This is a genomic window from Streptomyces sp. MCA2 (assembly GCF_023544705.1).
Classification (GTDB): Bacteria; Actinomycetota; Actinomycetes; order Streptomycetales; family Streptomycetaceae; genus Streptomyces; species Streptomyces decoyicus.
Genome location: NZ_JAMJFM010000016.1, coordinates 1 through 56,452, shown reverse-complemented (window position 1 = coordinate 56,452; position 56,452 = coordinate 1). Strand labels below are relative to the sequence as shown.

At 68.5% G+C, this 56,452-nt stretch carries 51 protein-coding genes, 1 tRNA gene and 4 pseudogenes (1 of these 56 cut by a window edge); 23 read left to right on the top strand and 33 right to left on the bottom strand.

Going from position 1 to position 56,452, the window contains the following annotated elements; all coding sequences use genetic code 11:
- Positions 1 to 485, top strand: partial view of a hypothetical protein gene (locus M8I34_RS15675; protein ID WP_250050079.1) — the final stretch only. Its footprint begins 691 nt before the window's first position; the window shows 485 of its 1,176 coding nt (coding positions 692-1,176); the start codon falls outside the window, past its left edge; its stop codon occupies positions 483 to 485.
- Here M8I34_RS15675 and M8I34_RS15670 read toward each other — a convergent pair.
- From M8I34_RS15670 to M8I34_RS15660, 3 genes are all read right to left on the bottom strand, one after another.
- A complete protein-coding gene (locus M8I34_RS15670) occupies positions 457 to 1,179 on the bottom strand; it encodes a RadC family protein (protein WP_250050078.1) in 723 nt (240 codons plus the stop codon). The genes M8I34_RS15675 and M8I34_RS15670 overlap by 29 nt on opposite strands.
- A gap of 19 nt (positions 1,180 to 1,198) precedes the next feature.
- Positions 1,199 to 2,920 carry a DUF262 domain-containing protein gene (locus M8I34_RS15665; protein ID WP_250050077.1) on the bottom strand — a complete coding sequence of 574 codons (1,722 nt, stop codon included), beginning with the start codon at positions 2,918 to 2,920 and terminating at the stop codon, positions 1,199 to 1,201.
- A 479-nt stretch (positions 2,921 to 3,399) separates the two neighbouring features.
- The gene (locus M8I34_RS15660) at positions 3,400 to 4,896 is read right to left on the bottom strand and encodes a hypothetical protein (protein WP_250050076.1); all 1,497 of its coding nucleotides are present in this window, start codon (positions 4,894 to 4,896) and stop codon (positions 3,400 to 3,402) included.
- A gap of 81 nt (positions 4,897 to 4,977) precedes the next feature.
- On the opposite strand from M8I34_RS15660, the pseudogene M8I34_RS15655 reads away from it, so the two are divergent.
- Positions 4,978 to 5,489, top strand: a pseudogene (locus M8I34_RS15655) (hypothetical protein); the annotation flags it as partial.
- Between the two features lie 188 nt (positions 5,490 to 5,677).
- Positions 5,678 to 6,520, top strand: a complete 843-nt coding sequence (locus tag M8I34_RS15650) for a PE-PGRS family protein (protein WP_250050142.1) — start codon at positions 5,678 to 5,680, stop codon at positions 6,518 to 6,520.
- Here the strand turns inward: M8I34_RS15650 and M8I34_RS15645 are convergent.
- From M8I34_RS15645 to M8I34_RS15635, 3 genes are all read right to left on the bottom strand, one after another.
- Positions 6,450 to 7,535: a hypothetical protein gene (locus M8I34_RS15645; protein ID WP_250050075.1), complete on the bottom strand. Its 1,086-nt coding sequence runs from the start codon at positions 7,533 to 7,535 to the stop codon at positions 6,450 to 6,452. The two genes, M8I34_RS15650 and M8I34_RS15645, sit on opposite strands and share 71 nt — an antisense overlap.
- Positions 7,536 to 8,434: 899 nt before the next feature.
- Positions 8,435 to 8,911 carry an NUDIX hydrolase gene (locus M8I34_RS15640; RefSeq protein WP_250050074.1) on the bottom strand — a complete coding sequence of 159 codons (477 nt, stop codon included), beginning with the start codon at positions 8,909 to 8,911 and terminating at the stop codon, positions 8,435 to 8,437.
- A gap of 10 nt (positions 8,912 to 8,921) precedes the next feature.
- Positions 8,922 to 10,151, bottom strand: coding sequence for a helix-turn-helix domain-containing protein (locus M8I34_RS15635; protein ID WP_250050073.1), 1,230 nt, complete (start codon positions 10,149 to 10,151; stop codon positions 8,922 to 8,924).
- Positions 10,152 to 10,351: 200 nt separating this feature from the next.
- On the opposite strand from M8I34_RS15635, the gene M8I34_RS15630 reads away from it, so the two are divergent.
- The 7 genes from M8I34_RS15630 (at position 10,352) to M8I34_RS15600 (ending at position 17,529) form a co-directional block, all read left to right on the top strand.
- The gene (locus M8I34_RS15630; protein ID WP_250050072.1) at positions 10,352 to 11,245 is read left to right on the top strand and encodes a phosphotransferase; all 894 of its coding nucleotides are present in this window, start codon (positions 10,352 to 10,354) and stop codon (positions 11,243 to 11,245) included.
- Positions 11,246 to 11,326: 81 nt separating this feature from the next.
- Positions 11,327 to 12,577: a methionine adenosyltransferase gene (locus M8I34_RS15625; protein WP_250050071.1), complete on the top strand. Its 1,251-nt coding sequence runs from the start codon at positions 11,327 to 11,329 to the stop codon at positions 12,575 to 12,577.
- Entirely contained in the window at positions 12,577 to 13,503 is a 927-nt protein-coding gene (locus tag M8I34_RS15620; protein ID WP_250050070.1) for an aminoglycoside phosphotransferase family protein, read from the top strand. Before M8I34_RS15625 ends, M8I34_RS15620 begins: the two co-directional genes overlap by 1 nt.
- Positions 13,500 to 14,216 (top strand): histidine phosphatase family protein, encoded by a 717-nt coding sequence (locus tag M8I34_RS15615; RefSeq protein ID WP_250050069.1) that lies wholly within the window; start codon positions 13,500 to 13,502, stop codon positions 14,214 to 14,216. Before M8I34_RS15620 ends, M8I34_RS15615 begins: the two co-directional genes overlap by 4 nt.
- Positions 14,209 to 15,501, top strand: coding sequence for a serine--tRNA ligase (gene serS / locus M8I34_RS15610; RefSeq protein ID WP_250050068.1), 1,293 nt, complete (start codon positions 14,209 to 14,211; stop codon positions 15,499 to 15,501). Before M8I34_RS15615 ends, serS begins: the two co-directional genes overlap by 8 nt.
- A gap of 1 nt (position 15,502) precedes the next feature.
- Positions 15,503 to 16,525: a glycosyltransferase gene (locus M8I34_RS15605; RefSeq protein WP_250050067.1), complete on the top strand. Its 1,023-nt coding sequence runs from the start codon at positions 15,503 to 15,505 to the stop codon at positions 16,523 to 16,525.
- 188 nt (positions 16,526 to 16,713) lie between these two features.
- Positions 16,714 to 17,529, top strand: coding sequence for a hypothetical protein (locus M8I34_RS15600; protein WP_250050066.1), 816 nt, complete (start codon positions 16,714 to 16,716; stop codon positions 17,527 to 17,529).
- Between the two features lie 52 nt (positions 17,530 to 17,581).
- Here the strand turns inward: M8I34_RS15600 and M8I34_RS15595 are convergent, their stop codons facing one another.
- From M8I34_RS15595 to M8I34_RS41630, 7 genes are all read right to left on the bottom strand, one after another.
- Entirely contained in the window at positions 17,582 to 18,184 is a 603-nt protein-coding gene (locus M8I34_RS15595; RefSeq protein WP_250050065.1) for a hypothetical protein, read from the bottom strand.
- A gap of 206 nt (positions 18,185 to 18,390) precedes the next feature.
- Positions 18,391 to 20,124 carry a relaxase/mobilization nuclease domain-containing protein gene (locus M8I34_RS15590; protein WP_250050064.1) on the bottom strand — a complete coding sequence of 578 codons (1,734 nt, stop codon included), beginning with the start codon at positions 20,122 to 20,124 and terminating at the stop codon, positions 18,391 to 18,393.
- Entirely contained in the window at positions 20,121 to 20,462 is a 342-nt protein-coding gene (locus M8I34_RS15585) for a plasmid mobilization relaxosome protein MobC (RefSeq protein WP_250050063.1), read from the bottom strand. The genes M8I34_RS15590 and M8I34_RS15585 overlap by 4 nt, the downstream gene beginning before the upstream one ends.
- A gap of 313 nt (positions 20,463 to 20,775) precedes the next feature.
- Entirely contained in the window at positions 20,776 to 22,065 is a 1,290-nt protein-coding gene (locus tag M8I34_RS15580) for a hypothetical protein (protein ID WP_250050062.1), read from the bottom strand.
- Complete coding sequence (locus M8I34_RS15575) at positions 22,062 to 22,751, bottom strand: hypothetical protein (RefSeq protein ID WP_250050061.1); 690 nt, start codon at positions 22,749 to 22,751, stop codon at positions 22,062 to 22,064. The genes M8I34_RS15580 and M8I34_RS15575 overlap by 4 nt, the downstream gene beginning before the upstream one ends.
- A 9-nt stretch (positions 22,752 to 22,760) precedes the next feature.
- Positions 22,761 to 23,603, bottom strand: a complete 843-nt coding sequence (locus tag M8I34_RS15570; RefSeq protein ID WP_250050060.1) for a helix-turn-helix domain-containing protein — start codon at positions 23,601 to 23,603, stop codon at positions 22,761 to 22,763.
- 797 nt (positions 23,604 to 24,400) lie between these two features.
- Positions 24,401 to 25,822, bottom strand: coding sequence for a recombinase family protein (locus M8I34_RS41630; protein ID WP_250050059.1), 1,422 nt, complete (start codon positions 25,820 to 25,822; stop codon positions 24,401 to 24,403).
- Here M8I34_RS41630 and M8I34_RS15560 point away from each other — a divergent pair.
- A pseudogene (locus tag M8I34_RS15560) lies at positions 25,794 to 26,030 on the top strand (aminotransferase); the annotation flags it as partial. The gene M8I34_RS41630 and the pseudogene M8I34_RS15560 sit on opposite strands and share 29 nt — an antisense overlap.
- A gap of 80 nt (positions 26,031 to 26,110) precedes the next feature.
- Here the strand turns inward: M8I34_RS15560 and M8I34_RS15555 are convergent.
- From M8I34_RS15555 to clpB, 6 genes are all read right to left on the bottom strand, one after another.
- Positions 26,111 to 26,821, bottom strand: a complete 711-nt coding sequence (locus tag M8I34_RS15555) for a hypothetical protein (protein WP_250050058.1) — start codon at positions 26,819 to 26,821, stop codon at positions 26,111 to 26,113.
- A 90-nt stretch (positions 26,822 to 26,911) separates the two neighbouring features.
- On the bottom strand, positions 26,912 to 27,274 hold the full coding sequence (locus tag M8I34_RS15550; protein WP_250050057.1) for a hypothetical protein: 363 nt from the start codon (positions 27,272 to 27,274) through the stop codon (positions 26,912 to 26,914).
- 7 nt (positions 27,275 to 27,281) lie between these two features.
- Positions 27,282 to 28,298: a hypothetical protein gene (locus M8I34_RS15545; RefSeq protein WP_250050056.1), complete on the bottom strand. Its 1,017-nt coding sequence runs from the start codon at positions 28,296 to 28,298 to the stop codon at positions 27,282 to 27,284.
- A complete protein-coding gene (locus tag M8I34_RS15540; RefSeq protein ID WP_250050055.1) occupies positions 28,295 to 28,891 on the bottom strand; it encodes a hypothetical protein in 597 nt (198 codons plus the stop codon). Before M8I34_RS15540 ends, M8I34_RS15545 begins: the two co-directional genes overlap by 4 nt.
- Positions 28,892 to 29,135: 244 nt before the next feature.
- Positions 29,136 to 29,672, bottom strand: a complete 537-nt coding sequence (locus M8I34_RS15535; protein ID WP_244413821.1) for a YbjN domain-containing protein — start codon at positions 29,670 to 29,672, stop codon at positions 29,136 to 29,138.
- 190 nt (positions 29,673 to 29,862) lie between these two features.
- Positions 29,863 to 32,493, bottom strand: a complete 2,631-nt coding sequence (gene clpB / locus M8I34_RS15530; protein WP_250050054.1) for an ATP-dependent chaperone ClpB — start codon at positions 32,491 to 32,493, stop codon at positions 29,863 to 29,865.
- A gap of 262 nt (positions 32,494 to 32,755) precedes the next feature.
- Between clpB and M8I34_RS15525 the strand changes: the two genes are divergently transcribed.
- From M8I34_RS15525 to M8I34_RS15515, 3 genes are all read left to right on the top strand, one after another.
- On the top strand, positions 32,756 to 33,331 hold the full coding sequence (locus tag M8I34_RS15525; RefSeq protein WP_250050053.1) for a Uma2 family endonuclease: 576 nt from the start codon (positions 32,756 to 32,758) through the stop codon (positions 33,329 to 33,331).
- Between the two features lie 52 nt (positions 33,332 to 33,383).
- A complete protein-coding gene (locus M8I34_RS15520; RefSeq protein ID WP_250050052.1) occupies positions 33,384 to 33,788 on the top strand; it encodes a pyridoxamine 5'-phosphate oxidase family protein in 405 nt (134 codons plus the stop codon).
- A gap of 413 nt (positions 33,789 to 34,201) precedes the next feature.
- Positions 34,202 to 34,606, top strand: coding sequence for a hypothetical protein (locus M8I34_RS15515; protein WP_030989196.1), 405 nt, complete (start codon positions 34,202 to 34,204; stop codon positions 34,604 to 34,606).
- A gap of 199 nt (positions 34,607 to 34,805) precedes the next feature.
- Here M8I34_RS15515 and M8I34_RS15510 read toward each other — a convergent pair whose 3' ends face one another.
- Genes M8I34_RS15510 through dnaK form a run of 4 tightly spaced genes read right to left on the bottom strand, consistent with a single transcriptional unit; the run spans position 34,806 to position 38,990 of the window.
- Complete coding sequence (locus M8I34_RS15510) at positions 34,806 to 35,258, bottom strand: heat shock protein transcriptional repressor HspR (protein WP_030086081.1); 453 nt, start codon at positions 35,256 to 35,258, stop codon at positions 34,806 to 34,808.
- 1 nt (position 35,259) lies between these two features.
- Positions 35,260 to 36,438 carry a molecular chaperone DnaJ gene (gene dnaJ, locus M8I34_RS15505; protein WP_250050051.1) on the bottom strand — a complete coding sequence of 393 codons (1,179 nt, stop codon included), beginning with the start codon at positions 36,436 to 36,438 and terminating at the stop codon, positions 35,260 to 35,262.
- Between the two features lie 45 nt (positions 36,439 to 36,483).
- A complete protein-coding gene (gene grpE, locus M8I34_RS15500; protein WP_030086077.1) occupies positions 36,484 to 37,134 on the bottom strand; it encodes a nucleotide exchange factor GrpE in 651 nt (216 codons plus the stop codon).
- Entirely contained in the window at positions 37,131 to 38,990 is a 1,860-nt protein-coding gene (dnaK, locus tag M8I34_RS15495) for a molecular chaperone DnaK (RefSeq protein WP_244413817.1), read from the bottom strand. The genes grpE and dnaK overlap by 4 nt, the downstream gene beginning before the upstream one ends.
- Positions 38,991 to 39,279: 289 nt before the next feature.
- Here dnaK and M8I34_RS15490 point away from each other — a divergent pair, with 289 nt between their 5' ends.
- The 4 genes from M8I34_RS15490 to M8I34_RS15475 all read left to right on the top strand — a co-directional run bounded on the left by M8I34_RS15490 (position 39,280) and on the right by M8I34_RS15475 (position 44,741).
- Positions 39,280 to 41,547, top strand: a complete 2,268-nt coding sequence (locus tag M8I34_RS15490) for a (Fe-S)-binding protein (RefSeq protein ID WP_250050050.1) — start codon at positions 39,280 to 39,282, stop codon at positions 41,545 to 41,547.
- A gap of 130 nt (positions 41,548 to 41,677) precedes the next feature.
- Positions 41,678 to 43,048, top strand: coding sequence for an FG-GAP repeat domain-containing protein (locus M8I34_RS15485; RefSeq protein WP_374210916.1), 1,371 nt, complete (start codon positions 41,678 to 41,680; stop codon positions 43,046 to 43,048).
- Positions 43,049 to 43,121: 73 nt separating this feature from the next.
- A complete protein-coding gene (locus M8I34_RS15480; protein ID WP_250050049.1) occupies positions 43,122 to 43,685 on the top strand; it encodes a GNAT family N-acetyltransferase in 564 nt (187 codons plus the stop codon).
- A 99-nt stretch (positions 43,686 to 43,784) separates the two neighbouring features.
- A complete protein-coding gene (locus M8I34_RS15475) occupies positions 43,785 to 44,741 on the top strand; it encodes a Yip1 family protein (protein WP_250050048.1) in 957 nt (318 codons plus the stop codon).
- Between the two features lie 138 nt (positions 44,742 to 44,879).
- Here the strand turns inward: M8I34_RS15475 and M8I34_RS15470 are convergent, their stop codons facing one another.
- The 3 genes from M8I34_RS15470 to dcd form a co-directional block, all read right to left on the bottom strand.
- Positions 44,880 to 46,388: a ricin-type beta-trefoil lectin domain protein gene (locus M8I34_RS15470; RefSeq protein ID WP_250050047.1), complete on the bottom strand. Its 1,509-nt coding sequence runs from the start codon at positions 46,386 to 46,388 to the stop codon at positions 44,880 to 44,882.
- A gap of 306 nt (positions 46,389 to 46,694) precedes the next feature.
- On the bottom strand, positions 46,695 to 47,192 hold the full coding sequence (locus M8I34_RS15465; protein WP_030989189.1) for a phosphoribosyltransferase: 498 nt from the start codon (positions 47,190 to 47,192) through the stop codon (positions 46,695 to 46,697).
- A gap of 98 nt (positions 47,193 to 47,290) precedes the next feature.
- On the bottom strand, positions 47,291 to 47,866 hold the full coding sequence (dcd, locus tag M8I34_RS15460) for a dCTP deaminase (RefSeq protein WP_030088492.1): 576 nt from the start codon (positions 47,864 to 47,866) through the stop codon (positions 47,291 to 47,293).
- A gap of 604 nt (positions 47,867 to 48,470) precedes the next feature.
- Between dcd and M8I34_RS15455 the strand changes: the two genes are divergently transcribed.
- Positions 48,471 to 48,544 (top strand) — tRNA-Gly (locus M8I34_RS15455).
- A 169-nt stretch (positions 48,545 to 48,713) separates the two neighbouring features.
- On the opposite strand, the gene M8I34_RS15450 is transcribed toward M8I34_RS15455, so the two are convergent.
- Complete coding sequence (locus tag M8I34_RS15450; RefSeq protein ID WP_250050046.1) at positions 48,714 to 49,037, bottom strand: hypothetical protein; 324 nt, start codon at positions 49,035 to 49,037, stop codon at positions 48,714 to 48,716.
- Positions 49,038 to 49,553: 516 nt separating this feature from the next.
- On the opposite strand from M8I34_RS15450, the gene M8I34_RS15445 reads away from it, so the two are divergent.
- Positions 49,554 to 50,249, top strand: a complete 696-nt coding sequence (locus tag M8I34_RS15445) for a DUF4232 domain-containing protein (protein WP_250050045.1) — start codon at positions 49,554 to 49,556, stop codon at positions 50,247 to 50,249.
- Between the two features lie 280 nt (positions 50,250 to 50,529).
- Here the strand turns inward: M8I34_RS15445 and M8I34_RS15440 are convergent.
- The 4 genes and pseudogenes from M8I34_RS15440 to M8I34_RS15425 all read right to left on the bottom strand — a co-directional run.
- Positions 50,530 to 50,649, bottom strand: a pseudogene (locus tag M8I34_RS15440) (site-specific integrase); the annotation flags it as partial.
- A gap of 38 nt (positions 50,650 to 50,687) precedes the next feature.
- Positions 50,688 to 51,107, bottom strand: coding sequence for an arsenate reductase ArsC (locus tag M8I34_RS15435; protein ID WP_250050044.1), 420 nt, complete (start codon positions 51,105 to 51,107; stop codon positions 50,688 to 50,690).
- Positions 51,100 to 52,191, bottom strand: a complete 1,092-nt coding sequence (arsB, locus tag M8I34_RS15430) for an ACR3 family arsenite efflux transporter (protein WP_308372326.1) — start codon at positions 52,189 to 52,191, stop codon at positions 51,100 to 51,102. The genes M8I34_RS15435 and arsB overlap by 8 nt, the downstream gene beginning before the upstream one ends.
- The gene (locus M8I34_RS15425) at positions 52,188 to 52,595 is read right to left on the bottom strand and encodes a helix-turn-helix transcriptional regulator (RefSeq protein WP_250050043.1); all 408 of its coding nucleotides are present in this window, start codon (positions 52,593 to 52,595) and stop codon (positions 52,188 to 52,190) included. Before M8I34_RS15425 ends, arsB begins: the two co-directional genes overlap by 4 nt.
- Positions 52,596 to 52,687: 92 nt before the next feature.
- On the opposite strand from M8I34_RS15425, the gene M8I34_RS15420 reads away from it, so the two are divergent.
- Complete coding sequence (locus M8I34_RS15420; protein ID WP_250050042.1) at positions 52,688 to 53,164, top strand: ArsI/CadI family heavy metal resistance metalloenzyme; 477 nt, start codon at positions 52,688 to 52,690, stop codon at positions 53,162 to 53,164.
- Positions 53,165 to 53,446: 282 nt separating this feature from the next.
- Here the strand turns inward: M8I34_RS15420 and M8I34_RS15415 are convergent, their stop codons facing one another.
- Positions 53,447 to 54,070, bottom strand: a complete 624-nt coding sequence (locus tag M8I34_RS15415; RefSeq protein ID WP_250050041.1) for a TetR/AcrR family transcriptional regulator — start codon at positions 54,068 to 54,070, stop codon at positions 53,447 to 53,449.
- Positions 54,071 to 54,198: 128 nt separating this feature from the next.
- Between M8I34_RS15415 and M8I34_RS15410 the strand changes: the two genes are divergently transcribed.
- The gene (locus M8I34_RS15410) at positions 54,199 to 55,149 is read left to right on the top strand and encodes an alpha/beta fold hydrolase (protein WP_250050040.1); all 951 of its coding nucleotides are present in this window, start codon (positions 54,199 to 54,201) and stop codon (positions 55,147 to 55,149) included.
- Between the two features lie 373 nt (positions 55,150 to 55,522).
- Here M8I34_RS15410 and M8I34_RS15405 read toward each other — a convergent pair whose 3' ends face one another.
- Positions 55,523 to 56,056, bottom strand: coding sequence for a MarR family winged helix-turn-helix transcriptional regulator (locus M8I34_RS15405; RefSeq protein WP_250050039.1), 534 nt, complete (start codon positions 56,054 to 56,056; stop codon positions 55,523 to 55,525).
- Between the two features lie 249 nt (positions 56,057 to 56,305).
- Here M8I34_RS15405 and M8I34_RS15400 point away from each other — a divergent pair.
- Positions 56,306 to 56,452: pseudogene (locus tag M8I34_RS15400) on the top strand (alkene reductase); the annotation flags it as partial.

The window sequence follows — 56,452 nt, the reverse complement described above, 5'->3', positions numbered from 1 at the left end:
CCGGGACAGTTGAGAAGTCGGAATATGTGGCTGCATCTGACGTCGGTAGCGGCTATAAAATGTTTCGTCGCAATGATGTAATTTTCGCTCGCATCACTCCTTGTATGCAGAACGGGAAATCTGCGGTTTTCCAGGACGGGAAAAGCGAGTATGGATTCGGGTCGACGGAGTTCCATGTAATCCGCCCTCGTGGTGCGGTTGAGGGTCGGTGGATTCATCGCATTGTGCGTTCCCGGAACTTCCGCGAGACAGCTGCCCTTCACATGACAGGGACTGCTGGGCAACAGCGAGTGTCTGCTAAATACCTGCAGAATGTACAGATCCCAGTTCCCTGCAGTATCGATCAACAGCATGAGGCTATTGCAGAGCTTGATAATCTACAAAGGGTGCGGTTGCGATTTCGTGCGTTGCATAATGCGCAGCTCGATGATCTGAAATCCCTCCGCCCTGCCATCCTCAATGCCGCGTTCTCCGGTCGGCTGTAGTTGACCCCGGAGCGGCATCTCCATTCGAGGTGGTCTCCACCCGTCGCCACTCCCGGTCCGTGACCACCACATGGTCCAGGAACCGAAGCCCGACCGCTTCCGCTCCCGCCGCCAGGCGGGCTGTCGCGCGGCGGTCGGGCTCGCTGGGCTCCACGCGGCCCGTGGGGTGGTTGTGGGCCACTCCGAAGGTCGTGCCGCCCGTGGCCAGGACGAGGGCCAGCACATCGCGGACAGGAAGAAGAGAGCGGTCAACCGCGCCCTCGGTCAGCGTCGCCTTCCGCAGGACCACGCCAGCCGCATCGCACACAACGACCACGACCCGCTCATGCCTCAGGCCCGTCAGTAGCGGTGCCGCGGTCCTGGCCAGGTCGGCGGATCCGCGGACGTATTGCCGACTCTCGACCTCGGCCGGTGCTGCCCGGCGCCCCAGCTGAAACGCGGCCGCGATGCGCGCCGCCTTCGCTGGCCCCATCCCCCGTAGCCCCGCCATCAGCTCATGTGCCGGTGTCCGGGAGAGTTCGTAGAGCCCGCCGTGCCGGGCGATGAGCTGCCCTGCCAGCTCCACCGCATCGCAACCGCCCGTGCCCGAGCTGATCAGCAGGGCGAGGAGTTCGCGGTCGGAGAGCGCTTCCGCTCCTCGGTCCAGCAGCCGCTCCCGGGGCCGATCAGCAACCGGTACATCCGCCATCCGCATTCCGGCCCCACCTCACCCATCAGTCCGCAGAATCGCGGTCGATCGGTTCGTCCAGGAGTGAGCCGGAGTCCGCTTCCTCCTCCAGCCCCTCGTCATCGGGCAACGACTGCGCCTCACCTCTCGCGGCAGGACTCGCCGGTCCCGCCGCTCCACCGATCAACTGCATCAACCGCCGGTGCAACGTCTCCGACCTCACGCGCAGAAATGTGTCGTAGTCGTCCCTCAGTGCCGCCTGGTAGGCGTCTTCGTCTACCAGGCAGGTACTCAACCGGTCACGTAGCGGTCCCTCGCCCTCGATGTCGGCCAGGTCCCGCAGATACTGCGAGGGTGGCCGGTCGGTCACCCAGATGTTGCTGTGGGAGGTCAGCATGACCAGATTGCCGCAGACGTTCGCGCCGGCGCTGCTCACCCCGCGCGATCGCAGAAACGCCTTGGGAAAGAAGTGATGGAACTCCTTGTCGTTCTGCCAGGACAAGGCTCTGCCCACGTCGATCCGCTGCCCGGTGAGCAGGTCCAGCGGGTCCTCGTACGCAAGGAGGAGAGCGAGGAGCTTGCTCGGTGCGTTCCGTTTGGAGAAAGCGCTCCGCCGCCACACGGCGCTCCGCGGGAGCGCCGCTCCCGTCTCGATCTCTTGGGCCTCACCCTTGGCGAATGAAGTGATCGCCTGCAGGTCGGGACCCATCTGGGCCTCGCTCCAGCCCTTGAAGTACTCACCGCTCGCGGTCAGCCAGAACCAGCGGCGCAACGCGTCGTACTGCGCGGACGAAGGCTTCGGTAGCTGCCGGAACACTTCGACGAGCACCGCGAACTGGTTGTAGTAGGGCAGCGCATCGGCCTTCGGTGTACGGATCTGGGTGCTGAGGAAATCCACCGCCCGCTCGGCCGCCTTCGCCGCCTCGGCCACAGCCTCCCGCAACCGCTCCTTGTCGAGTTCTCTCAGACGGTTGATGTCCTTGGTGGAGAACCCGAATCCGGAGGCAACCGCGATCGTGCGGAGCATGGTCTTGGTGTCGACCCGGCCGTAGCGCTTCGCGTCGAGGACCTGGAGCAGTGATTCGATCTCCTCCTTGAGGTCGAAGTCGGGGCTCCATGTGCCCGCCCGCGCCACGTCGACGATGTTCATCGTCGTGCCCGTGCTGTTGATCCGTACGAAGACCTCCGCCGACTCCTCAGCCGACATGTGGTCCAACGTCACCACTGGCACCAGGTAATTGGCGAACTGCTCGTACAGCTCGGTCGCGCGCTCGCGCAGCTCGGGGGACAACTCGGCCACCTGCCCGAAGAGAGAGCCCGCCGAGCTCACCTTCCGCATGGGGATGATGTGCGGCCCCATCGGGCTCTCCGGGGTGCGCTGGAAGAAGCGCTCCTCTTCCAGGTCGTAGGCGATGTCCCAGGAGCCGGTGCCGCCGTGCAGTGCGCCGATGATGCTGGCGAGCCTCTGCTGGCCGTCGAGGATGTACTTGACCGGGCGACCGGGACGCGGCGGGTCCACCTCCAAGCCCGCGACGGTCTCCTCGCTGGCGAGTTGCTCCGTGGTGTCCCACAGCAGCAGGCTGCCGATGGGGTAGTTGCGCAGCACCGAATCCAGGAGGTGGAGGATCTGGTGCGGCCCCCACACGAACGCCCGCTGGTACTTCGGCAGCACGATCTCGCCGGTCAGCACACGGTCGGCGAGCCGGGAGACCGGCACGATCGTCGGTTCCGGGCTAGCGGACTGGCGCCTGCGGCCTGTTGCGCTCACTGAGCATGCCCCCCATAGGCCGTGATCTTTGGAAGATTGTTCGCTGGGGATTCTACGGAGCAGCACTGACAGACAGACGTGCTCGAGACCGGATCGGCACGGATGCTTCGGCACTGTCGTGCCCAGCAGAGCTCACTCTCACGGCGGCCGGACGCTGGCGGCCTTCAGGAGGACGGGAGACCTTTACGCACGGTTCTGCGGGAGCCCGCGGGTGAGATCCCCCGAGCCACCCGACAGGGGTTGCCCCCAACACGCTTTCCAAATGTTCGTCTGGGGGTCCGAGGGGGGCCGGATACGCCCTGACCTGCGATGGAGCGGGTGAGGATGGGGCCTCTGAACGGTGCCGGGCGTGTGTGAATGAGACCAGAACTGAGACCATGGTTCATTCGGGAGGCCAAGCGTGGCTGGTCGAATCAGCCCTGGTAGCGCCGAATGCCTCGGCCTTGCAACGGCGGCGAATCTGTCTTGGCCAGCAGCCGCTATTCGGCCTCGGCGTCCAGGTCGAGCGCCTCTTCCTCGACCGCGAGGTAGGTGTCTGCGGTCGCCGCCTCCAGAAATCCCTCCTCCCGTGGGAGTGCGAGGCGCGGAGCCAGATCGATGAGGTGCATCCAGGAGCCGCGGTCCCCCATCGTGAAACCGTCTCGTACGGACCGGAGCTGGTCGTCCCGCTGTTCCTCTCGGACTTCTCGCAGGTACTCCTGGACCTCGGCGATCCTTTTTTCGTACGCGCGATCGCTCATCTGTCGTCCGGGCAGCCGCGCGAGTGTACCGTCCACGGGCTGAACTTCGCGGGGAAGCTCAGCCAGATATTTGGGCCGCTCTTCCCGGACCCGGGCGACGACACGACGCTCCGCGTAGGCCAGCGCACGGCACGCGCCGTACAGGCGCCGTGACATCCCGAGCATGAGATCCGTTCCCGGCAGTCGTCCCGCCAGCATGTCCAGGCCGTTCTGTTGCCTAACGGCCTCGTCGCCGGCATCAGGAGGGACGTGGCGGCGCAGCTCGGTCGTCGCGCGGTCGCTTTCCAGTAGTCGGATCAGATCTCCTCGCGCTGCCGATCCTTCCTCGCGCCTGCCAACAGCCGTGATGCGCAACCCGTCCCGGGGGAGTGATGTCAGCGCCAGATATGTCAGCATGCGCGACCGAGCGAGCTCCAGGAGCGCCTCGTCGTCCTGCTCCAGCGCTTCTTCGTCAGTGCTGTCCCCAGAGCCGCCACCAGAGCCGCCACCGGAGTTGCCAGTCTTCGGTAGGCCCTCGACATCGATCATCATGAACAGACGCCGTTCCAAGCTGGTGCCGCACAGCACCTTCTGGTGCGTAACGGGCACAAGGGCGCCGATGTCCAGTTGCTTCGCTCCCTTGATCCGGGGACGCAGGCCGAGCCGACGGCTCCCTTTCGCCTCGACCAGCCAGAGCTCGGACGTGGCCGGGTGCGTGCCGAACAGGTCCGGCAGGCTGGACGTCTTGGCCCAGCCGGGTGCCGCACCCTGTGGTATCGCGCTCTCGGCGTGCGTGGTGGGACCGAGCCCCATCCGCCGGCAGGCCCATTCGGCCATCGTCATGCCGACGTGGTAGCCGAAGGCGCTACGAGTCGAACTCTCAGTTCCGTGGGAGTAGACGACGCTGGGCACGACCTCGCGCCCGGCGCGGACGAGGTAGGCCGAGAGGGGGTACCGGCGGGCCATGATCTCGCGGCGTGCGAGACGGGGGGTGGCAGCGATCCAAGGGCCGATGTTCCGTCCGACGGTGATCGTGGCGTCGAGGAGGGCACGCCACGTCGTCCCGACCAGATACGCGCCGTCTACAGGGATGCCAGCGCCCTTGGGCCAGGGCTGGTGGGCCGAAGCCACCTGTGCGGGGGAGGGGCGTGGCGCCGGGGTCAGCGGAGAACTGCGGTGGAGGAATACGGGGACGTCGAAGGCGTCGGGTGCGGATAACGGGTTATCCGCGGTCCCCGCCCAGGCAGGCGGCTGCATGAGCCCACTGTGCCACTGGCTCGCGCCGCCGGGTGAATAAAACGAGAATTGAGACCACCGGACGGGCAGCGGACTACCTGTGGAGACAGCGTGCTGGCCGTTGATCCGCAGCTGCCAGACGAGTGGTGGCAGGCCCTGAACTCCTCGGCGGATGCCCTCGCTGAACAGCGCACCCTCCGCATCGCCACGCCGGACACCGTCACCATTACCCAGGCCGGCATTACCGAGGCCATCAGCAGCGCCTTCACCGGATCCTTCGACACGGTCGTGGAGCGATGGGCGCCGGCCCATGCGGATCTGAACTGGGCCAACATGACCGGGCCGACGTTCTGTCTCTTCGACTGGGAAGACTGGGGCAACGCACCCCGAGGACTGGATGCCGCATCACTGTGGGACAACTCCCTCACCGTCCCGGGGCTGGCCGACCGAGTACGGCAGAGCGGCGTAGCGACTTCGAGAGCCGGGACGGCAAGCTGATGACGCTGATCGTGTGCGCGAAAATCCTCGGACCGGATGCACACCCGGAGGACCCTCGGTTGGAGCCCGCCCGCCAGATGGCGGAGCAGGTCATCGCAGAGCTTCAGGTGGGCTGACCTCGTAGCTGGCCCCGGAGAAGGGTCCGCCCTTGGACTGCTGGGACGGTTGCCACCGTGAACACCGTTCGGCCAACTGGGACGGAGCGGCGACCCTGGCTGGGGACATCAGAGGGCGCTGCTCTCCATCTCCTGATCTTTTGGCAATGGCTAGGAGATGGGAGGAACTGACCTGGCTGAATAGGCACATGGAGATTGGTGAGAACTGGGCCTACCGCGCCAGGCCGAAGGAGCTGGGCGCCGCGGTTCGCCGCGTCGAGATCGTTCGAGTGGGTGGGAGCGGCAGGTCTGGATGGCTCCACGTGCGGTTTCTGGAAGGTGATGACGCGGGACTGCAGGAGTGGGTCAACCCGAATTCTCTCGTGGCGCGTTGGGAGGACGCCGAGGCGTTCCGCACGGACGACGCGCGCGAGCTCGCGCTGGCCGAAGCGTCGCGGAGCGTCCGAGGAAGCGTCGAATTCGAGGCGGCGCGGTTTGTACTTGGATTTGTCCGCCCGAAGAGCAAGCTGCGCCTGCGGCGCGGCGCTGCTGACGCCGGGATCTTGGAGATGAGCTGCCTCGACGAAGGCGCCAGGCTTGTCGGGATGGAACCCGCGGAGCTTCGGGGCGATCCGATGGTCCACGAGAATCGCGAGGGGCAGTATCTGGCTGGGTGGCCGGTCACTGAGCGGCTTGCGCGTCACGTGGCCGACCGTCTTGCCGACGACATCCTCCCCGAGGTGGACCGCAGGCAGCAGGCTGTCGATCAGGAGCGCACCCAGTCCTCCTGGTACTCATACGGCCGCCGGGACGACCGCAAGCTGGACGAGGAAGCGGCCGTCCTGCGGACCGTCCGGGAGTGGTGCGGCCAGGACAAGGCGGATCGCTACGACGAGCTGGTCGCCCTGCGCGACGAGGTCGTCCGGCTCGGGAAGCTCGTGGAGAAGTCGGTGAAGGCCCTACGCGACCGCGGGCACGGTGTCATCGCCTCCACCATTGAGCGCGACCTCGGAATCCATATCTCCAGCCTTGGTCCAGACGTTCGTCGGTAAAGCTGCGCCACCGCTCCGGCTCCGGCTTGGGTGGGTCGGCTTCCGCCTTCGGTTCCTCCTTCTTCGGAGGCTTCTCTTTCTCAGGCCGCTGGGGATGCCATCCATCGAGGAAGGGGCGTAGTTGGTCGCCCGTGGGCTCCGCGTGGAGGCTGTGGGCGGTCAGGCCCCTGCCGGCCACGGTCGGGTCGAGCCGGTCGGCTTCCGCGTTCCCCCACGCTGACCACTCGTGTAGCCGCCCGGCTTCGTGGGCATCGTCCGAGACAGAGGCGGCCTCATCGAGCGCGGCGCAAAAGGCCCGCATCTCCCCTGCGGCCCGCCACTGAGCCAAGGCGGTGCCGAACCGGTCGACCCGCACGGCGTCCACTGCCTTGATCGTCGCGACGCTGACCGCCGCTTCCCACTCCCGCCGCGTACGCTCCTCCGCCTCAGCCTCCCGCCGACGGCGCTCCTCCTGCTCCTTGACCTCTCGCACACGGCGTTCCTCCTCCTGCCGCTCCCGCTCCTCACGCAGACGCTGCTGCTCCGCCTCCCGCGCCAGCCGAGCCTGCTCCTCTTCCTCCGCGCGGGCCTTCAGCGCCCGGAAGATCGAGCCGATCTGGTCCTCCAACGGTTTCTTGGCTGCGTCGCCCCAGTCCTTCTTCCAGCCGTAGTGGTAGCCGCTGCTGTAGCCCGAGCCCTGGCTGACGACCAGTTCTAGTTCGCCGGACGGTTCGAATCGGTGCACCGGGGTGACCCGCTGCCAGTCGTACGTTCGTTTTCCCGGCTGCTTGGGCACGTACCGGACCTGTTTCTGCCGCTCACTGAAACTGATCTCGTACGTCCTGCCATGGACCGTGAGCAGCGGCCTCGGCTGCCTGCGCTTCTTCGACACCGCGATCTCGCCATGCCGTGCGAGGGCCTGCTCAGCGAGGAGCCGAAGGAGGGAGAGCACTCGTGGGAGTACCTCATCCGAGATCTCGAAGGCGCTGTGGTCCGCGATGACCGCCGCGATCACGTCCTCGACGTCGGTGATCACTCGGCTCCGTGCCAGGCGGATCCGGTTCCACTCGGTGTCGTCCTCGCCCGTCACCCGGAGGAGGCCGAGGAAGAAGTCTCCCTTCGCCCGCCCGCTGTACTTCAGGTGGTAGCCCTCCGGCGCACACTGCCGCGCTGCGTCGAACGCCCGGCGGTAGCGGGCCCGCTCCTCGGCGCTCGGGTCCGGGATCCGAAGGAACCGACCGGCCTTCTGCACCTCCGCGATTAAGGCCGCGCCGACCTCCGCCGGCGACTGCCGTGGCGGCTTCGCGGTACGCGTTGGTGCCGGCTTCGGCTCAGGTGGGGGAGCCGCCCGCCGACGGGCAGGTGCCGCAACCTCCGGCTTCAGCCCGGCGGCTACCGGTCGTTGCTTGCGCGGGGCCGGCTCGGGCCGGTCCGGGTGGTGGCCGTGTTGCAGGTAGAAGCGACCGTCATCGGTGATCGCCGCCTGCCACTTCCCGCCACGCTTGGGCATGGTGATGAGGCCCCGGCTCTTGAGGGCACGGGCGGTGATGGCGAGTTCCGGGCTCGCAGAGGTAACAGGGTCCGTTCCCTCTCCGATGCGGGTGAGCAAGGCCAGCTGTCGATCGTTGAGCGGCGACCATCGGTACATGGTGACCGTCGTACCGGTCCCGTCGAGCGCCTACAACCAAAATGGTGATGTTCCCGCATTCTGCTGCCCGAGCGTGGCCACGACCGGACGTGCAGGTCCCCGCTCGCAAGGTGCTCATCGTCGGCGTTGGCGTGCGGTGGCCAGCAGGCAGAAGACGGCCCTGACGCTGCAGGAAAACCCTCCGGAGTGCTCGCGCGGTCACTTGGGCATGACCCAAGCCATCCTCGGCTCCACATCGACCACGATGAGCAATGTTCCGCGGTGGCCGGGGAGTTCGATATCGGGTTCTATGCGTCCGGCGCCGTTCCGTGTTCCAGGTAAGCGGTAGCGCCGTTGGCACGGGCCTGGATGCCAGCAGTGATTCGGCGTACGAGGCGAGGGATGGTGAGGTCTGGCAGCTGTTCCGCGTGGTGGAAGTCGAAACTGCGGAGCTCGTCGGCTTGCAGCGTGATTTGCTGGCGGTGGCCGGCGCTGAGTCGGCCACCGTCGAAGAGGTAGAGGACCTTATCGCCCTCTCCTGGGTTCGGTGCCCAGTCCACGACGAGCAGGCGGCCGATGCCGGGCTCGATGCCCAGTTCCTCGTGGACTTCGCGCACGCAAGCTTGCAGGGGGGACTCCCCCTGCTCGATGTATCCGCCAGGGATGTCGCGGTAGTTCTTGTACGAAGGCTCGACGAGCAGGACCCGGTCGGCATCGTCGAAGAAGAGGGCGCCGGCTGCCATGCGCGGGTGGGCCATCTTCGCTTCGTGCTCGTTCTCGCTCATTGGAGGGACTTTAACTGCCGACGACGCCGAGCCTGCGTGCCAGGTCTGCCACGGGCTGGGACGGGCGGCCTCGGGTACCGCGGACCCAGCCGACGACCAGTTCCCGGCTCAGGTAGTGGTGGCGTACCTGTTCGGGGGCGACTCGTTCGGCCTCCAGCAGGGTGGCAAGAGCTTCATCGGTCCGGTTCCAGGCGCTGAGTGCTCGGGCGACTTCCATGCTGTGTCGCACACGTCGTTCCACGGGCAAGCCACTGGTGTCGATGCGTTGCCCGAGATCCGCGGCTACCTGGATGTCTCCGAGCTCTCCGGAGGTTGCTACGCAATGGATGGCCACGTTCGTCGGGCCAAAGGCTGTCCACATGTGGTTGGCATCGGCACCAAGTCGTTGTGCGGTTTCGTCGGCTTCCCGGAGGAACGTCTGCGTGGTCGACCGGTCCTCCGCTCGGGCGGCCGCCATGGCACCGGCGAGAAAGAGTGTGCCGTAGACGGAGAGGTACTCGTCGTTCGCGGTGCCCAGGCCGGGCTGCATGACGGCTGCCGCATCGTTCACCAGTTGGATCGCCGCCGTGAAGCGACCGGTAGCCATCAGACAGTGCGTAACCGCTCGGAAGAGCGATCCTGTCACCGTGTTCCGGCCGCTTTGCTGCGCGGCCGCAAGGCCACGGTCGGCGGCGATCCATGCCAGTTCCGACTCCCCGACTTTGCCTAGGACCATTGCCGCACCGTGGTAGGCAAGGGCGAGCTGGGCATGAGCCTCCTGTCCTTCGAGCCCTCTGTACGCGTGGGATGCGGCAAGGGCATCGGTCAGAACGAGGGGAAGCCGTCGAGTGGCGAAGCCGTAGCGCGATACCTGGTAGGCGTCGAGGGCTTCTTTCACGTTGGCCCGCAGGTCCTCCAGGGCGGGCGCGTCCTCGTCGGGTGGGGATCCCAGCAGGGGGGTGAGCTGCTTGTAGTCCATGAGGGCTTCGCGCAGGGCGGGGACCGTGCGGCGTCCGCTGTCGTTCGACCACTCCAGGAGGGTCGGTTCAGCGAGCAGGTCTCCGAGGGAGACGTCGAGGGCCTTGGCGAGTGAGGTGATCACCGAGAGGCGGTCGAGCTCGATCCGATTGTTTTCCGCTTTGCTCAGCCAGTCCGTGGTGCGTCCGACAAGGCCAGCCAGGACTTCTTGGGAAAGGCCACGTCGGTGTCGGTACCAGGCGACGCGCTCACCGGTGGTCAGATGCTCTGTTATCCCTCGCATGTCCTGAGCATCACCTCGTGGCCGAGAGAGACCCCGGAAGGTTTTTCCGGGGTGTTGTGGGGCGCCGTACCTACTGTCGCAGGAGACCGAGAAAGCCGCCGGGTGATGTGGTCAATTCTCCGCACCTCGACTGGCTTTGGTGATCGGGCCTGCTCCTTTGACGCGAGTAGGGCCCGGCCTGCTGGATGGAGGTGCGAAGGGTGCGCAGCACGAAGATGTCGGAGTCGTGGTTCGAGCAGGAACTCGGCCCGTTCGGCCCGGCAGACCTCAAGCCGCACTCCAGAACACGGTTCGCCACGGACGGCAGCGCCTTGCTGAAGGTCTACGTGGGCATTGAACCCGAGGGCCGGCGCCTACGCGAGGCTGCGACGGTCGAGCGTGCTGCCCTCCGGGGCATCTCGGTTCCGACCGTCCTGGCCACGGGAAACGGCAGGGCCGGGTCGTGGACGGCGTTCCAGGTGTTGGATGGCACGCCGTGCTCGATAGGCACGCACAAGGCGATGGAGGAGTACATCAGTCACGTCGTGGCGGTGAGCGGCAGACTGCACCGGCCTACGGCCGGCACCACTCCTGGCTCCGGCTGGGGGGTGCGGCGGACCACTCCTGTTTCCTCGCGCCGGTTCCTGCTGGATCAGTTCTCCCCTCGCTGCCAGTGGCTGCCCTGGTGGTCGGTACTGGATGAGGCGCTCCAGTCGATCGATTCGCACCCGGTCGTTCACCTGCATGGTGATCTCAAGCCCGAGCACCTCCTTGTCGACAACCAACGTCTGCACGTCGTCGACTGGGAGGCGAGCGCCTGCGGGCCGGCCGTCCTCGACTACACCGACGTGGTCTTCCACCTCGTACGTGACCTGTTGTACGAAGGCGTACCGCCTGGACGCATCCCAGCCGATCTCGTTACCCGGCTGCCGTGCAATGGGCCTGTTCTCGCCTGGCGCCTGCTCCTCTGGCTCGACCGCCGGCGAACCCAGGACATCGACCTCGTCACCACCCACGACGTTCACCGACTCGCCGCCGAAGAACAGGCCGCCTCCGCATACAGGTTGCTCGCGCAGGCGATCGTGTTCCTCCGCGCCGCCGGCGTTCCTCGCTGAATCCCTACTTCACCGCTTGTCCAGGCGTACTGACGCCTGCGCTCATTTCCCCTTCTGCCCACCTCTGAACGGGAGTTTGTGATGCCTCGCACGAGCACGATCATCGGCAACAGCCACCTGGTCATCGACACCGCCATGGCCAGGCCGGACACGACGACCATTGTCGAGCGGAAGGGCCTCGGACACCCGGACACCCTGGCCGACCACCTTGCAGAACGGCTGTCCCGTGCCTACAGCCACCACACGGTCGCGCGCTTCGGCGCCGTGCTGCACCACAACTTCGACAAGCTCGCCCTCCTAGGCGGGGCCAGCGAGGTCCGATATGGCGCCGGCAGGATGACGGCTCCGGTACGGGTCCTGGTCAACGGGCGGGCAGCCCCCATGTGCGGGGGCGAGGAGATCCCCGTCGAGGAGATTGTTGAGTCCGAGGTCAGGGCGTTCTTCGCCGAGCGGCTCCCCGAGGTGTCGGACCACCTCGACATCGTCTTCAACATCACCAGCAACTCCAGCCCAGGTGCCGTCCTCACCGGCGACGGGGTCCCTGACCGTACGCGCTGGTTCAATCCGCGCTCCGTCGATGACCTTCGGGAACGGAGGGTGCGGCTGTCGAATGACACCTCACTGGGAACGGGCTGGGCTCCGGAGAACGCCTTCGAGTCGTTCGTCCGCGAGCTGGTGAACCACTTCTCCGGCGAGAGCGAGTTCACTCGTGCCAACGCTTGGTGCGGGTCCGACGTCAAGCTCATGGGCTACTGGGACGGCGACCAAGCCGACGTCGTGCTGTGCGTCCCGCAGAAGTCGCGCCACGTTGCCGCCCGGTCCGAGTACATCCGCAACGCGGAGACCGTCCTGGCCGAGTGCCACCGACTCGCCTGCCTGCGGCTGCCCGGTGCTCAGGCACGTTTCCGGCTCAACGCCCGCGACGTACCGGAGAACGACGAGTTGTACCTGACCTTCACCGGAAGCTCGATCGAGTCGGGGGACGAGGGCGTCGTCGGGCGCGGTAACAGGGTTAACGGGCTGATCACACCGCTGCGGCCGATGAACCTGGAGGGCGCCAATGGAAAGAACCCCGTCTACCACGTCGGCAAGCTCTACAACATCGCTGCCCAGCGCCTGGCCGAGAGACTGCACGAGACCACGAACGGGCACGCGGAAGTGCACCTGGTCAGCACCACCGGCCAGCGCCTCGATCAGCCGTGGCGCATCCTGGTGCGTCTCTCGGCCCAGGCCGCCGAGGTCGACAAGGTGCAGGCCCTCGTCGCGGAGACGCTGGGCGAGTTCCCGGCTCTGACCGACGAGCTGGTCTCGGACGGGATCGTGCTGAGCTGATGACGAAGCGGACGCTCGGAGAGATCCCCGCAGGATGCCGGCGGCGATTACTCGCGCACTACGGGCCTGCCGCTCAGCGGTGGCTCGATGCCGCCCCGGCGCGGCTGGCACGCGCGGCGGAACGCTGGAAGCTGTCGCTCGGGGCTTATCACGACGCCGGACATGCCTCAGTGATCGCGACGGCGACCTGCCTTGACGGGCGTCCGCTGCTCCTCAAGGCATGGTTCGACCCTTCCCGCTACCACCGGGAGCTGGACGCGCTGCGGTTCTGGGCCGGCGGGCCGATAGTCGGCGTCGAGGAGGCCGCGGACGACTTGGCGGTGGCCACCCTCGAACTCGTGGGAGGACAGCCCGGTGGCTCGTACCGGCCGAGGCGGGAGACTCAGATAGCGGCTGCGGCTCTCCATGGGTTGCATGCCTCTGGTCGGCGCAGGTGCCGACCGGACAGTCTTCCGCGCCTCGCTGACTACCTCGATAGGGAAGTCTGGCCCCGGCTCGAACGGCGAATACAGAGGGGCAGTCTCGGTGACTGGCGCGCCTTGGTCGAAGCAGGGCTCCCTGTCGTCGCCGACCTGGAGGAGGGTTCCCGTGTGGCGACGGTGCTGCACGCGGACCTGTATCGGGAGAACGTGCTGTTCGACCGGCTGGGGCACCCCCGGCTGATCGACCCACTTCCCATGGTGGGTGACCCGGCCTTCGACTGGGCATTCTGGACCGTCTACTACGACCTGGGGCGCGCTACCGACGGGCGACTGGCCATCGCCGCACGCGTCTCGCGGATTCCCGTCCCGGTGCTCGCGCCCTGGTGCCGTCTGCTGGCTGTCGACGGGCTCCTTTTCTACGTGGAGTCCGTCGACCCGCGGGCGCCCCTGATGGCAAAAGTGCTCACCCAGCTCTTGGCATCGACCTCACGGAGCAGATCATGACAACGCACATCCTCCGGCACGGCCAGACGGACTACAGCAAGCGGTACCTCATAAACGGCGACCCGGCCCAGTGCATCCGCTTGAACGAGGAAGGCCGGAGCTCGCTGAGCGGCGCTTGGAGCGTCCTGCCACTCCACTCCGTGACCACCTGGCTGACCAGCGAATTCCCGCGGGCCCGTCAGACTGCCTCGCTCCTGATGGCTGTCCCGTCGGCCGCACTCGTGATCGACGCCCGGCTGAACGAACTCGACTACGGGGTATTCGAGGGCAAGTCCTTCCTCGAATACGCGTCCTGGCTCGACAAACACGGTTCCAGTCAGCGTCCGCCCGGCGCCGCGGAGTCCCAGCGCGAGGGCATACGCAGAATGCTCACAGGCGTGCTCGCTGCTGTGGAGCACCCCGGTCCGCGCGTCCTCGTCGGCCACGGACTACTGGTGTCCTTCCTCCTGTGGGACCGGCATCGCACCGGCAACGAGGCCATGCCGCTGTTCTTTCCTGAGGCCCCATACCTTGAGCCGGTCGCCATTTCGGACGACGAGCTGCCCATTCTGATCACGGCTCTCATGGATGATCTTGATTCGGGCAATCTTCGTGAGGCCACCGGCGGCAGTGACGCGTCGATATTGCGGGTCAGCGAGGGGCCAGCGGTTGCTACCGTCGATCCGGTATCCCCATCCCATCCGCCGGATCAGAAGGATCTTCCTCATGCATGATGCCCGCGCCCTGATTGAAATGGGTGCCGAAGCGGTTCGTCGGCTCGCTCGTCGCGGTTACTCTCTGGACCTGTCTGAGCTGGAGTCCCTCCAGTCCCGGCGCAACCAGAACATCCGCTCGGCCGACGAGCTGCGGGCAGAATCCAAGCGGGTGGCGAGCGAGGTCCAGCAGACGGCCAAGCAGGGTGGCGACATCTCCAAACTGAAGGAGCGCGCCCGCGAGCTGAAGGACCAGATCCGGCACATCGAGACCGAACAGGGTCAGGTCGAGGAGCAGCTCCGCGACCTCCTCCTCAGCATCCCGAACCTGCCGGACGATGCGGCCCCGGATGGCGACTCCGAGGACTTCGCGGTCGAGGTCCGACGGGTCGGTACTCCGCCGGCCTTCCCTTTCGAGCCGAAGGATCACGTCGACCTCGGCGAGGCCATGGGCATTCTGGACTTCGCGCGGGCGACGAAGCTGTCCGGCCCGCGCTTCGCGGTCTCGCGCGGTGCGGGAGCAGCGCTGGAGCGTGCCCTGGCCACGCTGTTCCTTGACCTGCACACCCGTCGGCACGGGTATATCGAGCACGCTGTCCCGTACATGGTCACCCGCAAGACGATGACCGGCACAGGACAGCTGCCGAAGTTCGAGGAGGACCTGTTCAAGACCGGCGTTGCCGACCGCGAGCTGTTCCTGATCCCGACGGCCGAGGTGCCGCTGACCAACCTCTATGCCGACGAGATCATCCCTCCGGCCGAGCTGCCGCTGGGGCTCACCGCGCACACGCCATGCTTCCGGTCGGAAGCCGGGTCGTACGGCCGCGACACCAGGGGCCTGATCCGCCAGCACCAGTTCGCCAAGGTGGAGATCGTCCGGATCGTCGACCCGGCGGACGCTGACGCTGAGCTGGAGAAGATGGTCGGCCACGCCGAGGCGTGCCTCAAGGAGCTGGGCCTCGCCTACCGGGTCGTGACCTTGGCGGCCGGCGACACGGGCTTCTCCGCTCAGCTCACGTATGACATTGAGGTCTGGATCCCGAGCCAGAACACGTACCGCGAGATTTCCTCGGTCTCCAACTTCGGCACCTTCCAGGCCCGCCGTGCGAACATCCGGACCCGAGGTGAGGACGGCAAGGCCAAGCTCGTCGCCACCGTCAACGGCTCCGGTCTCCCCGTCGGCCGCACCCTGGCCGCTCTGCTTGAGCAGTGTCAGCAGCAGGACGGCTCCATCCTCCTGCCCGAATCACTCGTCCCGTACCTCGGCTTCCGCCGTATCTCGGCGGACGGAACACCGGAGGCATAACGTGCTCGTCGGCGTCTGCGATTTCCCCGGGAGCTACGCCTTTCCACCTGCCGGATACGGCGGAATCGAACGATGGCTGTGGGCGGTCGCTGTAGGCGCCCGAGCCGCAGGCGCCGACGTACACCTTCTTGGGCCGGGCTGGCTCACGGACCTGGAGAACGACTGGGTCCGTCGGCCGGTCCGTCTCGAAGACATCACCGCTGGATCACTCGCCGAGCGCGAGCTCCGCAGCACCGGATACGACCTCTTGGTCGTGGGGCACGAGTACCCGTCGCTGCCTTCTTGGACGCGCACCTGGAACGAGCTGGGCTGTGACGTCGCCACGTTCCAGCACTCGCCCGTCTTCCAGCACGCCGGTACGGCCTTCGACGGTCAGCGATCACGGCTCTACTGCTACTCGCCGGAGATGATCGAGCGGTATGCCGACCACCAGCCGATCCCCGAACTCGCCGTTCACCTCGGCCTGCGCGAGGAGGAGCCTCCGGCCGTCGCCGGTAGCGACCTCGTGTGGCTCGGCCGAATAGATGAGGAGAAGGCACCGCATATCGCCGCTCGCGCCGCCCAGATCCTCGGCCGCCGGATACAGATCGTCGGGCCTGTCTTCGACGACGCGTATGTGCGACGTCACGAACGCCTCTTCAGCGCGGACCACGTGAAGTGGGTCGGTGAACTCGGCGGCTCCGCCAAGACCGCTGCCATTCGCGACGGCTCCGTCTTCGTCTCCACGTACGCCCGTACGTACGTGGAGGCCGGCGCCGCGGTCTTCGGCGAGTCCCTCCGTGCTGGCACTCCCATGGCTGCGCTCACATGGCGCGAGGGAACCTGCGCCGAGGCGGCCCTGTGCGATCAGACGGGCGTGATCACGGTGGCCGACCCCGACGAGGACGATGAAACAGCAGCGGAGCTTCTCGCCCTGGCGATCGAACAGGCCGAGGACCTCAAGCACATGGAGGTCCAGGAAGTCGGCATGCATCGCTTCGATGCGGCCCGCCACTTTACGGCGATGTCGACTCAGCCATGCTGACGAGCGGCCTCAGAGGGTTCGTGCCCGGGGCGCCGACCGATACAGAGGTCCTCTTACCTGCGGTCTTGCGCCGAGCTCTCGGGGCACGCTGGGAGTTCACTGTCGCCGACGGGCGGATCACGATCGAGCATGTGCACAGGGGATCGCCGTACCGTCCGCCCCGTCGGGCTCCATCGTGGGAGGAGCTATTGGCGGAGCTGAATTCGGGCTTTGTGGCCCAGGGCGTTCTCCGGGACGACTGTCTGCCACTTCGATGGGGCCGTGAGACTGAGCTGACAATCTCAGCCGTCCAAGCTCTCGACCCCCTTCTCAAGGACGGGCGTCCGCTGACCTATCGAAGAGGCTTCCTGTCCCAACCCGTCGTTCGCTTCACCGGACAGCGCGACGCATCAGGTGACCTGCGGGAAGGGTTTCTGACCTCGTTCGTCAACATCTCCCGTGTCCAGCCGATTCAGTGCATGGACGAGTACGGGGCGATCTTGGATGGCTGGCTTAGCGTCATGTCGCGATTGGGTTTCCATGCGCGCCACATCAGCGTCCACGGCAAGCTGGCAGCATGGCGGCGATGCCCAGTCCAAGGCGTGACACTTCGCTTCAACCACCTCGACCTGCCTCTTGGCGACATCGTCCTCCTTTGGAACGCCGACAACCCTGCGCGCATGGCAGTAGACCTCGGCACCGGGCTGGAACGGCTGGCCTGGGCACGAACGCGGATGGCGTGGCACGACCTTGTCTTCGGCAAGTACGCGCTCGTGGCAACCCCGCGGACGCTGGACGCCGTCCGTACCGCCACACTCCTCCTCGCGCACGGCATCCGTCCCGCCGCGCGAGGAGCCGGCGGAATCACACGCCGGGTGATCGGAACGATCGCCTCCGATTCGGCGGGGCTGCTGGGCGTCAGCTCCCTGGTTCGTTCCTCGTACCGCTATTGGCGACTGTTCGGTGAACCGAATGCGCCATGGCCAGCCGTGGCCATGGCGATCGAGGAGGAGCTGGGCATCTGAAGGAAGGCTTCTGGCCAGGCGGGGTAGAGCTGTGTATGACTGCCCCTTGGGCCTATGACGTCCCTTCGACACACGCGGCGACAGCCTTCTGAAGGCCCGGGAAGTCTGTCTTCATCGGGCTGAGGCGCTCCAGACGGGACAGTCTGATCGTCTTCTGGCTCGGGCACCGCTCGTCGAGGACACGGGTGGGCAGGACGTAGAAGGTCCACTGGTCGAGGCCCAGGGGGTCGAGGGTCTGCTTGTCCTGGTGGTGCAACAGGCAGAAGACGTACACGTCCGAGCGGCGCAGTACGTCGGCCGAGGTGGTGCCGGCGTGGGCATCCCAGCCGGAGGTCGGTGCGATGGAGAACGAGATCTCCGACAGCTGAGACTGTGCCCACGACTGCAGGTATGCCGCCGACTTCACCTCGACGCGCCACTCCTCGGGCGTACGGATGTCTACGGTGTCCCATTCAGTGCGGGTACCCGTGGCGGCGCCCAGGGCCGTGGCCACAAGGTACTCGGCCAGGACACCGCGCATGGTGTTGTTAGCCAGGTCGGAGCATGCCCAACTCCAGAACTCGCCGAGCTTCCCGACTGTTTCACCGTAGGCCCGTATCGGCTCCCTGCCGCTGCGACGCATGATGGTCAGCGGACCAAGATCGGTGGTGCTCATGCTGTCCTCCGGACGGCGGTCTGGGGCAAGTGAGGCTCAGCATGACAGCAGGCACTGACAGTGGAGTTGGGATTTTCGCGACGCCTGGGCCGGCGCCGTACGGGTGGGGCGAGGACAGCTGATGCGCCGACCATTAGTGATCGGCTCATCAGCCGTTCGCCGACCGCTATCCGGGTTTGCTCAACGGGTCGGTGTCCTCGCTGTGGTCAGCGGCGTGGTGTGCGTGATGCCGTTGGTGCCGGTATCTGCCGTGGGGAAGCCACCTGACCGTTGAACTGGTTGGCCTGTGGGCTTTTCGGGGCCGGGGCCGGGGCGTAGACGGGGAGGTCCGCGGTGTGACGCAGGCGCCAGACGAGGACATCGCTTATGGCATCGGCGGTGTCCAGTTCTCGGCGGGCGGCGGCCTCAGCGAGCAGGGCGTGGGGGTTGTGGCCGGCGCGTTCGGCGTCGGCGAGGGTGGCTGCCAGGGCATCCCAGCCGGGCTCGGCCAGGACCGTCTCAGCGACCTCTGGCAGAGCGGCGCGCAGGGTGCTCGCGTGGTGGCGGCGCAGCGATGGGGCGATACTGCGACCACGCTCACTCAGCACGGTGACGGGCTCGCGGGCTGCCTGCTGGTAGGCGGCCCGCAGATGGTCGGCGGCCTGGCGGGCGGCCTCGGCCTGCTGTGCGTGTTGTCGTTTCGCGTGCCAGTGGGCGGCGGCGATGGCGACGAAGACCAGCGCGTCGAGGACCATCGCGGTGCTGGAACCGTCCTCGCCGCGGCCGAACGCGGGCCCGCCGCGGACTAGCTCGCGGGCCGCCCGGCGCAGGTGCTGTGCGTGGCGGAACTCGGCTCGGGTGTGGGAGCGGGAGGCCCGCTCGAATGCCCAGGCCGCCTGGCGCAGCTCGTTGCGGGTGTGGAGCGCGGATGTCTTGGCAAGGGCATCGAGAACCTCGCCGGTGGCGGCGATCTGGGCTGCCGCCGCGCTCTCGTCACCGCTGTGGCCCACGACGAGCAGCGCTTGCCAGGCCGCGTGGGTGGTGGTGCGTCGTGCCGCAGCGGGCGCCGAGGGGCTGGTGCGGCGTTCAGGCCGCTCACTGTCGATGGTTTGCGTTGAGGCGGGGTCGGTGGCGAAGCGTTCCTGGATGCGCGGCAGGGACAGGTCGGGGGCAAGGGTGGAGCCCGCGTAATAAATGGGCTCCTGGCCTTTGTTGCGGTCGCCGGGCAGAGCGACCTTGTAGCCCTTCAGGTCGCCGGAGGGCAGCACCCTTGTACGCACGAGAACCCCGGCGTCCTTGAGACGGTCGAGGAACTCGTTGGTGGAGGTAGCGCCGGCGACCGCGTAGCGGACGGTCTCGCGTAGTTCCTCGCGCACGGCGCGGTCCCGGCCCTGGCGTTTGGCCTTGTGCCGCTCGGCGCTGGTGGTGCGCTTGGCCGCGGTGCCGTCGCCGGGTGCAACACGACGTAGGTCGTAGTGGGCTTCGACGCGGCGGGCCTCGGCTTGGGCGCGGCGGGCTTCGTTGTGCAGCCGAGGTCGACGGCCGTCGTCGCGTACGAGGGTGGCGATGATGTGGATGTGGTCGTCGGCGTGACGGACGGCCGCCCACCGGCAGGCTCGTTCGTCGCCGTCGGGGGCGATGCCGGTGGCGGCGACCGTGCGGTGGGCTATGGCGGCCCATTCTTCGTCGGACAGGTTCGGGTCCTCGGGACTGGCTCGCACGGACAGGTGCCACACGTGCTTGGTGGGACGCCGGTTGGTGGGCAGGGCGTTCACGGGCCGGTCGAGCAGGCGCTGAAGCTGCTCGTAGGTGGCGTTGGGGTCGCGGCCGGGGTCAGGGGTGAGCGGGTCGTAGGCGGCGACCAGGTGCGGGTCGATGTGCTCTTCGTGGGTGCCGGGTCCGTAGAGGTAGCGGATCAGGCCGACTGTCTTGCTGCCGCGCTTGTGGATACTGGGGATCATGCCGGGGCGTCACCGTTGCGGTGGGCAAGCATGGCGTCGGCGGCGTCCTCCATGCGGCGGGCCGCGTCGAGGACCGCCTGGGCGGTGGCGTCGAGGTGGGGTGCGTCAGCGCCGGAGTTGAGATCCTTGGCGACCTGGTTGAAGAGGCCGTGGATGCGGCCCAGGTGCCGACGGGCGGCGAAGATTTCGTCGATGACTTCGCGTTCGGTGGCTATCTCAGCGGCGGTGCGGTGCAGGTCGCGGGCTGCCTTGTCCACGGCGTAGGCCAGGAAGGCGGCGTTGCTCATCTCGCACTGGCCGGCTGCCTTGGTGAAGCGCGCGAACTCGGAGTCGTTCATGCGGCAGCTGGGCTGATGCAGACGCTTGAGCGGCTTCGGCTGCCGAGCACGTTGGCGCTTGCGCGAGAGCGACTCGACTGGCCGTTCCCCACCAGGCTGCGGCCCGCCCTCGGTCGCTGCGTGCTGGCCCGGTGCCCCCTGGTGCCGGGCCATTCCTGCCACCCCAGGGGCGGCAATCCCGGGAGCATTGCTCCCGGTACAACTTGCTGTGCCGTTTGGGGCTGTGGTTGTCATCTCCGTTTCGCCGATGGGAGGTTCGTGGTGTGTGTCGTGCATTGAGCGGCTCTCCTTTGGTGCTGTGGGTGGAGCGGGTTCAGTGGGGGTGGCTGGCGCCAGCGGCCTTCAGCTCGGTCTTGACGGTGCGGACGACCTCGCCGGCGGTGTCGCTGGCGACGCTGTAGCCGTCCTCGCGCACGGTGTCCTCCAGCAGGTCGCGGGAGAGGCATCCGGTCTCGCCGAGGATGCGATGGGCGTATTCGGTGAGGAGGTCCCGTGTCGCCCGCGGCTTGTGGCCCGGGCGATTCGGCTTCGCCCGCCCGGCCTTGCCCGGATCGGCATCCGTCGGTTCCTCGCCCGGTATCACCTCCGGGCTCGTAGTGGTGCGGGCGGACCTGTACGGGCGGTTTTTTCCCGGTTCCGGACGGACAGCCCGGTCGGTGGTGTCATCGCCCGCATCGCCCTCGGGCGGGCGGCCGGGAGTCGCTGCCCGCTTCGTCGCTGTGGTGCGCGGTCGGGCAGGCGGGGAGCCGCCCGTCGTGCCTGTGGCGAGGGCGGGCCAACGCTGGGGCAGCGGAATGGAGGCCAGGGCGAGCGCCTGTTGCCGAGTGGCGAGCTTGCGCAGCAGCAGCTCGTCCTGGCGTTCGTCACGGTCGATGTCGGCCTGCTCCAGTGCTTGGTGTAGACGGCGGGTGAGTCGCCGGCTTCGCCCCTTGGCACGCCGTTCGGGCGTCATGGCCTCTGTCCGGAGGATCAGGGTGACGGCCCGGTCGAGGGCGCGCTCGCGGATGATCCGGGCGGCGTCCGCGTCTCGGTCGGCAATCCCCAGACGGGCCAGCAGTCGTTCCCGCATCTGTCGGGCGAGGACGGCGGCCAGACTGCGGGAGTCGGCGTGTGGGCTGCGGTGGCGCAGTTCGATGCCCATGGCCAGGTGCCACAGCATCGCCGCCAAAACCGGGCCGACGAAGGCCCGCACGGTTCCGCCCACCAGCCCGGACTCGGCATAGGCGGGCAGGATCTGCACGCCGGTGATCACCCAGGTGAGCGTGCCGGGCAGGCCGGGCGCCTGCTTCGGGCCGTTAAGGTTCTGCCGGGCGAGCAGGGCGGTGGCGAACAGGCCGAGCTCGGCGGCGGCGAACATCGCGGCGCGCTCGACGGTGCTGCCCATATCGAGGTAGTCGGCGGCGAAGCGCCAGCTGGTGTCCGCGCTGTAGGCGGTGCAGCCGATCGCGGCGACAGCGGCAACCGGGATGGCGGCGGTGCCCCGTCGCTGGCCGACACCGGGTTTCCGGGTGCGTCGGCGCAGCAGCCATCCAGCGAGCAAGGCGACGACGAGGAACGGCGCGCCGATCGCGAGCAGGGACAAGGGTTCGAAGGGGTAGGTCACGCAGCTCCCTGTCGGGTGATTTCCGCGGCGGCGAGGTCGAGGCGCGTCGGGTGAGGCGTGGTGCGGGGCGCGTTGCCTCGGGCGCGGCCGTCGGGGCCCACACGTCGACTGCGGCAGGGTTCGCCCTCGCGGGCATGGCACCACGGGCACCGGACGCCAAGGGCGTCCGGGAGCCCTGCGGCGACGGCGGCCTCGCGTGCGGCACGGGCCGGGCGGTAGGGGGCGAGCGCGGCGCGGATTGTCGGTGGGACGCACGATCCGATGGCGCGCAGACGGGCCTCCACGTCGAGGTGCGGGCCACCGTTGGTGAGCTGTCGGTGCGTCGAGGGCGCAGCCGTTCCGGTGGCCACGGCCTGCCGGGTGCCGAGCAGTTCGGCCCGCCATGCGGTCGGGTCGTCGGGGTCGGCGGCCGGCGCGGGGTCAGTGTGCCGGTCGATACAGTCGCGGGGGTACGTGCGCCACGCGCGGGCGACGTCCACGGGCAGGATCGGGTAGGGCGAGTCGAGGACGTGCGCCCGAATCACCTCGCGGACATCCCAGCAGTGGTCCGTGGCGAAGGGGACGTCGTGGAGCAGTTCGTGCCACTGGGCGAGCTGGTCGCGCGCCTCGCCTGGGTCGGTACGGATCGTGCGGGGGTCCAGGCGGCCGATGTAGGCGAGGACGGCGGCGACTTCGCGGCGTTCCAAGGGGGTGGGTTACTCCATTCCTGTCGGTTCGTCGAGGGCGGCGAGGAGGGCGGCGGTGTGTGCTTCGGCGCGGGTCATGCCGCCTGCGAGTGGGGCGGCACCGCCGGGCAGGGCGCGCAGGTTCGGCCGTTCCGGGGTGGGAGTGCGTTCCCGGGCAATCCATGTGCGCCAGTCGGCGCCCCACGCGGCGGCTGGGCGGGGCGCCCACGTCGCCCGGTAGGTGCGCCACTTCTCGTCGGCCGCCCGCAGACCGTGCTCGCCGAGTCGGGCGAGGTGCCCGTCGTGCCGCAGCCAGGCCCAGGTGGCGTCGTCGATCTCCCACTGGACGGCGGTAATGAGGGCGGCAGAGCTGCTGCTCTTACCGTTCACCTTCGGTTCACTACCGTTCTGGGGGTCGGAATCCGTGCCCCCGGAGGGCTGGAATCCGGTCCCCCCAAGGGTCGGAATCCGGTCCCCGGGGCCGTTATCCCGCTCCCCTTCGAAGACGTCGGCAGGGTCGGATTCCGGCCTTCCGAGGGTCGGAATCCGACCCCCCGAAGGGGCCGAATTCCGGTCCCCCTCGTCTGCTTGGTCGGCGAGGAAGAAGGCGGCGATCGGGAGGTGGTAGTACGTCTCTCCGCGTGGCCCCTTGCGGCCCGCGAGCTGCGTCAGCTCCCCGCTGGCGATCAGCTTCGTGAGGGCGTCGCGCACGGCCGTACGTGAGGCGTTCGAGCGCTTCATGAGGGTGGGCACGGACGCGTACGCGATGCAGCGGCGATCGCGGCACCGGTCGGCGATCAGGGCGAGGACCATGCGGGCGGTGCCCTTGCTGTTGCTGTGGTCCCACACCCATTCGCGGGCGTCGTAGCTCATCGGGTGGCGGCTCCTTCATCAGGGCAGGCGGGTGCGACGGGCCCTCTTCGGGCGGTGCACAGGGTGGTGGGGGTGGGGCACGCGGTCCCCGGTGCCGACGTGTCGGTGAGGGCCGCGAGGGCGCGTGAGGATGAGACCCGGCCACAGGTGATTCCTTGGCCCAGGGCGCGCTGGGGTTTCTGTTCCTGCGGGCCAGCGCTCCAGGCGGAACACCAAGACAGCCACACCCGCGCGCGAAGATCCAGCGTTCGACCGAGAAACCACACAGCTCACGGCGAACGCGTACTCGGCGGCGTATCCGAAGCTGCCAGCCGGTGCGCTGATGCCGGTTGCTAGCGGCTGCAGGGCCGCCCTGCGAGCCTGGGTCGGCCGTCCTCAGACCCGCGACGAGGCGGGGCCGTTCCTCCGGCTCCGGTCAGGCTGCCTGGACGTAGGTCGAGGTAGAGAGCAGGTCCGCGAGCCGCGCGGCGCTCTGGGGGGCTGATCGTCGTCGTGAACCCCGCGCATACACGCTGGAGAGCGGCGTCCCTCGCCGAGTCCACCTTCTGACGGACGGCGCGGGCTCCTTCGGGGGCGATGACGGGCTGGATGACGGCGGGTTCGGTCTGGCGTTGGGGCATGGACGTCCTCAGGGCGGCGTTCGGTCGGCGACCCGCCGGTGTGTGGTGAGGGCCGGCGGGTTGGCTGGGGAGGTCCATGGTCCGGAGAATCGCCGGTTAGGCTAACCGGCGTTCGTCGGCTATGTTGCGCCCTTCATCGCCTCGGTCGGCAGGGTGAATTCCACCGGCCTCGCCCCGCTACAGCGGGTTCTGCTCGATGCCGATCCGGTCCCAGTCCATGTACCGGCCGAACTTCTTCGGCTCGTCGATGACGATCCCGGAGAAGAGGAACCGCAGCACCGCGTTGCGCCGCTCGTCCGTCATGTCCTCAGCGTTCCAGGCAGCCCGCGCGCCCGGGCCCGTCAGACCGTCGAGGAGCACCATCGGACGGACGACGACCTTGCGCTGAGCCTTGGCGATCCGGTCGGTGATCTCCTTGCGCATCTTGCGGTACTCCGCCGTGGAGATCTCCTTCGCGGTCCACATCTGGTTTAGTTCGCCGAGCAGCCGCTGGTCGTCCTCCAGCTCCTCGGTCACGCTCTCGGAGAGGTTGCTGCTGGCGAGTCGGCCGTCCACCCGTAGCTTGCCGAGCAGTTCGACCGCGGCGTCGGCGACGAAGTCCTCCAGCGTCTGGGCCATGATCGACCGGGTGCACTTCTTCTCGTCGTTCCGGCCCCGGCGGTTGCACTGGTAGACCGGCCCGGTGCCCTTGGCCGTCCCGGACATCAGCGTCCCGCACCGCCCGCACATAACCAGACCGCGCAGCAGGTAATACCGCTGCACGGGCTTGCTCAGCGCCTCCCGGTACGCCGCCGATCGGTACTCGCGCCGCGTCCGCGCCTCCGCCCACACGCCCGCGTCGATGATCGCGGGCCAGGTGCCCGGGCCGATCTCCTCACCCTGATGCATGCGGATTCCGGCGACGTGCCGGGAGTCGAGCAGCGCGCGGACGGTGCCGCCCGTCCATGCCTTGCCGCCGGCCGTGTGGATGCCCCGGCTGTGCAGGTCCTTCGCGATCGGTGCCGGGCCCTCCCCCTTCAGGTAGCGGTCGAACACCTCCCGGACGATCTCGGCCTCCTCCTCGACGATCGTCATGCCGTCCTTGGCGTAACCGAACCGCCTCACGCCGCCCTGCGGCTTGCCCTCCCGCGCCCGGTCCTGCATCGCGGACTTCAACCGCCGTGAGGTGTCGTCCGAGGAGCGGCATGCGTGCGCGACCTCGATGCGGAGGATGAAGCGGTCGTCGGGGTCGGCGAGGTCCCGCCGGTTCGCCTCGCCGTGGAGGGTGATCGCGTGGTCGTCGGAGACCTGGAGCAGCTCCTCCAGGTCCCGGGGCTGACGCATGAGCCGGTCGGGGTGGTAGGCGATGATGTGCCGGAAGCTGCGATTCCGGGCGTCGTTCAGAAGTCGGTCCCATCCCGGCCGCTTCCGCTTGCGGCTCCAGGCAGAACGGCTGTTGTCCACGAAGACGTGGGCGGGATCGATCACGAGGCCTCGCCGTTCGGCGATCTCGCGGCAGATGCGCTCTTGGCGGTCGACGCCGGTCTGGTCGTCATCGTCCGCCTGGGATATGCGGCAGTAGATCGCCACCGGCTTCCAGGTCTTCCGCCCCTCCGGCACCTACTTCATCACCACCGACATCCGCCCCCTCGGCCACGACGACGGCTTCGCCTTCTGCCGCGCCCTGCCCGAACGCGCCGGCGTCGTCGCCATCCCCAACGCCGTCTTCTACGACCACAAGGACCAGGGCGCGCCGTACGTCCGCTTCGCGTTCTGCAAGCGGGAAGAGGTACTGCGGGAGGCGGCGGAACGGCTCAGCAAACTCTGACCGAGGCCCCGCGGGGCGCTCCGGCGCCCCGCCCCCTCACCACCAGTACTCCTCGGTCGGCGGCGCCTCCGGAATACACCTCACTGAGGAGCGACCGGCATGGCCTCGAAGTCGTCGAAGAGGTACGCATAGACCTGAGCCAGGTACGCCCTCAGCTCCCGCTGGTCCGGGAATGGCACATAGGTCAGCCCGAACCACTGCTCCACCGTCAGCGGCTGGTTCGCCACAAGGTGCTTCAGCCCCGCACGAATCGTGTCCTGATAGTCGGGCCAGGCCGCATCGAACGTCTCGCGGAGCATTCCGAGGTCGTCGACCGCTTCGACGCCGAGAATTCCGGCACAGAAGTTCACCAAGCGGCGATCGACGCCAGGTACGTCCAGACCGATATCGGCGAGCGCGACGGTGACCGGGTCTATTTCCTCGTAGCCGCCCGGGTACGGGTAGAGCGTGGTGTTCCGCAGGTCGGCCTCGTTCTCCGGTCCGTCCTCGCTCTCCAGATCCTGCGCCGGGCGGTACACCCCGTACAGCAGGCCGCGCGTCGAGAAGTCCGCGTAGACGTAGTTCACTTCACCGCTCGGGCTGTACGGCCGCCGGGGATCGATGGTGATCGCCGTGGCCTTTCCCAGGCAGTTCTCGCCCTCTCCGTAAACCGCCTCGAACGGCAGAATCGGTGCGAGATCATGATTCTTCAGCGCCGCCTCACGCAGGGCGTCGTCCGCTTGGACCAGAGCGTCCTCGGTGTCGAAACGGCTGGCCCACGGGCCGGTGCGCGGTGGCAGTTCGTCGCGCATTGTCATGAAACGGAGACTCCGTCCATCGAGAGTTCGAGCTGATCGGGCGCGGCCAATCTTCCCACGCGCAACCCGTGGTGCGACGGGGCGTCAAACCCCGTAGCCGGGCGGCGGGACATCATCCGGGGACTCCGGCGGCTCCTTGCGGTCGCCGTAGAAGTAGTCGTACAGATCCTGGAGGTAGGCGTACAGAAGGTCATCGCGCCAGAAGTTGACCCTGGTCAGCTCGTACCAGTCCTCTACGGTGGCAGACCGCTCACGAAGCAGGTACTCCAACGCTTCACGCAGATTCCGGGCGTCTGGCGATTTAGGGTTTCGGACGATGTACGACTTGTAAACGGGGACGTCATCGATGAACTCAATATTGAGGCAGGACCTGAAGAATTTACCGACCCCGCCCACCTCCGCGAAAAAATGCGGGATACTCGATGGCCTGAACTGCCTGGAGTACATTCCCACCTCACCTATTGAAGATTTTTACCGGCTCCGGGAACATGGTCACCAATCTGTGTCCGCCATTCCCATCCGGCGCATATATCGCCTTTATCTTCGCATGCTGAAAGTCGACCGGCTTATAGTTGATGCTTTCATCGGCATTCATCGGGTTGTCGGGGTCAATGTAAAATCCGCGGAACTTTTGACTGTGATCACCAGGACCCCAGGCATCTTCGGGCGAGAATATTACTTCGTGCCTGTTGGAGTTGGGCATTCGTGTTCTATCGCCGTCAATTCTACCCCTGGCATGCTCATCCGCATACATGAATGCGTCACCTTGATCCCCCTTAAAGGCCGTGGAGAAGGAATCGCACTTATGTTTCTTTCCTGTCTCTGCATCCAGGTACGCGTCCTCCCCCAACCGCTCCTTGGCGTTCGGTCCGTGCACCGGGTCGATCTTTTTTTCGGTCTGCACATAGCCGCCTTGGCGGGTAATACGCGGATTACCGTCGCCGTCCTCGAGCAGTTTCCCGTTCCCGTCCTTGGGCCCGGTCGGTGTGCCCAGCCGGTCCTTCAGCATGTCGTCGGTCGGATCGAGATGCCGCTGCGGACCGTGACCCTGCCGACGGAGGTCATCGACGCGCTCGCCCACGCGCTTCTCGTACTTGTCACGAAGGTCGTCCTCGCCGAGTACCCGCTGGCCGAGCTTCAGGTGAACCGCATCCCGCTCGTCCTGGTGACGCCGCAGGTCCTTCCGTATCGCCTCTTCGGCGTCGTCGATGTTCTTCTTGGTGATATCCAGCCCGTGCCCGATCGACCGGTGCCCCCTGGCCATGGACTTGGACATGTCCGTGATCATGGAGTCGATGATCGGGCGGACCGCCTTCTGCATGATCATCCCGAATCTGCCCTTGCCGAGCAGTTTTCCGCGCGTTTTGGAGTCCAGATTGCTGCTGTGGTGCTCCACTCGCTGCGCATGCCCGTGGGCTTCCTTGGCCGCTTTCGCCAAGTGTCCCGTGTCCGCCCGGAACCCCTTGCTCATGCCGCACCCCCCGCAGCGCCCAGCGCAGCGTCAACGCCCTTGAAGACAAGACCGGATACGGCTTTCTCGATCTCTGCCTGGAAGGGCTCGATCGCCATGGAGACCAGTTCGGCGATGAGGACGTCCTCGATCTCCTGGATGACCTCTCTGATGATGCGTTTGCCGATCTCGATGGCTGCCGCCTCGGCGGCTGCCGCGATGCCGAGGGTGGCCACCGTCGCGGCGGCCGCGGCCGCCATCTCGACTGCGGTGATGACGAGTTGGGCGATGACCACGCCCTTGGCCACGACCACGCCGACGGCCGCCACCTCAAGTGCCGTGGCGAGCACGTCGCAGCAGTTGGTCAGGACCGTGTGGTGTTCGCCGGAGACTTGGTTCCACCGGCTGAGCAAGGCATCGTAGGAGGCACCCTCGTAGGCGTCCGCGAGTCCTTTCAGCGTGGAGTCCAGCCCGCTGTGCCCCTCCGCGAGGTTCTGGCCGAATTCCCGTACGTGGCCGGCCCACGCCCGCAGTTCGTCCTCGTCGATGTCGGGCCATTCCAGGCCCATCAGGTCCATGATCCAGACGACTTCATCAGGCAGCTCGATGGACACCGCCGGCCTCCCCCTTGGCTCCGCGTCCGCTCAACTCCGCGTATGTGGACGAGCGATGTGCCCAGTACGGTTCCACGGCCGGCCGAAGATGATCAAGTCGGCCGGAAGGGGCATCGCCGACAGAGCCGGAGCGCGAGCCGTGCGCCGCACCGGCCGACCAGGCCCCCGTCACCAGACAGACGCGGGCCCCGGAGCCGAAAGCTCCGGGGCCCGCGCAGCAGGGTGGGTGTGGGACGGACGGGGCTCAGGCCTCGTCGTCACCCGGCTTCTCTTCGGAGTCGCCTTCGATCTCGGCTTCCAGGCCGAGCTGCTCGACGATCCACTTGTCGAATTCGATCGAGGCGCGGACCCAGCTGACCGTGCTCGACACGAAGTGTTCGAGCGAGACACCGGTGCCGATCAGCATCGATGCTTCACCGATCAGACGGACCGTGCCGTCGTCATGGGTGTGGGTGTAGGCCTTGGGCCACAGCGTCCGGCGGTTCCAGTCGTCGATCGCCTCCAGCAGCTTCGACTTGTCGTCGATGCCGTGGGGACGGTCATAGAACGTACGGACGGAGAAGATCTGCTGCTCCTCCTCGCCCCGGAACATGAAGTACGTGCGGAACTGCTCCCACGGGGCGGCGAGGTCACCCTCCTCGTCGACGACGTACTTCAGCTCCATCTGGTCGAGGAGCTGCTTGACCAGGTCCTGGTCTGGCACGACGGGACCATCAGGCCCCGCGGGCTCGGGTTCGGGCTGGCCCCCGAAATTCGGAATCGAGGACGGGTCGATGCTCACCGTGGAATTCCCTTCGTATGGTCCCTGCCATCCTCCCCCACATCCGCCCCGTCCTGGCAACCCGGGACGGAGCGGATACGGGCAAGGCGGCGGTCAAGGTGTCGGTCAAGCTGTCGGTCAAGCTGTCGGTCAAGGACATGATCAGGGACGCGGCCGGGCGGGAGGCCCGGCGCCCGGATCGCGGCGCCGGTCAGGCCCCGGGCGCCCCGTCCGACTCCACCGACAGCCGATCACCGTCCACATCCACCCGCACGGTGTCCCCGTCGTGCACCTCGCCCGCCAGGATGGCGCGGGCCAGCTGGTCGCCGATGGCGGTCTGGACCAGACGGCGCAGCGGCCGGGCGCCGTAGGACATGTCCGGGGCCGGAGCGTCGATGACCGGCTCCTGGCCGAGCCAGGCGAGCCAGGTCAGGGCACGGTCGGTGACGTCCAGCCGGAGCCGGCGGTCGCCGAGGCGGCGCTGGAGGTGGTCGAGCTGGATCCGGGCGATCCGCTGGAGCTGGTCCGTGCCGAGCGGGTGGAAGACCACCACGTCGTCGAGCCGGTTGAGGAACTCGGGGCGGAAGGACGCGCGGACGGTCTCCAGTACCTTCTCCCGCTTCTGGTCCTCCTTGAGCAGCGGGTCCATGAGGAAGGTGGAGCCGAGGTTGGAGGTCAGGATGAGGATGGTGTTGCGGAAATCGACCGTTCGGCCCTGGCCGTCCGTGAGCCGGCCGTCGTCGAGGACCTGGAGCAGGATGTCGAAGACGTCGTGGTGGGCCTTCTCGACCTCGTCCAGCAGGATGACGGAGTACGGGCGGCGGCGGACCGCCTCCGTCAGCTGGCCGCCCTCCTCGTAGCCGACATAGCCGGGCGGCGCGCCGACCAGCCGCGCGACGCTGTGCTTCTCGCCGTACTCCGACATGTCGATACGGACCATCGCCCGCTCGTCGTCGAAGAGGAAGTCCGCGAGCGCCTTGGCCAGCTCGGTCTTGCCGACACCGGTCGGGCCGAGGAAGAGGAAGGAGCCGGTGGGGCGGTCCGGGTCGGCGATGCCGGCGCGGGTGCGGCGGACGGCGTCGGAGACCGACCGTACGGCCTCGGTCTGGCCGATCAGCCGCTTGCCGAGCTCCTCCTCCATCCGCAGGAGCTTCTGGGTCTCGCCCTCCAGCAGACGGCCGGCCGGGATGCCGGTCCAGGCGCCGACCACATCCGCGATGTCGTCGGGACCGACCTCCTCCTTGACCATGGACTCCTTGGACGCCTCCTGCTCGGCCTCGGCGGCGGCCGCCTCCTCCAGTGCCTGCTCCACGCCCGGGATCTCGCCGTAGAGCAGCTTGGAGGCGGTGTCGAAGTCGCCGTCGCGCTGGGCACGCTCGGCCTGGCCGCGCAGCTCGTCGAGCTTCTCCTTGAGCGCACCGACCCGGTTGAGGCTCTCCTTCTCCTTCTCCCAGCGGGCGGTCAGCCCGCGCAGCTCCTCCTCCTTGTCGGCGAGGTCCTTGCGCAGCTTCTCCAGCCGCTGGAGCGAGCCGGCGTCGGTCTCGTTGCGCAGCGCCAGCTCCTCCATCTTGAGCCGGTCCACGGCGCGCTGGAGCTCGTCGATCTCCACGGGAGAGGAGTCGATCTCCATACGGAGGCGGGAGGCGGCCTCGTCGACCAGGTCGATGGCCTTGTCCGGCAGGAAGCGGGAGGTGATGTAGCGGTCGGAGAGGGAGGCGGCGGCGACCAGCGCGGAGTCCGCGATCTGCACCTTGTGGTGGGCCTCGTAGCGGCCCTTGAGCCCGCGCAGGATGGCCACCGTGTCCTCGACGGTCGGCTCGGCGACCAGCACCTGCTGGAAGCGCCGCTCCAGCGCCGGGTCCTTCTCGATCCGCTCGCGGTACTCGTCCAGCGTCGTCGCGCCGACCATCCGCAGCTCACCGCGGGCCAGCATCGGCTTGAGCATGTTGCCGGCGTCCATCGAGGAGTCGCCGCCGGCGCCCGCGCCCACGACGGTGTGCAGCTCGTCGATGAAGGTGATGATCTGGCCCTCGCTGGACTTGATCTCCGCCAGGACCGTCTTCAGCCGCTCCTCGAACTCACCGCGGTACTTGGCGCCCGCGACCATCGCCCCCAGGTCGAGCGCGACCAGCCGCTTGTTGCGCAGCGACTCGGGCACATCGCCCTTGACGATCCGCTGCGCCAGCCCCTCGACGACGGCGGTCTTGCCGACACCCGGCTCACCGATCAGCACCGGGTTGTTCTTCGTACGGCGGGAGAGCACCTGCACCACGCGCCGGATCTCGTGGTCCCGGCCGATGACCGGGTCGAGCTTGCCCTCGCGGGCGGCCGCCGTGAAGTCCGTACCGAACTTCTCCAGCGCCTTGTACGTGCCTTCCGGGTCGGCGTTGGTCACCCGCTGCCCGCCGCGGGTCGCCTCGAAGGCGGCGAGCAGCTTCTTGGCGCTCGCCCCCTGGTCGGCCAGCAGCTCACCGGTGCGGCCGCCCTTGGCGGCGATACCGATGAGGAGGTGCTCGGTGGAGACGTAGGCGTCGCCGAGCTCCTTGGCGCGCTGAGTGGCGTCCGCGATGGCGGAGAGCAGATCGCGGTCCGGCTGCGGCGGCGCGACCGTCGAGCCCTGCACGCTGGGGAGCCCGGCGAGCTGCCGCTCGGCGCCGTTGCGCAGCACGGCGGCGTCCGCCTCGACGGCGGACAGCAGGTCCATGATGTTCTCGTTGTCCTGCCCGGCCAGCAGCGCGAGCAGGAGATGCGCGGACGTCATGTCCGCATGTCCGGCGGTGACCGCCCGCTCGTTGGCGGCGCTCAGCGCCTCCCGGCTCTTGTTGGTCAGCTCGGCGTCCACGTCCTCGCGATCCTCCTCGACTCGTCCTGAACAGCGTCTTTCCTCAGTCTGACCCCGCCCGGGGCCGGACGCGGGAAATGCTGCTCATACCGCAATCCTGCTCACACCCACGTGCGATAAGTTGAGTCTAGGGCACTCAAGGCTGTTTCCGGGTGCCACCCCGCGTTCCCTCGCTCACTCGTGCGAGGGAACAGGGGCCGAAAGCGCCCGTCCGTCGCACGCCGCCCGGCGACACTGGCCTTCGACCACGAGGAGGTGCAGCATGACGGCTATGGCACACGAGCCGATCGCGACGGACCACGAGACCCTCCTGGATTATTTCCTCGCCCTGGAGACCCCCGAGGGTTTCCGGGCCGAGCTGATCGAGGGGGAGATCATCGTGACGCCGCCGACGGACGGGAACCACGAGCGTTACTTCAGCCGGCTGTCCAAGCAGATCCTGGCGAAGTCCGCGACGGATATGGATGTCTCCGGGGGCAAGGGACTCCTGCTGCGTCCCGGCGACCGGAAGAACCACGTGATTCCCGATGCCACCTTCGCGCCCACTGAACTGGATCTGTTCCTGGACGCCGAGCGCTGGATGCCCAGCGAAGGCGTCGCCCTGGTCATGGAAGTCACGTCGAGCAAGCCGGAGCACGACCGCATCGCCAAGCGGCGCTGCTACGCCCGTGCCGGTATCCCGCTCTACCTGCTCGTGGACCGCAGCAAGGCCACCATCACGCTCTTCAGCGATCCCTCCGGTGACGACTACGTAGGGATCAACACCGCACCCATCGGCAAACCCCTCCCCCTCCCCGCCCCCTTCTCCTTCGACCTGGAGACCACCGACTTCCTCTGAACCCCGAAGACCCCGGCCCCCGGGCCCCGGCCCCGGAACTACCCTTGCCCCCATGGCCCATGACCTCAGTGCCCTCAGCCCGGAGTACCTCGCCTTCTGGAGCGAGTACCTGATGCCGACGCTCACCACGCTGCGTACGGACGGGACGCCGCACGTCGTCCCGGTAGGCGTCACCTACGACGCCGGGCAGCGCATCGCGCGGATCATCACCCGCAAGGACAGCGCCAAGGTCAAGAACATCCTCGCCGCCGGGGCGGACGGCGCCACCGTCGCCGTGTGCCAGGTCGACAAGGGGCGCTGGGCAACCCTGGAGGGCATCGCGCGGGTGCGTACGGACACCGAGTCGGTGGCCGACGCGGTGAACCGGTACGCCGAGCGCTACGGCCGGACGCCGACGCCCAACCCCGATCGCGTCATGATCGAGATCGCGGTGACCAAGGCGATGGGGCGGGCCTGAGAGCCTGCCCGCCGCCTCCCCGTCCCGCCGGGCACACCGGTCCCCTGGCCGAAAACGGACCCTTCCGCTCCGCCGTGGGCCGTCCACCTGGTACTCAGGAGCGACGGGAACCGAACAGCTCCGTGCAAGGACGGACGGCATCGGGCCTGCCCCAGGCAGAAGACGGCAGCTGGAGGCCGCATGGCGTCGGCATTGCACATCGTGACGACCGTTCCGCGCCGTCCGCCCCCCACCCGGCCGCACCCGCACGCCGAGCTCTGCCCGCGCTGCGGCGGCCAACTGGCCGTCAACCAGGACGGCTGGAAGATCTGCCACGCCTGCGGTTACGCTTCGCCGCCCGGTACAGCCCCTCCTCCACGGGCCACCCACGGGGGTATCGTCGCCCCCACAGTCGCCACGCCCCGGAGGGCACGATGAACTCGGTCCGAGTGACGGCGATCGCCTGCCTGATGCCGCTGTCCGAGCTGGACGAGGATCCGTTCCTGGTCGATGACCGCAGCCAGCACGACATGTGCAAACAGTGGGCGGCAGCCCGTGACTACCACCTGACCTGCCGGCTCAGCCTGCACCACCTGCGCGCCGATCACAGCGCACTGTGGCGCGATGTCGAGGACGGCCTGGTCGATGTGTTCGTGACGCCCAACCGCCGGGCCCTGGAGAACGCCATCGACGGCACCGCCGAGTTCACCGCGCGGTGCGCCGCGGCCGGGGTGCGCCTGGAGACCGCCGACCTCGACGAGCCGGTCTACACCCTGGCGATGAAGTCGCATGTGCACCGGCGGCTGTCGATGCCGACGGCGGGGTACAGCGGCTGCTGAGCGGGGTGGGGCGCGGGCCGTACGCAGGCGGATGTGCCCGCAGACGGAGGTCCGCAGACGGAGGCCGTAGAAAGGCAGCCGCAGGAGGACACCGGAAGACGCGCGGGGCGGAAACAGCGCGCAGAGACGCGACAAGGGCCGGGTTTCCCCGGCCCTTTGCCACATCACGCGCCGGGTGCTCGCACCCCGGGACGGCCGTTCACTCCGGCCGCTTGGGCCGCCACACCACCAGCGCGCTGCCCTGCTGCACATCCTGATACGGGACCAGATCGCGCCGGTAGGAGGCGTGCACCGCCGCCTCCCGCTGCTGCATCGCGCTGGCCGCGCCCTCCAGGGCGCCCTGGAGCTCGATGACCCGCTGCTGAAGGGCCGCGACCTGGTTCTCCAGCTCGATGATGCGCTTGATGCCGGCGAGGTTGATGCCCTCGTCCTGGGACAACTGCTGCACCGTACGGAGCAGTTCGATGTCCCGGGCCGAATAGCGGCGGCCCCGCCCGGCCGTGCGGTCGGGCGAGACCAGCCCGAGCCGGTCGTACTGACGAAGGGTCTGCGGATGCAGGCCGGAGAGCTGAGCCGCGACGGAGATGACGTACACCGGCGACTCATCGGTCAGTTGATAGGGGTTACGACGCTGCCCGCCCCGGCTGTCCATCTCAAGCTCCCTTCGCGGCCTGGAACAGCTCTGCCCGCGGGTCCGGGCCCGCGGTCGCCTCGCGATAGGACTCCAGCGACTCCTTCGCCTTGTCGCTGAGGTCGCTGGGGACCAGCACCTCTATGGTGACCAGCAGATCACCGCGGGTGCCGTCCTTGCGGGTGGCACCCTTGCCCCGGGCGCGCATGGTGCGCCCGTTGGGGGTGCCGGCCGGCAGCTTCAGCGTCACCGGCGGACCGCCCAGGGTCGGCACCTTCACCTCGCCGCCGAGGGCGGCCTCCGGGAAGGTGACCGGCACCGTGACGGTGAGGTTGTCGCCCTTGCGGCCGAAGACCGGGTGGGCGTCGACATGCACGACCACATACAGATCGCCGGCCGGACCGCCCTGCTCGCCCGGGGCGCCCTTGCCGCGCAGCCGGATGCGCTGCCCGTCGGAGACGCCCGCGGGGATACGGACCTGCATCGTGCGGGCGCTGGTGGCGCGGCCACTGCCCTTGCAGACCTCACAGGGGTCCTGGGCGATCAGGCCCCGGCCCTTGCAGTCGGCGCACGGGTCGGTCAGCGAGAAGCCGCCGCCCGCGCCCCGGCTGACCTGGCCGGTGCCGACACAGGTCGGGCAGACCCGGGGCGTACCGTTTTTGTCGCCGGTGCCCGAACACGCCTTGCACGGCGCCTGGCTGGACATCCGCAGCGGGACCGTGGCCCCGTCGACCGCCTCGGTGAAGCTGAGCGTCACCTCGGACTCGATGTCCTGACCGCGGCGCGCGTGGGTACGCGTCCCGGCGCCGCCGCGGTTGAACAGACCGCCGAAGACATCCCCGAGGCCGCCGCCGAAGCCGCCGCCGCCCCCGCCACTCTGACCGGGCGCGCCCCCGAAGAGGTCACCCAGGTCGAAGTTGAAGGAGCCGCCGCCACCGGCGGGACCCGGCCGGTAGCCGCCGTTGCCGAACAGCGTGCGCGCCTCGTCGTACTCCTTGCGGCGCTTGCTGTCCCCCAGGATGTCGTTCGCCTCGGAGATCTCCTTGAAGCGCTCCTCGGCCTTGGCGTCGCCCTTGTTGGCATCCGGGTGGAACTCGCGGGCGAGCTTCCGGTACGCCTTCTTGATCTCCGCTTCGGTGGCGTCCTTCGGGACGCCGAGGACCTTGTAATAGTCCTTCTCGACGAAGTCCTTGGTGCTCATCCCCGACGTCCCTCCTCCCGCGCGGATTTTCTGTTTGCCCTCACGTCAGCCCTCGTCCGGGCCACCGCTCTCCTCGTCCGAAGCCTTCACGTCCTCGTCGGAGGTGGACTTGGCGCCCTGCGCGCCCGGCTGCGGCTCGGCGACGGCGACCCGCGCGGGGCGGATCGTTCGCTCACCGATGCGATACCCGGGCTGAAGGATCGCCACGCACGTCGTCTCGGTGACATCCGGTGCGTACGAATGCATCAGCGCCTCGTGGATCGTCGGGTCGAAGGGCTCGCCCTCCTTGCCGAACTGCTGGAGACCCAGCTTGGCGACCACGGTCTCCAGCGATTCGGCCACCGACTTGAAGCCGCCGACCAGTTCGCCGTGTTCACGCGCACGGCCGACGTCGTCGAGCGTGGGAAGGAGCTCGGACAGGAGGTTCGCCGCGGCGATCTCCTTGACCGTGACCCGGTCCCGCTCCACCCGACGGCGGTAGTTCTGGTACTCCGCCTGGAGCCGCTGGAGGTCCGCCGTGCGCTCGTTGAGCGCGGTGCGTACCTGGTCCAGCTGCGCCTGGAGCGCTATGTCCGTTACGTCCCCGGCCGGGGCCGAGCCCGCCTTGTCGGCGGACTCGGCCTGCGCCGCGTCTTCGGGAGCGGCGTCGGAAGGGACGTCGGGCTTCTCGTCGAAGCCCGGGGTCTCCTCCGTCACGCGGCACCATCCTTCTTCGGCTTCTCGTCGTCGACGATCTCGGCGTCCACGACGTCATCGGCGGCGTCCTGGGCCTGCTCACCGGCAGCGGCGCCCTCGGCACCGCCGGCGGCCTGCGCGCCCTGGGCGTCGGCGTACATGGCCTGACCCAGCTTCTGGGAGACGGCCGCGACCTTCTCGGTGGCGGTGCGGATCTCGGCCGAGTCCTCGCCCTTGAGCTTCTCCTTCAGCTCATTGACGGCTTCCTCGACCTCGGTCTTCACGTCACCGGGGACCTTGTCCTCGTTGTCCTTGAGGAACTTCTCGGTCTGGTAGACGAGCTGCTCGCCCTGGTTGCGGGACTCGGCGGCCTCGCGGCGGGCGTGGTCCTCGTCCGCGTACTTCTCGGCCTCCTGGCGCATCCGGTCGACCTCGTCCTTCGGCAGCGAGGAGCCGCCGGTGACGGTCATCTTCTGCTCCTTGCCCGTGCCCAGGTCCTTCGCGGTCACGTGCATGATGCCGTTGGCGTCGATGTCGAAGGAGACCTCGATCTGCGGGACCCCGCGCGGGGCCGGCGGCAGACCGGTCAGCTCGAACATCCCGAGCTTCTTGTTGTACGCCGCGATCTCGCGCTCGCCCTGGTAGACCTGGATCTGCACGGACGGCTGGTTGTCCTCGGCCGTCGTGAAGATCTCGGAGCGCTTCGTCGGGATCGTGGTGTTGCGCTCGATCAGCTTGGTCATGATGCCGCCCTTGGTCTCAATACCGAGGGACAGCGGGGTGACGTCCAGCAGGAGGACGTCCTTGACCTCACCCTTGAGCACACCGGCCTGGAGGGTGGCGCCGATGGCGACGACCTCGTCCGGGTTGACGCCCTTGTTGGCGTCCTTGCCGCCGGTCAGCTCCTTGACGAGCTCGGCGACGGCGGGCATACGGGTGGAGCCGCCGACCAGGACCACGTGGTCGATCTCGGACAGGTTGATACCCGCGTCCTTGATCACGTTGTGGAACGGGGTCTTGCAGCGGTCCAGGAGGTCCGAGGTGAGCTGCTGGAACTGCGAGCGCGTGAGCTTCTCGTCCAGGTGCAGCGGGCCCTCGGCGGAGGCGGTGATGTAGGGAAGGTTGATCGTCGTCTCCGTGGAGGACGACAGCTCGATCTTCGCCTTCTCAGCGGCCTCGCGCAGGCGCTGGAGCGCCATCTTGTCCTTGGCGAGGTCCACGCCGTGGCCGTTCTGGAACTGCTTGACCAGGTAGTCGACGACGCGCTGGTCCCAGTCGTCACCACCGAGGTGGTTGTCACCGTTGGTGGCCTTCACCTCGACGACGCCGTCGCCGATCTCCAGCAGCGAGACGTCGAAGGTGCCGCCACCGAGGTCGAAGACCAGAATGGTCTGGTCGTCCTTCTCCAGGCCGTAGGCCAGGGCGGCCGCGGTGGGCTCGTTGACGATGCGCAGGACGTTGAGGCCCGCGATCTCACCGGCCTCCTTGGTGGCCTGGCGCTCGGAGTCGTTGAAGTAGGCCGGAACGGTGATGACCGCGTCGACGACCTTCTCGCCCAGATACGCCTCGGCGTCGCGCTTGAGCTTCTGCAGGATGAAGGCGCTCATCTGCTGCGGGTTGAAGCCCTTGCCGTCGATGTCGATCTTCCAGTCGGTGCCCATGTGGCGCTTGACCGACCGGATGGTCCTGTCGACGTTGGTGACCGCCTGGCGCTTGGCGACCTCGCCGACCAGCACCTCGCCGTTCTTGGCGAAGGCGACAACGGACGGCGTGGTCCTGGCGCCCTCGGCGTTGGTGATGACGGTGGGCTCACCGCCTTCGAGAACACTGACGACGGAGTTCGTCGTGCCCAGGTCGATGCCGACCGCACGTGCCATTTCAATTCCTCCAGCTGACTTGAGTGGAACAGGCTCAACAGTGCAGCACCGAAGAAATCCTGTCAACAGACCTGAGTCGAGTGCGCTCAAGTTTTATATCGCCCTTACCGTCACCAGGGTTCCATCCCAGGACGCGGAGGGCTTACCCAGGGTTGCCTTCGCGACGCAGATCACCGGCCGGGCGGCTTCATGGGGCGGAGGAGAATGGGTAACCTCAGCGGCAGACCCAAAAAGTTACCGCTTAGTAGTTCCCACCGTTTTCCGCTCTCGCAGGTACGAGGAGCCTCCCATGCAACTCGCCGCGATCATCGTGTCGCTGGTGCTCATCGCGGTCGCCGTGGCGCTGTTCGGCCGCGCCCTCCTGCAGATCTACCGCCAGATGCGGCTGGGCCAGCCGGTGCCCGCAGGCACCCGGACCGACGCTCCCGCCCAACGGACCGTCACGGTGGCCAAGGAGTTCCTCGGCCACACTCGCATGAACCGCTGGGGCGTCGTCGGCGTGGCGCACTGGTTCGTGGCGGTGGGCTTCCTCACCCTGCTGCTGACGATCGTCAACGCCATCGGCCAGCTCTTCCAGGCCGACTGGCTGATCCCGGTGATCGGCGACTGGCTGCCGTGGGAGATGTTCGTCGAGGCGATGGGCACGATGACGACCGTGGGCATCATCGCCCTGATCGTCATCCGGCAGCTGAACCGTCCCGGCGGCGCGGGCCGCAAGTCCCGCTTCGCGGGCTCCAACACCGGCCAGGCGTACTTCGTCGAGACCGTCATCCTCATCGTCGGCATCTGCATCGTGACGCTGCACGCCCTGGAGGGCGCCCAGCACGGCGTCGACCACTACGAGCCCGCGTACTTCGTCTCGTACCCCCTGGTCGTGGCCTTCAAGGGCATGAGCCTGGGCACCGTGCAGAACCTGACCTACCTCTTCGCGGGCATCAAGATCGCGACGTCGTTCATCTGGATGATCACGGTCTCGCTCAAGACCGACATGGGTGTGGCCTGGCACCGCTTCCTCGCCTTCCCCAACATCTGGTTCAAGCGCGAGGCGGACGGCGACGTCGCCCTCGGCGCCCTTCAGCCGATGACCACCCAGGGCAAGCCGATCGACTTCGAGGACCCGGGCGAGGACGACCAGTTCGGCGTCTCCCAGATCGAGCACTTCTCCTGGAAGGGCCTGCTCGACTTCTCCACCTGCACCGAGTGCGGCCGCTGCCAGTCGCAGTGCCCCGCCTGGAACACCGGCAAGCCGCTCTCCCCGAAGCTCCTGATCATGTCGCTGCGCGACCACGCGCACGCCAAGGCGCCGTACCTGCTCGCGGGCGGCGGCAAGGACGAAGAGGGCAACGAGAAGGCGACCGCCGAGCAGCTCGCCGACGTCCCCGCGTCCGCGCTGGCCGAGGCCGAGCGCCCGCTGATCGGCACCCTCGAAGAGAACGGCGTCATCGACCCGGACGTCCTGTGGTCCTGCACCACCTGCGGCGCCTGTGTCGAGCAGTGCCCGGTCGACATCGAGCACATCGACCACATCGTCGACATGCGCCGCTACCAGGTCATGATCGAGTCCTCGTTCCCGTCCGAGGCGGGCACGATGCTCAAGAACCTGGAGAAGAAGGGCAACCCCTGGGGCCTGGCCAAGAAGCAGCGCCTGGCGTGGACCAAGGAGGTCGACTTCGAGGTTCCGGTCGTCGGCCAGGACGTCGAGGACCTCACCGAGGTCGAGTACCTCTACTGGGTCGGCTGCGCCGGCGCCCTGGAGGACCGCGCCAAGAAGACCACCAAGGCCTTCGCCGAGCTGCTGCACATCGCGGGCGTGAAGTTCGCGATCATGGGCGGCGACGAGAAGTGCACCGGTGACTCGCCGCGCCGCCTGGGCAACGAGTTCCTCTTCCAGCAGCTGGGCGCGGAGAACGTCGCCACGCTGAACGCGGCGTTCGGCGAGGATGACGAGGACGAGTCGACCAAGAAGCCGAAGGCGTCGAAGAAGATCGTCGCGACCTGCCCGCACTGCTTCAACACGATCGCGAACGAGTACCCCCAGCTGGGCGGCGAGTACGAGGTCATCCACCACACCCAGCTGCTCCAGCACCTGGTGGACGAGGGCAAGCTCACCCCCGTCACCCCGGTCGAGGGTCTGATCACCTACCACGACCCCTGCTACCTGGGCCGCCACAACAAGGTCTACACCCCGCCGCGCGAGATCATCGCCAAGGTGCCGGGCCTGCGGAACGAGGAGATGCACCGCCACAAGGAGCGCGGCTTCTGCTGTGGCGCCGGCGGTGCCCGCATGTGGATGGAAGAGCGCATCGGCAAGCGCATCAACAACGAGCGCGTCGACGAGGCGCTGTCGCTGAACCCCGACATCGTCTCGACGGCCTGCCCCTTCTGCCTGGTCATGCTGACCGACTCGGTCAACGGCAAGAAGAACGACGGCAAGGCGAAGGAATCCGTCCAGGTCGTCGACGTGGCCCAGCTGCTGCTGGACTCCGTCAAGACCCCCGCCGACCCGGCGGCCGACGAGGCGCCGGAGGACGCGCCGGAGCCGGAGCCGGTGAAGTAACGGCGCGGACAAGCGCGTTGGCCGAGGGCCGGTCCCTGTTCCGTACGGGGGCCGGCCCTCGGCGTGCCGGGCCGCGGGTGCGGGCGGGCATTGCGGCACCGCGGGCCACCGGGGAGCATCGGGGCCGCGAATGGCGAAGACACGACAACAGTGGGACGGGCGGGGCGGGGACGGTATGCACAGACGGATCGGCACGGCAGCGGGGCTCGGACTGGCCGTCCTTCTCAGCTCCTCCTGCGGTCTGCTCTCCCCCTCCGGCGACGCACCCCGCGCCGCCCCGCACCGCACCTCGTCACTCCCTGCCGCCCGCCCCGTCCCCGTCGGCCAAGGCAGCACGGCCGCCGGTGACTTCAACGGCGACGGCCACCCCGATCTGGTCCTCGACAGCCTGCTCGCCCCCGCCCGCGGCCAGGACGACGACCCGGGCATCGGCATCGTCTACGGCTCCGCGCACGGACTCGCCCCGGCCACCCGGGAGTTGCTCACCCCGGCCCGGAACGCCGCGCGCACCCGGACGGCCGTCCCCGCCGCCTTCGACGCCGAGACCGTCTGCGACCTCGACCGGGACGGCTTCAGCGACCTCGTCGTCACCACCGACCCGCCCTACGACGGCGTGGGCCGCCCGCCCGTCCCCGTACAGCTCCTCTTCGGCTCGCCCCGGGGCCTCGGCTCCGCCCGCGCCGTCAGGCTCCGCATCCCCGACCGGGCGCGCTTCGGCAACGAGTGGCCCGACCAGCCGGTCTGCGGTGACTTCGACGGCGACGGCGCGCCCGACCTGGCCGTCACCGCCTCCGGCCCCCGGATCAGCTATCTGCGGGGCCCGTTCACCCGCACCGGCGCCCCCGAGGCAGCCGGCGCCCCCCTCGGCATCCCCGGCACCGCCCTGGCCGCCACCGCGCCCCTCGCGCCGTCGTCCGACCTCGACCACGACGGCGCCGACGACCTCCTCGTACGCTCCGCCGACCCCGGCCGCCGCGCCCGCGGCCGCCTCGCCCTCGGCGGCCCCCGGGGCCCGCTCCGCGCCGGCCCGGCCGTCTACCCGCCCGGCTACGCCACGGCCTTCGGCCGCTTCGCCGGGCCCGGCCGGGGGGTGACGTCCGTCACCGCCGACACCGACGGTCTGCTGTCCGTCGGCGGCCGCCCCGGCAGGATCCGTACGGGCACGGGCCAGGTCCCCACCCTCGCGGCCGGCGATGTGCAGCACGACGGCTACCCGGATCTCGTCCTCGGCGGCACCCGCCCGGCCCTGCTGAGCGGCACCGCACACGGACTGTCCGCCACCCCCCGCCGCCTCCCCGTGCCCCGTCTCCCCGGCGCCGGCCGCCCGTACTCCACGGTTCTCGCCCTCGCCGACTTCGACGGTGACCGCCGGGCCGACCTCGTCCTCCTCACCCGGCGCGGCCGCACCCACGACCGGGTGACGGTCCTCACCGGCGGCCCCTCGGGCCTCGCCGCGCAACCCGCCCTCTCCTTCACCACTGCTGACTTCGCGGCTCCCTGACCGCTCGCGCCGCGGATTGTGGTGCGTGGCTAATACAGTTGCCCGGCGCCGGACGCGCGCCGACCATGACGCCATGGACACAGATACGGGCAGGGACACGGCCGACGGTCCGGGCGCCATGGCACCCCCCGCCCCACCCGGGACGCCGCCCACCTTGCCCGTCACGACCCGGCTCGCCCTCCCCATCGACGCCCCCGCGATCGCCGCCGTCCACCAGGCGTCACGGCAGGCCACCATGCCCTACCTGCCGCCCCAGCGCCGTACCCACGAAGAGGTCACCCGCTGGATCCGGGAGATCGTGCTGCCGCAGTGCCACACCTTCGTCGCCACCCGGGGCCCCGAGCTCCTCGGCTACGCGGCCGTACAGGGCGACCTGCTCGACCAGCTCTACCTCCGGCCGGACGTCCGGCGCGCCGGCATCGGCACCCTCCTCCTCGCCGAGGCGCGGCGGCACCGCCCCGACGGCCTGTCCCTGCATGTCTTCCAACTCAACGCCGACGCGCGGGCGTTCTACGCCCACCACGGCTTCCGGGTGGTGGCCATCCACGACGGCCGCGCCAACATGGAGAACCTGCCGGAGCTCACCCTCCGCTGGACCCCGGCCCCGGAGCCGCTGTTCCCTCGGGGAACCCCCTAAGGGATGTCACAGGTCAGATGCAAACCCCGCCCCGATCCGCCTGCTCCGCCACCCGATCCGCGCGGACCAGGTACTTTCGAGTACGTGGCTGGATTCAGGATGGGTCGCGGACGGGATACCCGCCCCGCGCAGAACGGACAGCAGGGACAGCAGGGGCAGCAGGCCCCGTACGGGCAGCAAGGGCCGTACGGGCAGCAGCCCCCGCCACCCCATGGGCAATGGCAGCAGGCGCCGCAGCAGGCCCCCCAGCAGTACGGCGGGCCGCAGGGGCAGACACAGCCGCACGGGCAGTACGGCGAACCCGAGTACTTCGGCGACGGCGGCTACCAAGCCCAGCAGCAGTCCTACGCGCCGTACTCGAACGACAACAACCCAGGCCACACGCAGCAGTTCAGCGTCGGCGACACCCCGGACGCCTACGGTGCGCCCCAGAACCAGTACGACCAGGGCACCGACGGTGAGTACGCCTCCGGCGGCACCTACCGCGCCGGCCAGACCAGCGCACCGCCGGCCGGCCCCCGGCTGCACTGGAAGCAGCTGCTGTCCGGCATCGTGCTGCGCCCCGACGCCACGTTCTGGCAGATGCGCGACCACGCGGTCTGGGCCCCGGCGCTGATCGTCACCTTCATCTACGGCCTGCTCGCGGTCTTCGGCTTCGACAAGGCCCGCGAGGATGTGCTCAACGCCACCCTCTCCAACAGCATCCCGTGGGTCGCGATCACCGCCGTGATGTTCATCATCGGCAGCCTGATCCTGGGCACGGTCACCCACACCCTGGCCCGCCAGCTCGGCGGCGCCGGCGCCTGGCAGCCGACCATCGGCCTGGCCATGCTGATCATGACCATCTCGGACGCGCCCCGGCTGCTCTTCGCGATGTTCCTCGGCGGCGACAGCACCCTGGTCCAGGTCCTGGGCTGGCTGACCTGGCTCGCCACGGGCTACCTGCTCACCTCCATGGTCAGCAAGTCACACGACCTGCCGTGGCCCAAGGCACTCGGCGCCGCCTCGATCCAGCTGGTCGCGCTGCTCGCCCTGCTGAAGCTCGGCACGCTGTAGGGCCGGACCGGCCACCGCAAGGGGCCCGCCCCGGAGCACCAGGCTCCGGAGCGGGCCCCTTGCCGTACGGCGGACTCACCACTTGCCGTACGGCGGAGTCACCGCATGGCGATCACAGCCTGATCCAAACGACAGGCCCTAGGCGAACCGCTGCCCCGCCGACCCGTCGCACCCCTGCAACCGCAGCGGTTCCTTCGCCGCCCCCAGCGTCAGGCACAGCGACGGTGCGGCGGCGGGCCGGATCGTGCCGCCGCCGTCCCGGACGAACTGCTGGTTGGCCGCGCCCGAGCAGTTCCACAGCACCAGCCCGGCACCGGCCCCGTACCGCGCGCCCGGCACATCCAGACACCGGTCCTGGGTCAGCCCCACATGCACCGACCGCTGACCGCCGTCGTACCACCAGTCCTGGTGCCGCTGGCCGTTGCAGTCCCAGCCGCCGACCGCCGTCCCGTTACGGCTGGCACCGCCGGCCGCATCCACACAACTCCCCGTACCGGCGTTCTTCAGCGGCCGGTACGCGTCGTCCCAGGCCCCCGCGTACAGCTTCGGCTGCCCGGTGCTCGCCGGATCGGCGCAGGACGCCTCGCGCACCCCCGCGGCGTACAGCTGGGTCAGACACGAGGCGAAGGCACCGTGCCCCCGGGCATTGGGGTGGAACGACTGCCGCACGGAATTCGAGTCCGGCGGGAAGGGGTTGGTGAGGTTCACATAGAGGCCGCGGGCCCAGGTGTCCTCCATGCACACCTCGTGCCCGTGGAACAGCCGCGACGCGTCGAGGTAGGTCGCCCCCGCGTCCCGCGCGGCCTTCCGTACACCCCGCTCGAAGGCCGGCACGGCGGCATTGCGCCCCCAGCCCGCGTCGGAGGTGTAGCCCGTGCAGCCGCCCAGCAGCTTCCCCGGGTAATGCGGGTTGTCCTCCACATCCGGCCCGATCGGGCTCGGATACGACATCACCACGAGCCGGTAGTCGCCGTCCGCGTACCCCGCGTCCCGCATCACGGTCCGCAGATCGCCGAGCGTCCGCCCGACCTTCGGCACCAGCCCGTCGACCCGCGCCTGCCAGCCCGGCTGGTACTTCGGCTCACAGGTGCCCTGGAGCGTGAACCAGCGCACCACACAGTCCGTCATCACCGGCCCGAACTGGAGATCGTCATTGGCGCCGGCCACCAGGAGCACCATCTTCAGCCGGGTGTTCCGGGCCGCGATGGCGAGAGCGTCGCTCTGTACCAGCTCGTCGGCGTACTGCTTGCTGCCGCCGATCACGATGTTGCCGCTGGACGCACCCGAGCAGGCGGCGTTGTACGTCACCTCCGCCGCGATACCGGTCCGGTGGATCGCCGAGTCCGGCGACCGGTGGCACCAGTTGTCCGGCCCGTCCGTGCCCGGCTCATACGTCCCGACGCCCTCCCCCGAGATCTCGCTGTCCCCCAGCGAGATCAACGAGGTCTTCCGCTCCCCGAGGGATCGCTCGGCCGGATCCCCGTAGAGCTTCGCCGCCTCCCGCGCCCGGATCTTCTCCAGCTCGGGCGGCAACGGCCTGGCGGCCACGGCCCCGCCCGGCGCCCGGCTCCCCGCGGCCCCGGTGGCGGCACTCGCCCCACCCGCCGCCACGGAGAACACCACGGCCAGCGCCACGGTCGACGTCACCGCGCCGCCCCTGAGCCACCGCCCCCGCCCGGCCCGCGCCCGGCCTCCCGTATGCGCTGCTGCTCCCCTGCGCCGCCCTGCGTCCGTACGCGACCTTGATCCCGTACGCCGCCCACGTAACGCCCACCGCCCGCGTCTCGCGCGCACCATGGGGCCTCCCCTCCGGTCTGCTGTTACCGCGGGTTGTACTCGCAGGTAGCAGACGGTGGAACACCCGGAACGGGATTGGCCGAAAGCAGCGCAGGAAAACCCACCCGACCGCCAACTCCCTTACCGGGCACGGCGATCGGTGGTCCGCCCGTCACCTCAGGCGTCGAGGACCTGCCCCGCACGCCGCACGACCGGCGGCTCGACGCTCCACGGGAAGTTGATCCATTCGTCCGTGCGCTTCCACACGTACTCGCACTTCACCAGCGACTGCGACTTCTCATAGATCACCGCGCTGCGGACCTCCGCCACGGTCCCCTGGCAGAAGTCGTGCACGAGCTTCAGCGTCTTGCCGGTGTCGGCGACGTCATCGGCGATCAGCACCTTCTTGTCCGAGAAGTCGATCGCATTCGGCACCGGCGCCAGCATGACCGGCATCTCCAGGGTGGTCCCCACCCCGGTGTAGAACTCCACATTCACCAGGTGGATGTTCTTGCAGTCCAGCGCGTACGCCAGGCCGCCGGCGACAAAGACCCCGCCCCGGGCGATCGACAGCACGACATCGGGCTCGTACCCGTCATCGGCGATCGTCTGCGCCAGCTCGCGGACCGCCCCGCCGAACCGCTCGTACGTCAGGTTCTCCCGCACGTCACTCACGTATCTCTCTCAGACCTTCTGTGTCCACACGCCCTGCCACGCGCCCGCCCTGTCGGGCGCGCCCCCCACACCGAAGCGGCTGTGTCATACCTGCGTCGTCATACCTGCGTCCGGTGAAAGTTCCTGAACGACCGGGACGGCGTCGGACCGCGCTGCCCCTGGTAGCGGGAGCCGTACTTCTCACTGCCGTACGGGTGCTCGGCCGGCGAGGTCAGCCGGAACATACACAGCTGCCCGATCTTCATGCCCGGCCACAGCTTGATCGGCAGCGTGGCGACATTGCTCAGCTCCAGCGTCACGTGCCCGCTGAACCCCGGGTCGATGAACCCGGCGGTCGAATGCGTCAGCAGCCCCAGCCGCCCCAGCGAGCTCTTGCCTTCGAGCCGGGACGCAAGGTCATCGGGCAACGTGATGACCTCGTACGTCGAGGCCAGCACGAACTCGCCCGGGTGCAGGATGAACGCCTCATCGCCCTCGGGCACGACCTCACGGGTGAGATCGGACTGCTCGACGGCGGGGTCGATGTGCGGGTAGCGGTGATTCTCGAACACCCGGAAATAGCGGTCGAGCCGCACGTCGATGCTGGACGGCTGCACCATCGACTCTTCGTAGGGGTCGATACGCACCCGACCAGCATCGATCTCGGCCCGGATGTCCTTGTCTGAGAGAAGCACGCAGATGAGGATACGCGCCCGCACCACCCGCCCCGCACGACGAGGGCCCGGCCCCCCACCGGGGAAGCCGGGCCCTGACGACTCCTTGCTCCTACTACCTGTCGCTACGTCTCTACTGCATCTCTTATTGCGTCTCTTGCCGCGAGCCGCTACGCCTCTTGATCGCTACCGCTTCGAGTGCTCGACGGGCACCGAGTGCCGCAGCCGAGCACAGCGCGGGCAGCGCAACAGCCGTCCGGGACCGAGCCGGTCGGTGGTCTGCATCGGGAACGAAGCGGTGCTGAACACGTGGCCCTCGGCACAACGTACGACGGTGCGCTCCATCAAGTCCCTCTCCCAACTGCGTGGACAACAAAAGCCACATTAGGGGATGAACTGGGCGCCCTCGCAAGCGGCACTCCGACGCCCCACCGTACGCCTCAACTCCCGCGCCCCACACTCGCATCCCACCCGCACATCACCCGCAACCCACACCCCCGACACCCCGCCCGACAGCCCCGCCGGACACCCCCGACACCCCACCCGGGCATGCCAAATGCACCGCGAAGCGGTGATGGGGTAGAGTGTGCGACGATGTTCCGCCCTCGCTCAGAGGCGGGATAACGCGGGTGTAGTTTAATGGTAGAACATGAGCTTCCCAAGCTCAGAGCGCGGGTTCGATTCCCGTCACCCGCTCCATAGTTGAGGCCCAGGTCAGCGACCTGGGCCTTTTTCGTTGTCCGGGCCGGTTCAGGCGTCCGCACACCTTCGCACCACTTCCCTCTCATTCGACTGGAGGGAGAGCGGTCGCGACGTTCAGGCGGTCACGCTGGTCGGTCTTCCCGCCTGCCCTGGCGACTGCTCGCCGTCAGGTCGCGCAACGGGCGAAAGCCTGCACCCTGCCGGATTGGTTCGACTCGTTCTCGAATCGAATCTTCCACCGTCTGTCGCTCACCGCGCGGTTGCCCGTCACGTCGATGCTGGCGGAGGACACGAGCCAGCCACCGCTGACGGCAAAGGTGCCCCTGGGGCAGGTGACAGTGACGATCTCGGTCTGGTTGGCCCCGATGGACCGGACCGGGCTCTCTGCGGTGACGACGCGGGGGTGGGCGTCATCGGCCAGTGCGGGGGACGCCAGGGTGACGGCCAACGCGGGTGCAGCGGCCAGGGCGAGGAGCTTGGTGCGGGACATGCTGTGACCTCTCTGAGTGGTTCGTGCGTTCTCTACGAATCGAACGCACCAGCCCAGGCTAGGAATGGGGCGGACGGAACCGCCATCCGATGCGCCCCATTGGAGTGAGGGGATGCGTACCATCGGTTACTGATCGTGGTGGCGCTGCCCGGGGGGCCTGACCTCCAACTGACCGACGCACGCGGCCCTGTTGACCAGAACTCAGCGACCGTCGCACCCATAGGTCGCATCGAGGGGTGCAACAGCTCCCGCTCGGGCCGTCTACGGGCGATGCGAGCGATAGCCACCGCGCAAGATCCCAGTGGCCGGCGCGGCGCGCGGGCCTTGCGCTGCTTCCGCCCGAAGGCTCGGCCTCACCCGTTCGCGCGCGGTTTGTTTGCGGGACGTGAGTGAGGCGTTTCCGGAACGTCAGTGGACCCGGGAAGAGTGGTGTCCACACCGCGGGAACGGCCAAAGGGAACGGTCAAAGGGACCGGCCAAGGAGACTCCCGCACGAAACACAGGGGGAACCTGATCATGCGTACTTCCCGGATTCGTACCGCCACCCTGGCCGCCGTCACCGCCGCGCTGGCGCTGGGCCTGACCGCCTGCGGCGGCGCCGACGGCAGCTCGAAGGCGGCGGGCGGCGACAACGCCGCCGCCGGCGCGCAGAGCCGGTCCGCGGCGGGCGGGGACGGCAAGGACGGCGCGGAGCAGGCCAACAGCGGCGGCGCCACCAAGGAGGACGCGCGCTCGACGACCGCCTCCGGCGGGACGGGCGAGGCCACGGGCAAGGGCACCACGGCCGGCGCCCAGCAGTGCCGCGGCGACGAGATGCTGCTCACCGCGGTGCACCGGTTCGCCGGGCAGCAGGGCGACCACCTGCTGGTCACCGCGTCGAACAAGGGCACCAAGCCCTGCTGGGTCACCTCGTACCCGACCGTGAAGCTCGGCGACGTCGACAGCGCCGCACTGCCGCACTCGAAGAAGGACAACACCGGCGGCAGCAAGCACCTCACGCTCCAGCCCGGCGGCAAGGCATACACCGCGGTGAACCTCTTCGACTACGGCTCGAAGAACCACACGGCGCAGTCGTTCGCCCTCGCCCTGCGCGGCGCGGACGGCCACGACGGCCCCTCCTACTCGGTCGACCTCCAGGGCAACAAGCCGCAGTTCAGCTGGAACGAGGCCGACGTGCTGAACTGGAACACCACGAAGCCGTACAACTTCTGACCGCCCGTCGGCCAGTTGAGCGCGTCACGGCTCCCTCCACGGGCTCAACTGGCCGACTAAAGCGCTCAGTTGCGGGAAGACCCATTGCGTTCATACGCCGCTCGGTTACACACATCGACGGTGAAGCTCACGTGGGATCCGGCGGTCCAGCGCCTCGCACAGATCCCACGCCACCTGCCGCCGTCGGCCGTGCCCGTGGCGCACAGGCGAGGGGCGCACAGACGAGGGGCGGGCACGGCATCGCATCGTGCCCGCCCCTCGGCAATCAGCCTTCCGACGCGGCACGGACCATCGTGTCCTTGAGAGTGGCACCGGACCGGGTGGACGGAGTGTGCGCGGTGTGGCGGAGACCGTAGAAGCGCAAGTCGTCCGGCAGGCCGGCTTTGGCGCGGGCCTTGCGCCGATTGGCGGCTCGGCGTCGGCGACCAGGCAGCATGCTCACGCCTGCCCCTCAGGGGCGATCTCGTCGACCAGTCCGCGGATCCGCCGCTCGATGTCATCGCGGATAGGCCGTACGGACTCGACACCCTGCCCGGCGGGGTCGGGCAACTGCCAGTCGAGATACCGCTTGCCGGGGAAGACGGGGCAGGTGTCGCCGCAGCCCATCGTGATCACGACGTCGGACGCCTGCACGGCCTCCACGGTGAGCACCTTGGGCGACTCGGCCGAGACGTCGATACCCACCTCGGCCATTGCCGTGACGACGGCCGGATTCACGGAGTCGGCGGGGGCGGACCCGGCGGACCGCACCTGTACGCGGTCGCCCGCAAGGTGCGTGAGGAACGCGGCGGCCATCTGCGAGCGGCCGGCGTTGTGGACGCAGACGAACAGCACGGCGGGCAGGGCGGTGTCAGACATGGACAGGGTCTTCCTCTGTCAGCGGCACGGGGGTGGTGAAGAGGCGGCGGGCGTACAGCGCGACGTGGACGAGGCCGATCAGCACCGGCACCTCGATGAGCGGTCCGACCACGCCCGCGAGGGCCTGTCCGGAGGTGGCGCCGAACGTGGCGATGGCTACCGCGATGGCCAGTTCGAAGTTGTTGCCGGCGGCCGTGAACGCAAGGGTCGTCGCGCGCGGGTAGTCGAGACCGACGGAGCGTCCGAGTGCCATGGAGCCCGCCCACATGAGGGCGAAGTACACCAGCAGCGGCAGCGCGATGCGGGCGACGTCGAGCGGTTGCGAGGTGATCGCGTCGCCTTGCAGCGCGAAGAGAATGACGATCGTGAACAGCAGGCCGTACAGGGCGAACGGCCCGATCCGCGGGATCAGCTCGGACTCGTACCAGGCGCGCCCCTTGCCCCGTTCGCCGATCCGGCGGGTGAGGTAGCCGGCGACGAGCGGGATGCCGAGGAAGATCAGCACGCTGCGGGCGATCTCCCACACGGACACGTCGAGGCCGGACCGTTCAAGGCCGAGCCACCCGGGCAGCACGGACAGGTAGAACCAGCCGAGGGCCGAGAACGCGATGACCTGGAAGACGGAGTTCAGCGCCACCAGGACGGCGGCGGCCTCGCGGTCGCCGCACGCAAGGTCGTTCCAGATGATCACCATGGCGATACAGCGGGCCAGCCCGACGATGATCAGGCCCGTGCGGTACTCGGGCAGGTCCGGCAGGAGCAGCCAGGCCAACGTGAACATGAGCGCCGGCCCGACGATCCAGTTCAGCAGCAGGGAGGGCAGCAGCAGGCGGCGGTCGCGGGTGACGGTGCCGAGGCGGTCGTAGCGCACCTTGGCGAGGACCGGGTACATCATCACGAGCAGGCCGAACGCGATCGGCAGCGACACCCCGGCCACGGTCACCTCGGCGAGAGCACCCCCGAGGCCGGGCACAAGGCGCCCGAGGCCGAGACCCAGCGCCATCGCGGCCAGAATCCACACAGCGAGGTAGCGGTCGAGGAACGACAGGCGGCCGGCGACCGCCTTCTCTGGCACGGCGCTCACGCGGTGGCCCCGGCGGTCTCGGCGGGAGCGGGCAGGGGCTCACCGGCGGGGCGGGCCAGGATGCCTGCGAGGCGGTCCGTCATATCGGGCAGCAGCCAGTAGTAGACCCATGTGCCGCGCCGCTCGCAGTCGATGAGGCCGGCCTGCCGAAGCAGCTTGAGGTGATGCGAGATCGTCGGCTGCGACAGGTCGAAGGCAGGGGTGAGATCGCAGACGCAGACCTCGCCGCCGGCGCGCGAGGCGATCATCGACAGCAGGCGCAGTCGCACCGGGTCGCCCAGCGCTTTGAACACCTTCGCCAGTTCTGTGGCCTGGTCCTCGTCGAGCGGTGCCGACAGGAGGCCAGGGCAGCAGGCATCGCCCTGGTCGGTTTGCCCGAGGACCTCAAGCTCTTGATTCGACATTCCTCTATGTTGACGTTTATCGAATCAGGAGGCAACCTTGAGAGGCAACCTTGAATCGACAGACATCAATGCAAGCTGATCGGAGTGCCGCCATGTCTCGTGCACAGCTCGCCCTGCGCGTCAGCGACCTCGAAGCGTCGATCACCTTCTACTCGAAGCTCTTCGACACCGAACCGACCAAGCGACGCGAGGGCTACGCCAACTTCGCCCTCACAGAGCCGCCGCTCAAGCTCGTACTGATCGAGGGCGATCCCGGACAGGAGACCCGCCTCGACCACCTCGGCGTAGAAGTCGAGTCCACGGACCAGGTGACGGCAGCCACGACCCGCCTCAAGGACGCCGGCCTCGCCACCTTCGAGGAGAACGACACCTCCTGCTGCTACGCCCTCCAGGACAAGGTGTGGGTGCACGGCCCCGGCAAGGAGCCGTGGGAGGTCTACGTCGTCAAGGCCGACACCGACACCCTGGGCAGGAGTGCCGGCACGTCCGCAACCACCAACGGCGGCAGCTGCTGCGCGAGCGGGACGGCCGACGCGGAACCCGCACCGGGCTGCGCCTGCGGAAGCTGATGCCCGCGCCCCCAACCGCTCGGTGCGAGCTGCACCCAGGAGGCCCCGGATGAGAAAGGCCTGGCGAGGTGACGCAGATGCCCTGGATCCCTCGCCTCAGCGTTGCGTGAGCAATCCAAGGCCCCGCTGGTTCCCGAGCCCGGAGCGCCGGTTCGATTCCCGTCAGCCGCTCCACAGTTGAGGCCCAGGTCGGTGACCTGGTCCTTCTTCCTTGCCTGAAGAGCTCGGAGCCGTGTGCCATGCGCGTGCCACAAGTGCCGTAGCGGTGCGCCGGATTGGGTCCTACCCGGCCGCCGGCGTCTCGACGGTCGCGAAAATCCGGTCGAGATGGTGCCGGAGCACCGCGATGGCCGACTCCGGACTCCGCTGGCCCACGAGGATGCTGGTGCCCATGGTCGCCGTCATCGCGAGCAGGCTGATCGCCTCCGTGCGCGCGTCGATGCCGGGGTCGGCCAGACCTGACGCCCGGGCCTGTTCAAGCAGGCCGGTCAGGGCGTTCTCGGCGGCGTCGGGTCTGTCGATGAAGGGCTGGGCGGCCAGTGCGTCGTCGGTCACGGACAGGATCGAGTAGGAGCTGTAGAGGAGGTGGAAGGTGCGGCTCTCCTCATCGGTCGGGAGGGAGGCCAGCAGCAGCGCCTCAGCGGTCGCGCGGGGACCCGGGTCCGGACCGGCGGCGGCCAGGCGGGCACCCACCCGTGCGGTGAAGCGGTCGGTCAGGTGCTGGAGCCCGTAGAAGAGCAGCTTCTCCTTGGTCTCGAAGTAGTACTGCACGAGTCGGAGGGAGACGCCGGCCTCCGCGGCCACGTCTCGCATGCCGACGGCGTGCAGTCCTCGACGCCCCGCGACCTGGATGAGCGCCTCGGCGATCTGGGCGCGCCGTTCCTCGTGGTCCACGCGCTTTGGCATGTGCCGGTGTCTCCGCCCGTCGGTGCTGGGTTCGCGGTCCGGCTCACCCCGGACTCCTTGATGGTACCGCTGTACCATCATCATGATACCGTCGTATCACGAAGAACGGATCTTCCCGGAGGTGCCCCGTGCCCGAGAACACGACCCGTGTGCGCCGCGATGTCGGCCGCTACGTGAACGACGCGCTGCGCGACCGGTACTTCGCCACCTGCGACGCCGTCTACGCGATGGGTGCGCCCGCCCGCTCCGAGACGGACGTCGAGACCAGCTTCGGCACCACGCACGTCTACCGGTACGGCCCCACGGACCCGGCAGCCGAGTCCCGTACGCCGGTGGTCCTGATCCACGGCGCGGGCTACTGCTCGGCGATGTGGTACCCCAACACCCCCGCGCTCAGCGCCGAACGGCCCGTCTACGCGCTCGACACCCCTGGCGACGCCGGGCGCAGCGTCCACCGCGAGCCCATGTGGCAGCCGGAGCGCGCCGCCCAGTGGCTCGACGAGGCGCTCGACGCACTCGGCCTCGACCGGGTCCACCTGGTTGGCTCCTCGTACGGCGGCTGGCTGGTGCTCAACATGGCCCACCGCCGGCCCGGACGGCTCGCGTCGGTCACCGCCCTCGACCCCGGCGGCCTGGAGAAGGTGGGCCTGCGCTTCTTCGCCTGGGTCTTCGTCAGCCTCTTCGCCAGCTTCGCCCCCAAGGCGCTGCGCCCGCGCCTCGCCTCCTGGCTGGAGCAACCGGTCATCGCCGTTCCCGAGTTGCGGACGTGGATCCAGGCGGGCGCCCGCGCCTTCCGGATCCGCCGCCCCGCGCCGCTGCCGCTGACCGAGGACGCCCTGTGCTCCATCCGGACCCCGCTCCACCTCATCATGGGCAAGCGCAGCCTGCTGGTACACCCGCAGCGGCAGCTGGAACGGGTGCCGCGACTGATCCCCGGAGCCCGCGCCGAGATCATCGCCGCGACGGGCCACGGCCCGCAGATCGACCACCCCGACGTGGTCAATGCCCGGATGCTGAGCTTCATGGAGGACGTCGACTCCCTCGACCCGGCCGAGGCCGACGGCGTGGTCGACGCGTAAGCCCTGCGGCCGGGAGGGCTCCAGTACGGCCGAGCACGCAGGAACACCAGCACGGGCAGGTCATACGCCATATAGACGCCCTGGGCGCCATAGATTCTCAGGATCACGGCGCGGGTTCGATTCCCGTCTCCCGCTCCATAGTTGAGGCCCAGGTCGGGGACCTGGGCCTTGTTCGTTGCCTGAACCCCGTCCGTGCGTCCGCGTGCCCCTTCTCGTGAGGACGGCGAGGCCGGACGGCATGCGGCGCACAGCCATCCGGGAGCTGTTGGACGTAGAGTTTCCAAGGCGTCGGCAACGTTGCGGGTAGTCGCTGATGGGCGGTCAGTTCCCTTTGCCCGCACTTTATTTGCTACTAGTACAGCCGTCGAGGGGGCTACTTCTCCCCGCACGCCCCGTCGGGGTCGGCGGCAGCCCGGACGAGGTTCTGTTCCAGGCGTTCGAGGGTGTGCAGGGCGGCGGTTCGCTCGTCGGGGGTGAGGCCCGCCGTGGAGAGGTCCTCCAGGTGGCTCCAGACCTGCTCGACCTCGCGGCGCAGGGCGTGGCTGGCTGCCGTGGGTTCGATGAGTGAGGCGCGCTTGTCGGTGGGGGAGGGGCGGCGGCGGACGAAGCCGGCCTGCTCCAGGCGGCGGACGGTGCGGGTCATGGTGGCGGCGTCGGAGTCCATCAGCCGCACCAGGTCGGCCTGCCGCTGTGCGCCGAGTTCCCACAGGTGCATCATCACCAGCTCCTGGCCCGGATGCAGGCCGATCCGGCGCAGTAGTTGTCCGGCGAACATGCGGTGCAGGCGGGCCAGGCGGAAGATCGCGTGACTGACCGGCCCGCCGCCGGCCGCGGCCGGTACCGGAACGGTGACCTCCCGCTCCGCCTCTGCGGGGTCCTTCCCGCTTTCCGGTGTGGACTGCGTCATCGGAACCTCACTTTCCTGTTTAGGCAGCATAAGCCTACCTTTCGAGGCGATATCCGGCGGCACCTGCGTCCACCACCAGGGCCCATGCGGGCAGGCAGCAACGTGTTGCGTGCTTCACATGGGAGGGCGGGAATGGATTCGGGGCGATTGCCTGTTCGGACAGGTGATTTACTTGTTCAGGCAGGCATCTGCTGGTGCGGGCTCGTGAGGGCCCGGCCGCGGAGCACGACGCACCCGGAGGAAGAGACCATGACCACTGCTTTCGACCCGATCGTCCTGGGCGGCGCGCGCCTGGCGAACCGTCTTGTGATGGCGCCGATGACCCGTAGCCGTGCCTATGGTCCCGGCGCCGAGCCGACCGCGCTGATGGCGGCGTACTACGCGCAGCGGGCGGCT

What these genes read in the sequence shown, in the direction of transcription:
- dnaJ (WP_250050051.1), bottom strand. Translation starts at nt 36,438, where the DNA reads ATGAGCACCAAGGACTTCGTCGAGAAGGACTATTACAAGGTCCTCGGC.
- M8I34_RS15595 (WP_250050065.1), bottom strand. Translation starts at nt 18,184, where the DNA reads ATGAGCACCACCGATCTTGGTCCGCTGACCATCATGCGTCGCAGCGGC.
- M8I34_RS15435 (WP_250050044.1), bottom strand. Translation starts at nt 51,107, where the DNA reads ATGTCTGACACCGCCCTGCCCGCCGTGCTGTTCGTCTGCGTCCACAAC.
- M8I34_RS15650 (WP_250050142.1), top strand. Translation starts at nt 5,678, where the DNA reads ATGGAGATTGGTGAGAACTGGGCCTACCGCGCCAGGCCGAAGGAGCTG.
- M8I34_RS15490 (WP_250050050.1), top strand. Translation starts at nt 39,280, where the DNA reads ATGCAACTCGCCGCGATCATCGTGTCGCTGGTGCTCATCGCGGTCGCC.
- M8I34_RS15515 (WP_030989196.1), top strand. Translation starts at nt 34,202, where the DNA reads ATGAACTCGGTCCGAGTGACGGCGATCGCCTGCCTGATGCCGCTGTCC.
- M8I34_RS15545 (WP_250050056.1), bottom strand. Translation starts at nt 28,298, where the DNA reads ATGAGCAAGGGGTTCCGGGCGGACACGGGACACTTGGCGAAAGCGGCC.
- M8I34_RS15405 (WP_250050039.1), bottom strand. Translation starts at nt 56,056, where the DNA reads ATGACGCAGTCCACACCGGAAAGCGGGAAGGACCCCGCAGAGGCGGAG.
- M8I34_RS15620 (WP_250050070.1), top strand. Translation starts at nt 12,577, where the DNA reads ATGACGAAGCGGACGCTCGGAGAGATCCCCGCAGGATGCCGGCGGCGA.
- M8I34_RS15520 (WP_250050052.1), top strand. Translation starts at nt 33,384, where the DNA reads ATGGCCCATGACCTCAGTGCCCTCAGCCCGGAGTACCTCGCCTTCTGG.
- M8I34_RS15480 (WP_250050049.1), top strand. Translation starts at nt 43,122, where the DNA reads ATGGACACAGATACGGGCAGGGACACGGCCGACGGTCCGGGCGCCATG.
- M8I34_RS15550 (WP_250050057.1), bottom strand. Translation starts at nt 27,274, where the DNA reads ATGTACTCCAGGCAGTTCAGGCCATCGAGTATCCCGCATTTTTTCGCG.
- M8I34_RS15485 (WP_374210916.1), top strand. Translation starts at nt 41,678, where the DNA reads ATGGCGAAGACACGACAACAGTGGGACGGGCGGGGCGGGGACGGTATG.
- M8I34_RS15615 (WP_250050069.1), top strand. Translation starts at nt 13,500, where the DNA reads ATGACAACGCACATCCTCCGGCACGGCCAGACGGACTACAGCAAGCGG.
- M8I34_RS15525 (WP_250050053.1), top strand. Translation starts at nt 32,756, where the DNA reads ATGACGGCTATGGCACACGAGCCGATCGCGACGGACCACGAGACCCTC.
- M8I34_RS15510 (WP_030086081.1), bottom strand. Translation starts at nt 35,258, where the DNA reads ATGGACAGCCGGGGCGGGCAGCGTCGTAACCCCTATCAACTGACCGAT.
- M8I34_RS15425 (WP_250050043.1), bottom strand. Translation starts at nt 52,595, where the DNA reads ATGTCGAATCAAGAGCTTGAGGTCCTCGGGCAAACCGACCAGGGCGAT.
- dnaK (WP_244413817.1), bottom strand. Translation starts at nt 38,990, where the DNA reads ATGGCACGTGCGGTCGGCATCGACCTGGGCACGACGAACTCCGTCGTC.
- M8I34_RS15570 (WP_250050060.1), bottom strand. Translation starts at nt 23,603, where the DNA reads ATGAGCTACGACGCCCGCGAATGGGTGTGGGACCACAGCAACAGCAAG.
- M8I34_RS15670 (WP_250050078.1), bottom strand. Translation starts at nt 1,179, where the DNA reads ATGCGGATGGCGGATGTACCGGTTGCTGATCGGCCCCGGGAGCGGCTG.
- serS (WP_250050068.1), top strand. Translation starts at nt 14,209, where the DNA reads ATGCATGATGCCCGCGCCCTGATTGAAATGGGTGCCGAAGCGGTTCGT.
- M8I34_RS15625 (WP_250050071.1), top strand. Translation starts at nt 11,327, where the DNA reads ATGCCTCGCACGAGCACGATCATCGGCAACAGCCACCTGGTCATCGAC.
- M8I34_RS15475 (WP_250050048.1), top strand. Translation starts at nt 43,785, where the DNA reads ATGGGTCGCGGACGGGATACCCGCCCCGCGCAGAACGGACAGCAGGGA.
- M8I34_RS15640 (WP_250050074.1), bottom strand. Translation starts at nt 8,911, where the DNA reads ATGAGCGAGAACGAGCACGAAGCGAAGATGGCCCACCCGCGCATGGCA.
- M8I34_RS15635 (WP_250050073.1), bottom strand. Translation starts at nt 10,151, where the DNA reads ATGCGAGGGATAACAGAGCATCTGACCACCGGTGAGCGCGTCGCCTGG.
- M8I34_RS15555 (WP_250050058.1), bottom strand. Translation starts at nt 26,821, where the DNA reads ATGCGCGACGAACTGCCACCGCGCACCGGCCCGTGGGCCAGCCGTTTC.
- M8I34_RS15420 (WP_250050042.1), top strand. Translation starts at nt 52,688, where the DNA reads ATGTCTCGTGCACAGCTCGCCCTGCGCGTCAGCGACCTCGAAGCGTCG.
- M8I34_RS15660 (WP_250050076.1), bottom strand. Translation starts at nt 4,896, where the DNA reads ATGCAGCCGCCTGCCTGGGCGGGGACCGCGGATAACCCGTTATCCGCA.
- M8I34_RS15590 (WP_250050064.1), bottom strand. Translation starts at nt 20,124, where the DNA reads ATGATCCCCAGTATCCACAAGCGCGGCAGCAAGACAGTCGGCCTGATC.
- M8I34_RS15585 (WP_250050063.1), bottom strand. Translation starts at nt 20,462, where the DNA reads ATGAACGACTCCGAGTTCGCGCGCTTCACCAAGGCAGCCGGCCAGTGC.
- M8I34_RS15450 (WP_250050046.1), bottom strand. Translation starts at nt 49,037, where the DNA reads ATGTCCCGCACCAAGCTCCTCGCCCTGGCCGCTGCACCCGCGTTGGCC.
- M8I34_RS15445 (WP_250050045.1), top strand. Translation starts at nt 49,554, where the DNA reads ATGCGTACTTCCCGGATTCGTACCGCCACCCTGGCCGCCGTCACCGCC.
- M8I34_RS15415 (WP_250050041.1), bottom strand. Translation starts at nt 54,070, where the DNA reads ATGCCAAAGCGCGTGGACCACGAGGAACGGCGCGCCCAGATCGCCGAG.